The 57,671-nt window shown below is 44.2% G+C and carries 57 protein-coding genes and 1 pseudogene (1 of these 58 running past the window's edge); 15 read left to right on the top strand and 43 right to left on the bottom strand.

The genetic code is table 11. The annotated features are described in order from the left end of the window. Positions 1–809 carry the 3' portion of a metallophosphoesterase gene (locus B3F51_RS06085; protein WP_286946067.1) on the top strand. It extends 484 nt beyond the left edge of the window, so only the last 809 of its 1,293 coding nucleotides appear in the window; the start codon falls outside the window, past its left edge; its stop codon occupies positions 807–809. 112 nt (positions 810–921) lie between these two features. Here the strand turns inward: B3F51_RS06085 and B3F51_RS06080 are convergent, their stop codons facing one another. From B3F51_RS06080 to B3F51_RS06030, 11 genes are all read right to left on the bottom strand, one after another. After that, a complete protein-coding gene (locus B3F51_RS06080) occupies positions 922–1,308 on the bottom strand; it encodes a DUF3795 domain-containing protein (RefSeq protein ID WP_070372166.1) in 387 nt (128 codons plus the stop codon). Positions 1,309–1,339: 31 nt separating this feature from the next. Then, positions 1,340–2,176: a lipase family protein gene (locus tag B3F51_RS06075; protein ID WP_070372167.1), complete on the bottom strand. Its 837-nt coding sequence runs from the start codon at positions 2,174–2,176 to the stop codon at positions 1,340–1,342. Between the two features lie 137 nt (positions 2,177–2,313). Next, complete coding sequence (locus B3F51_RS06070) at positions 2,314–3,468, bottom strand: DUF924 family protein (protein ID WP_207648659.1); 1,155 nt, start codon at positions 3,466–3,468, stop codon at positions 2,314–2,316. Between the two features lie 501 nt (positions 3,469–3,969). Further along, positions 3,970–4,497, bottom strand: a complete 528-nt coding sequence (locus tag B3F51_RS06065; protein ID WP_148637770.1) for a DUF2284 domain-containing protein — start codon at positions 4,495–4,497, stop codon at positions 3,970–3,972. A gap of 105 nt (positions 4,498–4,602) precedes the next feature. Further along, complete coding sequence (locus B3F51_RS06060) at positions 4,603–5,328, bottom strand: GntR family transcriptional regulator (protein WP_070372169.1); 726 nt, start codon at positions 5,326–5,328, stop codon at positions 4,603–4,605. Next, entirely contained in the window at positions 5,325–5,975 is a 651-nt protein-coding gene (locus B3F51_RS06055; protein WP_286946066.1) for a cobalamin B12-binding domain-containing protein, read from the bottom strand. The genes B3F51_RS06060 and B3F51_RS06055 overlap by 4 nt, the downstream gene beginning before the upstream one ends. Positions 5,976–6,116: 141 nt before the next feature. Next, entirely contained in the window at positions 6,117–6,920 is an 804-nt protein-coding gene (locus tag B3F51_RS06050) for a dihydropteroate synthase (protein WP_070372171.1), read from the bottom strand. Between the two features lie 12 nt (positions 6,921–6,932). Further along, positions 6,933–8,060: a uroporphyrinogen decarboxylase family protein gene (locus B3F51_RS06045; RefSeq protein ID WP_286946064.1), complete on the bottom strand. Its 1,128-nt coding sequence runs from the start codon at positions 8,058–8,060 to the stop codon at positions 6,933–6,935. Between the two features lies 1 nt (position 8,061). Beyond that, positions 8,062–8,679 carry a cobalamin B12-binding domain-containing protein gene (locus tag B3F51_RS06040; RefSeq protein WP_286946062.1) on the bottom strand — a complete coding sequence of 206 codons (618 nt, stop codon included), beginning with the start codon at positions 8,677–8,679 and terminating at the stop codon, positions 8,062–8,064. A gap of 259 nt (positions 8,680–8,938) precedes the next feature. Next, positions 8,939–9,418 (bottom strand): hypothetical protein, encoded by a 480-nt coding sequence (locus B3F51_RS06035; protein ID WP_148637767.1) that lies wholly within the window; start codon positions 9,416–9,418, stop codon positions 8,939–8,941. A gap of 15 nt (positions 9,419–9,433) precedes the next feature. Next, positions 9,434–10,030: a GTP-binding protein gene (locus B3F51_RS06030; protein ID WP_286946061.1), complete on the bottom strand. Its 597-nt coding sequence runs from the start codon at positions 10,028–10,030 to the stop codon at positions 9,434–9,436. Positions 10,031–10,852: 822 nt separating this feature from the next. Between B3F51_RS06030 and B3F51_RS06025 the strand changes: the two genes are divergently transcribed. Together B3F51_RS06025 and B3F51_RS06020 are read left to right on the top strand one after the other, a co-directional pair. After that, entirely contained in the window at positions 10,853–11,281 is a 429-nt protein-coding gene (locus tag B3F51_RS06025) for a GNAT family N-acetyltransferase (RefSeq protein WP_286946058.1), read from the top strand. A gap of 2 nt (positions 11,282–11,283) precedes the next feature. Then, positions 11,284–11,685 carry an EamA family transporter gene (locus B3F51_RS06020; protein ID WP_286946056.1) on the top strand — a complete coding sequence of 134 codons (402 nt, stop codon included), beginning with the start codon at positions 11,284–11,286 and terminating at the stop codon, positions 11,683–11,685. A 65-nt stretch (positions 11,686–11,750) separates the two neighbouring features. Here the strand turns inward: B3F51_RS06020 and B3F51_RS06015 are convergent, their stop codons facing one another. The 8 genes and pseudogenes from B3F51_RS06015 to B3F51_RS05980 all read right to left on the bottom strand — a co-directional run bounded on the left by B3F51_RS06015 (position 11,751) and on the right by B3F51_RS05980 (position 20,444). Continuing rightward, a complete protein-coding gene (locus tag B3F51_RS06015) occupies positions 11,751–12,605 on the bottom strand; it encodes an MBL fold metallo-hydrolase (protein WP_286946054.1) in 855 nt (284 codons plus the stop codon). A gap of 32 nt (positions 12,606–12,637) precedes the next feature. Then, positions 12,638–14,965, bottom strand: a complete 2,328-nt coding sequence (locus B3F51_RS06010; protein WP_286946051.1) for a methyl-accepting chemotaxis protein — start codon at positions 14,963–14,965, stop codon at positions 12,638–12,640. A gap of 120 nt (positions 14,966–15,085) precedes the next feature. Beyond that, positions 15,086–15,714, bottom strand: a pseudogene (locus tag B3F51_RS06005) (corrinoid protein). A 192-nt stretch (positions 15,715–15,906) separates the two neighbouring features. Continuing rightward, complete coding sequence (locus tag B3F51_RS06000; protein ID WP_286946049.1) at positions 15,907–16,704, bottom strand: methyltetrahydrofolate cobalamin methyltransferase; 798 nt, start codon at positions 16,702–16,704, stop codon at positions 15,907–15,909. Positions 16,705–16,725: 21 nt separating this feature from the next. Further along, on the bottom strand, positions 16,726–17,127 hold the full coding sequence (locus B3F51_RS05995) for a hypothetical protein (protein WP_286946047.1): 402 nt from the start codon (positions 17,125–17,127) through the stop codon (positions 16,726–16,728). Then, positions 17,111–17,740 carry a GTP-binding protein gene (locus B3F51_RS05990; protein ID WP_286946046.1) on the bottom strand — a complete coding sequence of 210 codons (630 nt, stop codon included), beginning with the start codon at positions 17,738–17,740 and terminating at the stop codon, positions 17,111–17,113. Before B3F51_RS05990 ends, B3F51_RS05995 begins: the two co-directional genes overlap by 17 nt. 284 nt (positions 17,741–18,024) lie before the next feature. Beyond that, the gene (locus tag B3F51_RS05985) at positions 18,025–19,266 is read right to left on the bottom strand and encodes an MFS transporter (protein ID WP_286946045.1); all 1,242 of its coding nucleotides are present in this window, start codon (positions 19,264–19,266) and stop codon (positions 18,025–18,027) included. A gap of 167 nt (positions 19,267–19,433) precedes the next feature. Then, the gene (locus B3F51_RS05980) at positions 19,434–20,444 is read right to left on the bottom strand and encodes a uroporphyrinogen decarboxylase family protein (RefSeq protein ID WP_286946043.1); all 1,011 of its coding nucleotides are present in this window, start codon (positions 20,442–20,444) and stop codon (positions 19,434–19,436) included. Positions 20,445–20,620: 176 nt separating this feature from the next. Between B3F51_RS05980 and B3F51_RS05975 the strand changes: the two genes are divergently transcribed. Next, on the top strand, positions 20,621–22,150 hold the full coding sequence (locus B3F51_RS05975; RefSeq protein ID WP_286946148.1) for a PucR family transcriptional regulator: 1,530 nt from the start codon (positions 20,621–20,623) through the stop codon (positions 22,148–22,150). A 113-nt stretch (positions 22,151–22,263) separates the two neighbouring features. On the opposite strand, the gene B3F51_RS05970 is transcribed toward B3F51_RS05975, so the two are convergent. Continuing rightward, positions 22,264–23,808: a PucR family transcriptional regulator gene (locus tag B3F51_RS05970; protein ID WP_286946041.1), complete on the bottom strand. Its 1,545-nt coding sequence runs from the start codon at positions 23,806–23,808 to the stop codon at positions 22,264–22,266. Positions 23,809–23,936: 128 nt separating this feature from the next. On the opposite strand from B3F51_RS05970, the gene B3F51_RS05965 reads away from it, so the two are divergent. From B3F51_RS05965 to B3F51_RS05955, 3 genes are all read left to right on the top strand, one after another. After that, positions 23,937–24,962 carry a uroporphyrinogen decarboxylase family protein gene (locus B3F51_RS05965; RefSeq protein WP_286946039.1) on the top strand — a complete coding sequence of 342 codons (1,026 nt, stop codon included), beginning with the start codon at positions 23,937–23,939 and terminating at the stop codon, positions 24,960–24,962. A 37-nt stretch (positions 24,963–24,999) separates the two neighbouring features. Beyond that, positions 25,000–25,626 (top strand): corrinoid protein, encoded by a 627-nt coding sequence (locus tag B3F51_RS05960; protein WP_286946037.1) that lies wholly within the window; start codon positions 25,000–25,002, stop codon positions 25,624–25,626. 100 nt (positions 25,627–25,726) lie between these two features. Next, a complete protein-coding gene (locus tag B3F51_RS05955; protein WP_286946036.1) occupies positions 25,727–26,212 on the top strand; it encodes a hypothetical protein in 486 nt (161 codons plus the stop codon). Between the two features lie 249 nt (positions 26,213–26,461). On the opposite strand, the gene B3F51_RS05950 is transcribed toward B3F51_RS05955, so the two are convergent. The 7 genes from B3F51_RS05950 to B3F51_RS05920 form a co-directional block, all read right to left on the bottom strand. After that, entirely contained in the window at positions 26,462–28,843 is a 2,382-nt protein-coding gene (locus tag B3F51_RS05950) for a methyl-accepting chemotaxis protein (protein WP_286946035.1), read from the bottom strand. Positions 28,844–29,135: 292 nt separating this feature from the next. Continuing rightward, positions 29,136–31,097, bottom strand: a complete 1,962-nt coding sequence (locus tag B3F51_RS05945) for an FAD-dependent oxidoreductase (RefSeq protein ID WP_286946034.1) — start codon at positions 31,095–31,097, stop codon at positions 29,136–29,138. Between the two features lie 10 nt (positions 31,098–31,107). Beyond that, a complete protein-coding gene (locus tag B3F51_RS05940) occupies positions 31,108–32,493 on the bottom strand; it encodes an aminomethyl transferase family protein (protein ID WP_286946033.1) in 1,386 nt (461 codons plus the stop codon). Between the two features lie 168 nt (positions 32,494–32,661). Then, a complete protein-coding gene (locus B3F51_RS05935) occupies positions 32,662–33,861 on the bottom strand; it encodes a PucR family transcriptional regulator (protein ID WP_286946032.1) in 1,200 nt (399 codons plus the stop codon). A gap of 135 nt (positions 33,862–33,996) precedes the next feature. Then, positions 33,997–35,205, bottom strand: a complete 1,209-nt coding sequence (locus B3F51_RS05930; protein WP_286946031.1) for a PucR family transcriptional regulator — start codon at positions 35,203–35,205, stop codon at positions 33,997–33,999. A 158-nt stretch (positions 35,206–35,363) separates the two neighbouring features. Then, complete coding sequence (locus B3F51_RS05925; RefSeq protein WP_286946030.1) at positions 35,364–36,689, bottom strand: hypothetical protein; 1,326 nt, start codon at positions 36,687–36,689, stop codon at positions 35,364–35,366. A 318-nt stretch (positions 36,690–37,007) separates the two neighbouring features. After that, entirely contained in the window at positions 37,008–37,253 is a 246-nt protein-coding gene (locus B3F51_RS05920; protein WP_286946029.1) for a hypothetical protein, read from the bottom strand. 155 nt (positions 37,254–37,408) lie between these two features. Between B3F51_RS05920 and B3F51_RS05915 the strand changes: the two genes are divergently transcribed. Together B3F51_RS05915 and B3F51_RS05910 are read left to right on the top strand one after the other, a co-directional pair. Beyond that, on the top strand, positions 37,409–37,981 hold the full coding sequence (locus B3F51_RS05915) for a hypothetical protein (RefSeq protein ID WP_286946028.1): 573 nt from the start codon (positions 37,409–37,411) through the stop codon (positions 37,979–37,981). After that, positions 37,954–38,388, top strand: a complete 435-nt coding sequence (locus B3F51_RS05910) for a uroporphyrinogen decarboxylase family protein (protein WP_286946027.1) — start codon at positions 37,954–37,956, stop codon at positions 38,386–38,388. The genes B3F51_RS05915 and B3F51_RS05910 overlap by 28 nt, the downstream gene beginning before the upstream one ends. A 250-nt stretch (positions 38,389–38,638) precedes the next feature. On the opposite strand, the gene B3F51_RS05905 is transcribed toward B3F51_RS05910, so the two are convergent. From B3F51_RS05905 to B3F51_RS05885, 6 genes are all read right to left on the bottom strand, one after another. Beyond that, a complete protein-coding gene (locus B3F51_RS05905; RefSeq protein ID WP_286946026.1) occupies positions 38,639–39,586 on the bottom strand; it encodes a LysR family transcriptional regulator in 948 nt (315 codons plus the stop codon). Positions 39,587–39,883: 297 nt separating this feature from the next. Further along, complete coding sequence (locus B3F51_RS05900; protein WP_286946025.1) at positions 39,884–40,450, bottom strand: uroporphyrinogen decarboxylase family protein; 567 nt, start codon at positions 40,448–40,450, stop codon at positions 39,884–39,886. After that, on the bottom strand, positions 40,405–40,869 hold the full coding sequence (locus tag B3F51_RS05895; RefSeq protein ID WP_286946024.1) for a hypothetical protein: 465 nt from the start codon (positions 40,867–40,869) through the stop codon (positions 40,405–40,407). Before B3F51_RS05895 ends, B3F51_RS05900 begins: the two co-directional genes overlap by 46 nt. A 203-nt stretch (positions 40,870–41,072) precedes the next feature. After that, a complete protein-coding gene (locus B3F51_RS16195; RefSeq protein WP_349680189.1) occupies positions 41,073–41,291 on the bottom strand; it encodes a hypothetical protein in 219 nt (72 codons plus the stop codon). Between the two features lie 9 nt (positions 41,292–41,300). Beyond that, a complete protein-coding gene (locus B3F51_RS16190) occupies positions 41,301–41,660 on the bottom strand; it encodes an MMPL family transporter (RefSeq protein ID WP_349680191.1) in 360 nt (119 codons plus the stop codon). Positions 41,661–41,677: 17 nt separating this feature from the next. Then, positions 41,678–42,208 (bottom strand): MMPL family transporter, encoded by a 531-nt coding sequence (locus B3F51_RS05885; protein ID WP_286946023.1) that lies wholly within the window; start codon positions 42,206–42,208, stop codon positions 41,678–41,680. Between the two features lie 241 nt (positions 42,209–42,449). Between B3F51_RS05885 and B3F51_RS05880 the strand changes: the two genes are divergently transcribed. Continuing rightward, on the top strand, positions 42,450–42,587 hold the full coding sequence (locus B3F51_RS05880) for a TetR/AcrR family transcriptional regulator (RefSeq protein WP_286946022.1): 138 nt from the start codon (positions 42,450–42,452) through the stop codon (positions 42,585–42,587). A 433-nt stretch (positions 42,588–43,020) separates the two neighbouring features. On the opposite strand, the gene acsB is transcribed toward B3F51_RS05880, so the two are convergent. The 4 genes from acsB to B3F51_RS05860 form a co-directional block, all read right to left on the bottom strand. Continuing rightward, a complete protein-coding gene (gene acsB, locus B3F51_RS05875) occupies positions 43,021–45,156 on the bottom strand; it encodes an acetyl-CoA decarbonylase/synthase complex subunit alpha/beta (protein WP_286946021.1) in 2,136 nt (711 codons plus the stop codon). Positions 45,157–45,375: 219 nt separating this feature from the next. Continuing rightward, entirely contained in the window at positions 45,376–47,304 is a 1,929-nt protein-coding gene (locus B3F51_RS05870) for a sigma 54-interacting transcriptional regulator (RefSeq protein WP_286946020.1), read from the bottom strand. A 99-nt stretch (positions 47,305–47,403) separates the two neighbouring features. Continuing rightward, on the bottom strand, positions 47,404–48,009 hold the full coding sequence (locus tag B3F51_RS05865; protein ID WP_286946146.1) for a methylenetetrahydrofolate reductase: 606 nt from the start codon (positions 48,007–48,009) through the stop codon (positions 47,404–47,406). Positions 48,010–48,478: 469 nt separating this feature from the next. After that, a complete protein-coding gene (locus B3F51_RS05860) occupies positions 48,479–49,072 on the bottom strand; it encodes an SLC13 family permease (protein ID WP_286946144.1) in 594 nt (197 codons plus the stop codon). Between the two features lie 115 nt (positions 49,073–49,187). Between B3F51_RS05860 and B3F51_RS05855 the strand changes: the two genes are divergently transcribed. The 4 genes from B3F51_RS05855 (at position 49,188) to B3F51_RS05840 (ending at position 53,500) form a co-directional block, all read left to right on the top strand. Then, the gene (locus B3F51_RS05855; RefSeq protein WP_286946019.1) at positions 49,188–51,113 is read left to right on the top strand and encodes an FAD-dependent oxidoreductase; all 1,926 of its coding nucleotides are present in this window, start codon (positions 49,188–49,190) and stop codon (positions 51,111–51,113) included. A gap of 134 nt (positions 51,114–51,247) precedes the next feature. After that, a complete protein-coding gene (locus tag B3F51_RS05850) occupies positions 51,248–52,063 on the top strand; it encodes a MerR family transcriptional regulator (RefSeq protein WP_286946018.1) in 816 nt (271 codons plus the stop codon). Between the two features lie 27 nt (positions 52,064–52,090). Further along, the gene (locus B3F51_RS05845; protein WP_286946016.1) at positions 52,091–53,026 is read left to right on the top strand and encodes a diacylglycerol/lipid kinase family protein; all 936 of its coding nucleotides are present in this window, start codon (positions 52,091–52,093) and stop codon (positions 53,024–53,026) included. Between the two features lie 225 nt (positions 53,027–53,251). Further along, positions 53,252–53,500, top strand: a complete 249-nt coding sequence (locus B3F51_RS05840) for a hypothetical protein (protein ID WP_070371352.1) — start codon at positions 53,252–53,254, stop codon at positions 53,498–53,500. A gap of 65 nt (positions 53,501–53,565) precedes the next feature. Here the strand turns inward: B3F51_RS05840 and B3F51_RS05835 are convergent, their stop codons facing one another. Further along, positions 53,566–53,892, bottom strand: a complete 327-nt coding sequence (locus B3F51_RS05835) for a type II toxin-antitoxin system RelE/ParE family toxin (RefSeq protein WP_250935467.1) — start codon at positions 53,890–53,892, stop codon at positions 53,566–53,568. A gap of 1 nt (position 53,893) precedes the next feature. After that, a complete protein-coding gene (locus B3F51_RS05830) occupies positions 53,894–54,175 on the bottom strand; it encodes a type II toxin-antitoxin system Phd/YefM family antitoxin (RefSeq protein WP_228880672.1) in 282 nt (93 codons plus the stop codon). 257 nt (positions 54,176–54,432) lie between these two features. On the opposite strand from B3F51_RS05830, the gene B3F51_RS05825 reads away from it, so the two are divergent. Beyond that, positions 54,433–54,933, top strand: coding sequence for a hypothetical protein (locus B3F51_RS05825; protein ID WP_070371350.1), 501 nt, complete (start codon positions 54,433–54,435; stop codon positions 54,931–54,933). 116 nt (positions 54,934–55,049) lie between these two features. Here B3F51_RS05825 and B3F51_RS05820 read toward each other — a convergent pair whose 3' ends face one another. The 4 genes from B3F51_RS05820 to B3F51_RS05805 form a co-directional block, all read right to left on the bottom strand. Further along, positions 55,050–56,018 (bottom strand): aromatic ring-hydroxylating oxygenase subunit alpha, encoded by a 969-nt coding sequence (locus tag B3F51_RS05820; protein ID WP_286946012.1) that lies wholly within the window; start codon positions 56,016–56,018, stop codon positions 55,050–55,052. A gap of 262 nt (positions 56,019–56,280) precedes the next feature. Then, positions 56,281–56,883: a peptidoglycan-binding protein gene (locus B3F51_RS05815; protein ID WP_286946011.1), complete on the bottom strand. Its 603-nt coding sequence runs from the start codon at positions 56,881–56,883 to the stop codon at positions 56,281–56,283. Positions 56,884–56,900: 17 nt separating this feature from the next. Further along, positions 56,901–57,323, bottom strand: a complete 423-nt coding sequence (locus B3F51_RS05810) for a phage holin family protein (RefSeq protein ID WP_286946010.1) — start codon at positions 57,321–57,323, stop codon at positions 56,901–56,903. Between the two features lie 50 nt (positions 57,324–57,373). Then, the gene (locus B3F51_RS05805; protein ID WP_228880664.1) at positions 57,374–57,598 is read right to left on the bottom strand and encodes a DUF2922 domain-containing protein; all 225 of its coding nucleotides are present in this window, start codon (positions 57,596–57,598) and stop codon (positions 57,374–57,376) included. Positions 57,599–57,671: the final 73 nt, after the last annotated feature.

Here is a 57,671-nt window from a genome sequence, read left to right as displayed (position 1 = left end):
AGATCCGGGATGTGGCTGGTCTTGGCACCTATCGAACCGGCGCCCGTTCGGAAATTGTCATTGAGCATGGCCACCGCTATAACACCTTCTGTGCCCCGGATACCCTGTCCAATAAAGAATTCACCGGTGCTTATCCCTCGATTCTGCCGCCAGGCTATTTCTTTACCCGGGTCGCTGCCACCTCGGTAGCCGAAGGTAAGTCCGCTCCCCAGCTTACGCTGCCCGAGGTAGCAAAACCAGCAACTGATAACATTGATCAGCTGGGTGCCTATGCCTATTACCAGACCTGGGCTGGTACCATCGAAACCTTCCCGATCAACGCCGGTTTTACTGAGCCGGTTATCAACCTTGATGTCGATGGCTACAACGACAGCTTTGCCCTTTCCGATTTGCTGCCAACGCTTCAGGCTGACGGCACCATCAGTGCCGCTTTATACGCCAACGTTCAACGACGCTGGGATGCCCTCCAGGATGCCAACGGCGTTGCCGTCAAACTCCCCTATGCCGAAGCTACTGCCCGGGCTCAGGATCCCACCTTCTGTGATGAGCAGGCGGTGACCCAGTATTTCAATGTCGATCCTACGGTTGATATCGTTGTCTTTGGACACACCCATGTGCCGGTGTACAACACCTTTAGCCAAGGGTACAACCGGGAGAAAACCTATGTTAACAGCGGCACCTGGATTGATAAAAATCTGCTGGGGGCCGATATGACCTTTGTGGTGATTGAATCCGGTAAGGATACCTCAGCCGTGCGTCTGATGCAATATGCTGCCGATGGGACGATTACCGATATCAGCCAGCCGTAAACTGGTTACTTTAGATCGGCAGCGTATCGTTTTAAGCCCCGGGGTTAAAACGATACAGCCAGTGAATAAAAACCGCCCATGGCGCGCAAAGCAGCACCATGGGCGGTTTTAGTTAATTATCCTTTTTACTTAAATTGATGTGCTTTTTGAAAAAGGCTTTTTCCAGCACAGCGTATTCCTGATCATTGCAAATTTCCTGACAGATGGTTTTGTATTTTCGGGATTTTGTCAGCATCGCTTCAATCTTCTGACAGGGGTACTCTACACACTGCAGGCAGTGTCTGACCCCATGTTCCCAGGTACAGTCGATGAGACCGTAGGCACATTGTTTGTCGGGATTGCAACCCGGACATTTCATTTCCGCGGCTGGAACCACCCGGTCCCGCCATCCCAGGTAATGCCACAGTTCGGCCACCTGCTTCAGTTCTTCTTCGGTATCAGCATTGAAGCGGGGACAATAGGTACAATTATCACCGCATAAGGTAATTCGATCCTGCATGTGTTTTTCCCTTCCTTTTTAAAGCCTTATCCTAATTATTAGCCATTGCCGCAGCCAATGCCGACAAGTCAATGGCCTCCGGACCAAAACCCGGGCTGCTGCTTTGCAGTTGCCGGAAATAATTGTGATCCTGTTCGCCCAGCTTCTGGAAATAATAATTGATCCGATGATTTAAAAACAGATTGTTCATCTGGAAAGCAATTGGCACTGCAACATCCACGTGCTCATAAACCAGACCGGTTTCGGTAAAGGGCGGCGGATATTCGGCTGCTGGCAGGGTTGGGATAAAATCATGGACATTATAAATCCGGAAACTGTTTTTAACCTGGGCCTTATAAGCCGCTGCAAAATCCCGATCACCCGGTCTGCCAGCGGCATAAGTATAGGCAATGATGGCCTTTCGGTTGCTATTGACAGCCAAGTCCAGGGCCGCCATAATGGCCAGATCACCACCCAGACTATGGCCGGTGATATAGAATTTTTTGTCCTGAGGCAATTGACTGAGCTGGTCAAGCACTTCCTCCCGGAGTGACTGATAGATCCGGGTGATCCCCCGGTGACAGAGTCCGGCATTTTTTACATAAGGAAAGGGAATCTGAAAAAGATCCAGATCAGAATCCAGGTTGGGGGTTGAATCGGTTCCCCGAAAAGCCAGCACTAAGGAGTCTTTCGACTCCGCAATATAACCAAAATTCTCTTGCGTTTTTTCCGTCACGCCAGCCATCCCCTTAAATGAAGATCGCAGTTCAAAACCAACTGGCAGCACCAGTTGCTGTTGATCATAAAAAAGGTAGGTCTGGTAACAAAAACCGGCCATTAAAATCGCATCCTGATTACTGTAAATTTCAGGTAAATCGCATTGCTTCATAAATATTCTCCATTCCGCCGCTATTTTTCGCAGCATCGTAATTGTCAAAATGGCCTGGAATCAGTGCCATCTATTTTTGTCATTGGCTAAATCACAGCGGGGTGCGACCGCTGCTAATAGCTGATCCGCTAAAGCGCCTAAAAACTGCTGCCTGGTTGTTTGAGGAAGGCCATTTCAGCCGCTGTAGACTCCCGCTTAAGGACCTCATTGCGATGGGGATAACGGCCAAACTGAGCAATGATCTGCTGATGCCGAATTTCATATTCCAGGGTTTTGGGATCGCCCAGGGCTTCAAAGAGCGGCAGCCCCAGCTGATGAATGCCAGCCGACTCCGAATGCATAAAGGGCATCAGCACAAACCGCTGCCGGAGCGGATCCAGTCGCTGATAATCCGGATGGCGGACGGCTTCCTGGGCCAGCGTCAGGGCCATGGCATCCTGGGCAAAGGCCCTGGAATCGTCACGGTTTAAGTTTCTGGAAAACTGATCCAGCAGGATAATCTCGGCCAGCCGTCCCTCGATGGTGTCCCGCCAGTCCGCTAAAAGACCCTTACCAGCCGCCACCCAACAATCGTAAAACTGCCTTCTGATCACCATATCGAAGGCCTCATTTTTCAAAAACCAGTAGGGCTGATTGGCGGGGTCAAACCAGAAATCCAGCACCGCTTTGGCCTCAGGCTGAAGGTCTGCCGAAGACCCTGAAAAAACCTGACCAAGAATCTCCACTTTCAGGCTGACACAGGCCTGATAAAGAGCTTTCGCTTCAGTCTGATAGCGGCTTTGATAGGCGCGATCACCAATCAGCATCAGATTGACATCAATGCCTGACTTGGATGCCGCTGCTGCCGCCTCAGCCAGATAGGCCCCGCCAACCAAATCCCCCAGCACTCTGGAAAAACTGCCTTTGATCACTTTTTCAATCTGCCCGAGGAGGCGGTGACAGTGCCTGAGAATCGCCATGAAGGGCTCGGTGGCACCTTTCATGGCCGTTTCATAAGCTTCCCGGTCAGTGGCTTTATTTTTGGCGGCGGTGATCACCCGGCCATAAGCGGCCATATCCACATCAGCCAAGTTTAAACCGGCCTGACGAAGCTCGGCCGCCAGGGCAATGGATTCTGCCAGCAGCGGATTATCGCCGTTTTTTCTGAGACTGCCATCACAAGACATTTCCAGCAGGGCTGCTGCCATGGCCACGGCCGTTGCCGCCGCACTCCCGGCTGCTGGCCCCGGGAAATCACACACTGCCATTTTTTTCAGATAATCGTCGACTGTTAACTCGCTTATTTTATACATCTTTTTCTCCCCTCGCTCGTAACCTGAGCGTTATCCTTTTGAATCCCTTCGCCAGATTTGCGCACTGTCGAGCTTTATAACGTTTAACAAAATTTAATTCTTATTATATCACGGTCGCAGTATTTTGTAACGAACCGGACATCAAAATCTGACGGGCTGGATAATAAGTCAAGTGTGTCATTTTTTCTTATTTTCATCCCAACTGTGTTACCATGGTAACAGCTTTTCTTATTTATATCGATTATACTAAATCATATCATGAACAAAGCTGAGCCACTGATCCTTCAAACCGCCTCATCATCAAGCGATCACAAAACGCAAGAAAGACCCGGTTAAACCAGATCTTTCTTGCTTTTGATTTACTCATACTTTTTCCTCCATCCTTTTACTAGGCTTATCATCGCATGGTTTTTTAGTTTTATCAATCATTTTCGTCGTCAGCCTGACGGCTCAGGGCCTCTACAAAAGACTGGGGCGTGATCCCGCCAGTCAAAGTTCCCGCTACCGATACAAAACCAGGCCGAAATAGGTCACCTTGTCGGCGCCGTTATTATACTTCATCCCCAGATCCCGACTCAGTCCCACCACATCAATTCCGGCCGCTTCCAGCGAGGGAATGGCCTGATCCGGGAACCGACAGGGTTTGTCATCGAGGATGGCACATTTTTTACAGATACCGCAGGTTCCGGCCGTAAAAAAGAGACAATCCTGATGATCGGCTTTAGCTTGCCGGTTAATATCCTGAATGATCTCCCGAAAGGCCATCCCTGCAGCCAGCATCCCCTGGTAATCGTTTCGGGACATCACCGGATAGGCTTTGGAAAAGACCAGTCCCTGGTCGTAGCTGGCAATCAGCTGGCGGTAATAATCAAGATCGCCCACTGCCGGCGGACACATGTGGTTTTTGCCGTAAAACCCGCAGTAATTGTCGGCACAGCGATCCCGGACCTCTTCAGTGATCTGAATGTCACCCCGATCTCTCAGTGCTGCAATTTCAGTAAATTCACCCTGTTTAAGATATTCTTTCATTTCATTCCTCCTGATTCGATTCTAAATTACTGCCGTGTTTGCCGCATTTAAAGCGCAGGCCAGGCTACTGGCCAGCATGCGGCCGCAGCCAGTTGCTGATACTGCCTAAAATATCCGTTTGTCTTCGCTGTCTTTGGGAGTAGCCGCCTTGATGCTCAAGTATCGGGGACTCACATAAAACCAGGCATACTGCAACATTTGCTGGGTCGCCTCATTGCGAATCAGCTCCGTGATTTCAAAGACCGGTTCATTTTGCCCCAGATTCAGGGTTTCCCGGACTTCGTCACTAGGCATAACCACGGTGATGTCAAGGGATTTATCCAGCACGAAGGCCAGCTTTTCTTCCACCGGCTTCATATAATTGGCAAATTTCAGCATGTCTTCAATAACCGGCTGGTGATGAACGTAGGGCAGGTAAATAATCTCCATGGCAATTTCCCGGTCATCCGAATAGAGTATCCGCTTAACTTCCACCGCTTTCTGATTGTCCTCCAGCTTCAAAATCCGGTCGATCTGTTTGGCTGGCAGCAGCACCTTAACCGAAATCAGCTTGACATTGTCAATGTGGATATTGAGGCCATCGTACTTGTTGAACTTGAACTGAAAAATATCCACTTCCGGCTTACAGACAAAATTACCCTTTCCGGGAACCGAATAAATATAACCTTCGTTGGAAAGCAGTGACAGGCTTTTGCGGATGGTCATCCGACTGGCCGAATATTCCTGCATCAGGGCTGTTTCGGAATTGAGCATGTCACCCGGTTTGAGCTGACTTTTTAAAATTTTGTCTTTTAAACTGGCCACGATCGCCAGATACAAAACATCACTCATACCTCCATCGCTCCCTTTTTCGCCTTCAGGTAGACCTCACAATACTGGATGCCCTCATAGAAGTTATTGGTCATGAAATCAATCTGCGGAATTTTGACATAATCCTGATTGACCACCGCTCCGCCCAACAAAAACCGACGATTGGCAAGCAGGTTTTCCGCTTCCAGGGCCTTGCCCAACTCCTGCAGATAGGGGATCGAATTAGTCATGACGCAGCTGACGGCAATGATATCCGGCTGATGCCGTTTGACTGCTTCCACAAATTTTGACACCCGCACATCGACCCCCAGATCGATAACGTGAATACTCCGGTTTTCCAGGGCATCGATCATCAGATCCTTGCCAATGTCGTGGATGTCGTCAAAAATCGTTCCAAACAGAACCGTGCCCAGCGATTTGTCTGCTGAACCGGTCCCCTGCTTGAGATTCGCCGCCGCAAAAATATTTTTGGCAATCATCCCCGAAACAATCAGATCGGCAATATAACATTCACCATTTTCATACTTCTTTCCGATTTCAGCCAGACCTTCCATCACCAGATCATATAGCTCCTGGACGGCAATCCCCTCTTTGATCAGTTGGTCAGCCAGCTCTTCGGCCTCATTTAGTTTTAAGTCGGCAATCAGTTCAATCAGTTTTTCCTTCATTTCTTCCCCTCAACGCTTCTGTTCCACTTTGTATTCATGATTATATCACATTTACTTTTATCAGCCTACCGGCATTTGCTGGCCCGCTTAAGCAGTTTGGCCCTCTTCCTGTAACCAGGAAAAGGGCCAGGCTCTGCCTATTTATTTTTTACTGAATTCAACTTTTGCTGCAATGGTGTAGTGTCGGCAGAAACGATCCCGACCCAGCAGCAGTTCGGTCGCTTTTAGCGATTCGATCAGTGCCACGTTTTCCGGGTTGACCACCGCCGAGTTCATGCCAGCGGCTACCGCCAGAGTCAAAAAGGTGCGATTGATCAGGGCCCGGTTGGGCAGACCAAAGGAAATATTGCTCAGCCCCCCGGTGATATGCGCTTGCGGATAGGTTTCCCGGATGGCCCGGATCGATTCAAAGGCCACCAGACCCGCCTGCTGATCGGTGGCCACGGCCATAATCAACGGATCGACATAGACTTTATCATCGGCGATCCCGGCTGCCCGGGTGGCCTCAAAAATCCGTTCCAAAACTGCCATCCGTTCAGCCACGGTTTTTGGCATCCCGGATTGTGATTCATCCAATGCCAGTGCGATGACATCGCAATCCCGTTCCCGAATAAACGGAATAAAACTCTTCAGACGAGCAGGATCACCATTGATGGAATTAATCATTGGCGTCTTGTTAACGACGTGAATGGCTTCTTTGATCACTTCCGGGGTTGAACTGTCAATGCAGATGGGAGTATCCGTGACGGACTGGACGACCTCCAGCAGCCACAGCATGTCCTCTTGCTCCCGGGAGGGGTCGGTGCCGGCGTTCACATCCAGATAGTCAGCCCCGGCATTGGCCTGATCCAGGGCTGTTTTTTTGATGAAGTCGGCATCCCGGTTTAAGATAGCTTCCTGGATGGCTTTGCGGGTGCCGTTTATTTTTTCTCCGATAAATATCATGGTGTCTCCGATCTATTTCCAGTCATTGGCGGCCTCAAACATGGCTACCATATTTTCAAATTTTGTATTGGCCGGGGCATCACAGCCAGCAGTGATAAACAGCCCTTTGGGACCAATGTCATCAATTAATTTTGTAACATAATCTTTTACTTCCTGAGTTGTCCCAGTTGCCAACAAAGGTGCTGGCACATCGCCCATAATCGCCACATGGTCGCCGAGTATTTTTCGGGCGTTTCGCAGATCCGTCATACCATCAGTATTGATGATGGATTTCTTTTCGGGGATTTCCAAAAACCGCTCAATATCACGATCCCAGCATTGGTCGAGATGGAAGGTCGCAATATTATCCGTTTCAATGAGTGCAAGTCCCATGGCTTTCATTCCCGGCCAAACCAGTCGATTCCATATTTTTGGTGACACCAACGCACTGGCACCCCGCCAGCCGCCAACCCAGGCACCGGTCCCGCTCAGAGGATTGATGCTTGCCAACATGCTTTGAATTGAACCCGGCAACATTACTTCAATGGCTTTTTCAATTTTATCCGGCATTTTATAGCAGTCCATAAAAAACTGAGACATGGATCGCCCACCACATAACACTTCAAAAGGTGGACTCGCAAAGCCGCTATTAACAACAGGAAGATCACTATTTATAAATAATTCAACATTTTTATGTCCATTTTTCTGCTGATATGCGATGCTTTCCTGAAATTCATTCATATCCACAAGGGTCGGGAAAATCCGATTAAATACTGTTTCAAACCCCTGTTCAATGATCACGTCATAATCTTCCGGCGTGAGGACATTCGTTTCAACGACTTGCCATAATGAATCAACCGGCAATTCTCTACCTGGCATTTTTATCTTTGACAGCCAGGCCATTGGCAGACTATGATCTGAACGCATTCCGTTGACACCAATGTTCAGGCAATCGACTGGCGTAATCGCATCGATTTCATTGATATAGTCCAGTGTTGTTTTGATCATAATGTCCGCATCCATTGCAAAATTTTTCATTTTCACATTCATGTGGGCAGCCGGTGCGGCTTGTCCCATAAAACAGGTGGTAACACGTTCATTTTTAAAATTAACCGTATCTTTTATCTTCTGTGATCGCTCTTCATATAATTGACTTGCCATCTTACAACATCTCCTTACATAATCGCACTGCCGACTGGGCATCATCGCCGACGGCATCGGCACCGGTATAGCTGACAACCGATTCATCCGTCGGGCCGCCGCCAATTATAATTTTCACCTGATCTCTCAAGCCTGCGGCTTCAACGGCTTTGACGGTATTCAGTATGGAATCATAGCAGGTGGTGAGCAGACACGACAACGCCAGAATCGGGGCGCCGGATTCCTTTAAGGCGTCCACAAAAACTTCCGGTTTGGCATCAACCCCCACATCAATGACATCAAAGCCGCCGGATTTAAGCATGACATAGACCAGATCTTTACCGATATCGTGGATATCGCCTTCAACTGTGCCCAATACGACCTTGCCCAAAATATCACCGGTTTTGCCGGACAGATGCGGTTCCAGCATTATGCCCACTTCTTTAAACATTTCGCCGGACATCATCAGATCAGAAACAAAATAGTCCCCGGCACTAAACATCTCCCCAACTTTAACCATTCCGGCTTCGCACTCCTTTAGAATCTCGACCGGATCCCGTCCATTGTCCAAATCAAGCTGTACGCTTTCCATCAGTTCATCCATTTCCAGATTTGCCAGCAATTCACTTATCTTTGCCATTTTTACATTCCTCCAACTATTTTTGAATCAATAATCTTTGGAGAATGCCCATCAAAATACAATCGTTATATACAAGTAAAAAATCTATTATCATTTACTCAGATTTATGGTAAAATTCTGATGAGATCTCCTTTTTTCCGTGAGTACCAATTAAGGGCCGCAATCCCTGTATGCCTGGAATTAAGGAGTCTTTTGTTTTTTTGACATCGCATCTACCTCCTGTTTTAATTTATAACATCGATGTTACTCGATTATTATGCTAATGCCCACAGGTCTCATCATGTTCATGATTGTCGTGACAAACCGGACAGTCAACTTCACCACAGCTATGGTTTGTTACTTCAGGTTGATTGCTTTCCCGATAGTCAGTCAGCATTTCATACACACTACAGGTTCGTGCCAGGGCCAGATGAAAATTTTGCAGATTCCTTTTTTTATCGACCCCGGATACAATGGCATTAAAGGTCAGGTGGCCTTTGCTATTTTGTCTGTCGGTTCCATTGAACTCACAGTTTACCGGTTTATTCAAAGCGACACTGCTGAGACGAATAAAACGATCATCTCCCAATTCAATAATCGCTTTGATATGTCCAATCATGAAATTTTCGGTCTTGCTTAACTGCTCAAGATAATTTTCTAAAAAAAAGCAGCCGATTTCCTGCCATTTTTTACTCGACCCCGCCTGTCGTAACGTCAGTGTTGTCTCAATGGCCAGTGTTTTAAAAATATTCTGATACATCGTCGTTCTCCTTTTTTACCCACCAATGATTTTTGGGATCTGTTCATTAACTAAGTGCTTCACATCAATTTGCACCGTCGGCAGATCCTGGTGATACTGTTTGATCACCTCTTCTGTTTTTTTGATTTCATCTGCCGCAGCGACATCAATTTTGTTGATAACGGCAAAATCTGCCAGCGGTACCGACGCCGCCAAATACGGTTCCAACACCGCTTCAAACATCTCAATTCGCGTCGGATCAAGAATCATCACGTTTCTGATTTGCTCTTTTGAAAAACCACTGTGGGAAAGGGCCGGATAGATTGCCGCAGGATCGGCTGCTCCCGAGGGTTCAATTAAGATATAATCCAGTTCATAATTCGCCATTAACTGAGTGAGGGTATCTTCCAAACTGATGGCCAGGGTACAGCAGATACAACCGCCAAATATTTCCCATACCGCATACCCCATTTTTTTCATTTGCAGATTGTCAATACCAATCTCGCCCACCTCATTGACAATGATGGCACTGCGTTTTTTTGTTTCAGCCAGGTTTTTTGCGCAGCGTAACAATAGCGACGTTTTGCCGGAACCAAGAAATCCGGTAAATAAAACGATTTTGGGTCCATCCATGATCATTCTCCATTCTTAACTTATACGTACAAGTAAGTATGGATTTAATATAAACCACTGTAAACGTTTTGTCAAGCTACTTTCGCAAATTTGTTTTTATTTACGATATGTCTCTGTCGTCTTGGCAAGACTTAAGAAGATTGTCTCATCGTCATGCCTCCATTAGAACAATTCTTGTCCTATTAATACTTTGATTATTACAAATTATAACCGCGATCGCTAAACTGACAAGTAACGAAAGCTAAACAAATCCTAAATAAGCACTATAGTTTTTCTTTTGCGTCGTTCATTTAAACTTATTCTAATGACTGCAAACTGAAAGGTTTGACATAAAAAGGTGGACGCTAACCAGAAATTGATTAGCGTCCACCTTTTTTTACTAACTACCAGTCTAATTATATATCTCCTTACGAACAAATGCATCAGCCTTACCTTTAAGCATTTCATCCTGACTGGACAGCTCTTCACTGGCGGTCTCACTTTCCTCTGCGGTAGCTAAATAGGTCTGAAAGACAATGTCGTCAAGTCTTACTGAAGCCCTTCTGTTGTGACTTCTGCTAGAAAGATAGTCCTGAATTTGGAAGAAAAACATCGTTTACAATTAATATAAATTTTTATTTCTTGACTGATATTTGATACGACCATCCTCAAGCCATTTTTGAGACCTTGACAATTAAAAACCAGCTTGCTATAATAAACAAAAAATAACATGCTGTTTTCATCACCGGGTGAAAATGAAAAAGCATCTTAATTGAGCCGTAGGTACAGTGTAGCAATACACCACAAGGTTCAATTGGGATGCTTTGTTTTTTGGGAGGAAAGATGCTACAAAGAAAAAATAGCTTAACACCGGATGTTATTGCGATTCGCAGGGAAGTTTTTATGATTGAGCAGGGGTTTAAAGAAGAATTTGATGATCTTGATTCCCAATCTGTTCACCTGATATACCATGAAGACAACGTCCCTGTAGCTGTCTGCCGATACTATCCGGCTGAAACTGACGGAATCTATATTCTTGGCAGAATAGCCGTAAGGGCAGCCTATCGGGGGAAAAGCCTGGGGAAATACCTGGTGGAAATGGCAGAGAGCGAAATCATAAAAGACGGTGGCCATAAAATTGTTCTCTCGTCACAGCTCCGTGCTCAGACATTTTATGAAAAATGTGGGTTTTCAGCCGTAGGCGATGTCTATCTGGATGAGCATTGTCCACACATCGCCATGGAAAAAAAACTGGAAACAGAAAGGGGATAATCATGGAAGCCGCACTATACATTCCCATTTTGGTGATTATCTTTGCCAATGTACTCTATCATAATCTGGCCAAAATTACCCCGCCAGAAGCCAATGCCTTTTTAAGCCTTGCCGTTGCTTACGGTGTCGCCATGACAATGACTTTAAGTTTATACTTTTTCAGCGGTCCCAAATTAAGTGAAGATTTTTTCAAACTCAATCCCAGTAGTTATCTATTAGGCATCGCTGTTGTCGGAATCGAGCTGGGTTATATATTTTTATATCGAAGTGGTTTTAAACTCAGCAGCGGCTCCTTGATTGCCAATATTTCTGTGACGCTGCTGCTGATCATTATTGGCGCAATTTTGTACAAAGAGCCAATCTCTCCCAAGCAGGTTTTGGGAATTATCCTTTGCCTGGGATGACTGTTTTTTATTAAAGGGTAACCCTTCTTCGTGAATCAGCGATTTTAAAGACAGAACAGCATTCATTACTTGCGGTACTTCATTGCCTCGTCAAAGAGAATATCTTCATCCTTTTTTTCCTTTTTTGTAATAATCGCCACGAAATCATCAGCATTGTCACGGCTCCCCTGAAAAATGTGCATGACTCCTTCAAACTTCGGAATCAGACTGTATCGAAACAACTTTCCTTTATCATTATGCTGGCTGAATTCGGCACAGCTTCTAAAGATCTCCAGTCTTTCCTTTTCGAAGAGGCGCTGGTGGTGACTGGTAACAAAATAGTCGAAGGACAGTCTGGCGACCTTATCCAAAGTCCTTAAATAAGCATTCACGGATAAACTCTCTTCCAGAAAAAGGCACATAATCGGTGTGAAGGCGTCCCCGGATAGCAGCACCCCCAATTCTTTGCACAATAACCCCATGGATCCCGGGGTATGTCCGGGAAGACTGATCGCCTCCAGTCTGACCCCTCCCAGATCAAAGCGCATCCCTTCCTTCAGTTCAAGAAAGTCTGGCCGCGATGACGCATTCAGTCCGTGAACGGCCTGATGGGTAAACGGAAGCTTCTTTTTGGCATTATTGACGACCAGTTCACGGATCTCTTTATCAAAATATATTTCCAGATTAATGGCTTCTTGTGACGATAAATAGACTTCATCAAATAAAAAGGCTCCTCCCAAATGGTCAAAATGGGCGTGACTGAGGACGACAATCACCGGGAGATCTGTGAGGGTTTTCAGATAACTGCGCAGATCGCCAACGCCGGACATGGTATCAAACAACAAGGCAGCGTGTCGGCCAATTACCAGGGTCGCCACATAACCCAAAGGGTCGCGAATTGAAATCAGGTTTTTCTTTAAAGTGTGATGGCTAAAACCCATGGTTTTTTATTTCCTTCCTCTTCAGGTTCACTTCAATTCGATTGTTCTCTCAGCTGAAATTGATTAATGCTTTCTTTTAGTAATTCCGCCTGACTTGACATTTCTTCACTTGTGGCAGCACTCTCTTCAGATGTTGCCGAATTCTGTTGGACTACCTGGGCCACCTGTTCAATGCCAGTGTTAATCTGTGCGATCGCAGTAGCCTGCTCATTGGAAGCCTCAGAAATATCTTTGACCAGATCAGTAACTTTTTCAATCCCAGTCACAATCTCCATAAGTGCGGCAGCTGTTTCATCTGCGATCGCAGTGCCGACTTTCACCTTTTTGATAGAACCTTCAATCAAGGCAGTAGTTTCTTTAGCGGCATCAGCACTTCGGGCTGCCAGAGTCCGCACTTCTTCAGCGACAACAGCAAATCCTTTCCCCAATTGACCGGCTCTAGCTGCCTCAACAGCGGCATTTAATGCCAATATATTAGTCTGAAAGGCAATGTCATCAATGACCTTTATTATTTTTGAAATATCGTTTGACGATTGATTAATATTGATCATGGAAACCTGCATTTCATTCATTTGTTTATTTCCAACAGCAGCTGTATCACGAACCGATGACGATAGTTCACGGGCTTTATTTGCATTGATGGCACTATCTTTGGTTTGAATCGCTATTGCTGAAATAGTTGCAGTAAGCTCTTCAAGAGAACTGGCCTGCTCAGTAGTTCCCTGTGCTAATGATTGACTTCCCACAGCAACCTGATTCGCACCACTACTCACCAGCTCTGCCGAAATGTTTATGTCCCTGAGGAGGATATTCAAAGTAACGATAATTAGATTAAGAGAGTCAGAGATTCCTACAAAATCACCTTCAAATGCCGGTATTTCATTAATATTCAGATTTCCCGTACTGATTTCCTTTGTGATTGATGAAATTTCAGTGATCACCCGGTTGAGTTGTTTGACGGTATGATTGACCGCTTGTTTCAATTTTCCAAAATCACCTTCATACTGACCACTTACCATAACGCTGAGATTGCCGCTTGATACATCATCCATAACCGCAGAAACTTCGTGGAGAGGCTTGGCAACACTAGTTAAAATATTATTCATGCCCTTGATAATTGTCTGCCAGGAACCACTCAGGCGCATTTCATCAGCCTGAATTTCAAGGTTTCCCTTAATAATTGCCTGGGTTAAAAAATCGGCATCAGCAACAAGGTAACCAATTGATCGTTTCACAGCACTCAAACTATTGCAGATTTCATTGAAGCTAGTAAATATCTCAGTGGTGTACTGGTTCGCTTCCCCGATATTCTGATCAAAACTTAAATCACCGGCGGCCAGAAGCAATAAGTTATTCTTGAGTCGCAGAACTTCAACTTCCATATAATGATTGGTACTGACAATAGGCGTAACATCAATGGTAATTTCAACAAATCCAATCTGATCTGCTGCGGTATTTTCAATGTACTGTACATTTTTATGATAATATTTTCCTTGCCTTTCGAAATCAAAAGACGTTTGATCATTGGCAATAAGACAGTAAATACTGCAGCTGTCGTTGCATCCGACCTGATTGCATTCGGTCAGATTCAACTTGCAATATTTGGTCCCATAGATCGATTCCCTCGGCCCGGCAAAGTGAGTCTCCTGAAACAAACGATCACAGGCTTTATTGATAAAAATCCATTTTGAATTCGGGTTCAGAATATGTAAAGGATATGGGATTGCGTCCATGGCATTTTCGTAGAGGCTGACTTTTTCATTGAGTTCACTGATATGACGATGGATGTTTTCTACAATTGTTCGATACATTCCCTGAAATTCCGGATCAACATGCTTAAAAATGTGACCAAATGAGTCGATGTGAAGATCCTCAGTAACACTTTTTAATCTTTCCAGGGAGTGGCCCATTGACAGAAGATTTTTTCCGATTATATCGTCATCAGAAAAAGTTGGGATTTCACCTTTCACATTTCCTGTTGCCAATTGTGCTGTCGCATGTGCGTATGTTTTCATTTTCCGGATGATTAAAAGCATGCTTTGTTCCAGATCGCTGGCATTATTAGCTAAATCGCGGTAGCCGTCATCTTCATCAATACTGACGTCACCTTTGACAATGCAATTAACAATCTGGTCTATCCACGATAACTGCTTTGCAAAATTTACAGCGCTAAAAAGCATCGAGACAATCATTAGACACAGGGCAAACCCGAAGACCGCAAACAATGAACTCTTATTCGTTGTAAAAAAAGTTGCTCCCATTATTAATAAAATGATTATAAGCATTGGACCATATAATTGCATTAAAAATTTTAGCATAAACATTCTGTTTTTCTTCATAAGAGTTTTCCACCTTTTCAAAATTTATGGTTAGTGTCAAAGATCATTTCGCTTGAATTCGGCTCTTTCCCCAGTTAATGCCGATCTTTACTTAATTAAAAAGGCAGCCCCGGTTTGACTGCCTCATCAATGGATAAATTTTTATTTGCCGATCAGTTCTTTTGCTTTTGTCGCTGAACTTCCGGCATCGGGAGCATAGCCGTCAGCACCGATTTCGGCGGCATATTCCGGTGTCACCGGTGCGCCTCCAACAATGACTTTCATTTCCGGATAAGCGGCTTTAATAGTCTGGACTGCTTCTTTTAAAGCTGGCATGGTGGTTGTTAACAGACCTGAACAAGCAACCAGAACCACATTGTCATTTTCTTTTACAGCTTCAACAAACTTATCTGCTGGTACGTCGACGCCCAGGTCAACCATATCAAATCCGGCACTTTCNNCATCATCACAACCAGGTTTTTGCCGATATCGTGAAGGTCTCCAGCAACGGTTCCCATAATGCAGGTACCCAGTGAGCTGGATCCATCGCCAGCCATGACCGGCTTTAATACTTCTACGCCTTTTGACATCGCTTTAGCAGCAATTAACATTTCTGGAACAAAGATTTCACCAGATGAGAATTTATCCCCAACCACACCCATGGAAGCGATCATCGCATCCAGAATATCCTGCGCTTTATCACCAGCATCCAGTGCTTCCTGAACGGCTGCAGCAACCTTCTTGGATTTACCTGTTTCAACCAATACTTTTACATCTTCAATTTTTGACATCTTCAATTTCTCCTTGATTTTTGATTTAAATGCAATGCACTTATTTTATTTTAACCACCCGGAACCTGTGTGAGTGCCGAGTTTAGTTGTAAATTATCTAATAACCACTTGTAAGATTCAAACAATTATTGCTTTGTTGTCAGTTTACAAAATAGTTTGGCGTAAATCGGCACCGAAGCCAAAGGCAGTTGTTTATTTTACGAAAATGCCTTCCCGGAAAGCGCCAATATATTCCATACAGTATTCATCTTCACCCATCATCGCTTCGGTGGCGAACAGCATCCCCATCATATCCTTGTTCAGGGGATCGAGAATAAAACTGTCCATGCCGGCACTCATAGCCAGAACGGCAAAGGCCTGATTGGCAATCCGTCGGGCTGGTAAGTTAAAGGAAATATTACTGACAGCACCAGTGACATGAATGGTTGGATATTGTTTTTTAATTTCGCGGATCACTTCAGTAACCATGGTAATACCATCTTCTGATGTACACAGCATTTCAATCAAAGGATCGATGTGCATTCGGGATGGATCGATATTGTATTCCTTGCATTTTGCCATTAAGTCGCTAAATACTTCCAGACGATCCTTGGCGGTTTTGGGGATACCCTTATCACTGTTAAGCAAAGCCACGCATTCCCATTTGGTATCAGCCAACACCTTAAAAGCCACATCGACTTTATCACCTTCTAATGATACCGAGTTGAACAGTCCTGGCTTATTGCAGTATTTCATCGATTCAATGCAAGTATAGACATTCGGGCTATCCACCGCAATTGGTGTGTCCACGGCATCCTGAACAATGTCAATTAACCATTTCATCGTTTCCAGTTCGATGTCATCATCCACTGAGGCACAGACATCGATAAAATCAGCTCCGGCTTCCGCCTGCTTGATGGCCAGGTTTCGGATAAACTCGGCATCTTTTTCCGCAATTGCCTTCCCGGTTGAGGGAATGGCGCCGTTAATTTTTTCTCCAATAATGATCATTTTCTAACTCCTTTTTTAAGTTTACTTTTGCAGATCGCCAAGCAGTGTTGCCATGCGACATTCCAGATTTGAGGGGTTAATGTTGAAGACAATAGCCACCACACTTACATGAATGACTGATCCCGCAATCTCTCTGGCGGCTACCTCTTCACCGGTAGTTGAGATTACTGTCACCGGCGAGGCGGCTTCAACCAGTGCTTTAATATGTCCGATAATCCCACCATTTTTCTCGATCCAAGCTGCCAGCAATTCAATTTCACTGACCAATTGTTTTTTTACGGTTTCCAGTTCACCGCTGATCTCCCGCTCACCTGAACATACCAACGCATCTTCGTGAAGATGGGTTTTAATGCCCTGATGATCGTGTGATCCGTGATGATGATCATGATTGCAATGCTGATGATGGTCATGGGGTGTGTTCATTAAAATCCCCCCTTTCCCGGACTATTTTCTCCCAGATTGCCGGATTGATCGCTTCGGTTGCTGAGATCGGGATGATTTCAATCATCGGGCGATGCTGTAAAATACTATCTTCAGCCGCTTTACGTTCGGTGGTGCTGACTAGATCCACTTTGTTCAATAAAACCAGCGAAGCATCCTCCAGTTGTCCGGAGACCAGTAAGCGCATGGCTTTAACCAACCGCTGCCAGCGTTTGGCATCGGCGACAACCACAATTGGGGCCTCAAGACCAACACCATCTAAAATAGCTTTTCGGATGCTGCCGGGATAGGCAACCCCGGTGGCTTCAATAATCAGCCATTGTGGATCCAGTTCCTGTTTAATTTCTTTAATACTGGTAACCAGTTCCCCGGTAAGGGAACAGCAGGCACATCCGCTAAAGAGGTTGTTCACCTTAAAACCAGCCTGTTTCAGAACCTTATCATCAATTCCAATGGCACCGATTTCATTTTCCACAATCGCAACTTTCACTTCAGCGTGATGTTCTTTTTCATGGCTGACCAGATACTCGGCCAACTGCAGTAATACGCTGGTTTTCCCGGAGCCTAAAAATCCTCCTAGAATTAAAATTTTCACTTGTTTTCCTTTTCCTTTGCTGTTGTAAGATTATGTATGAATTTTATGACAGAGTTACCAAACTGTAAATTAGACAGGCTTAACGACTTTATTCACTGCGATCTATACATTGTGTATAAGGAGTCATAAACGATTATCATGTTCAGTCCTACTGAACTAAACCTGTCATACCGACTGATCGAATCAAAATGATTTGCTTCATCTGAATTGATCGTAAAAAAAACAAATGAAGCAATCATTAATCGGCTTTTAGCCTGAAAGGTAATATACAAGCTTTCCCCTTATTAAGGCCGCTTGATAAAAATATTGATTAATAAGCCTAAAACAGAACAGCTGATCAATATAATAAAGACAACGGTAAACGATCCGGTGGACTTCAGCAGCGAACCAGCAATGGTGGCGGCAAACGATGCGGGGATCAGAACCAGATTCATAATACTGAAATTCAGTGAAAAGTTCTTGGTACCATAAAAAGCGGATGTAAAGGAAGCGGATAATGTTGGACAAAATCCATAGGTAACACCGCAAAGACATAGACCGATAATCCCAATTACCAGTGATCCGGAAGTAATAGCCAGTAATACCAGTGCCGGTGAAACGATCGCAGTGGCACTGGCGGCGAACTGTGTTGTTCTGACCCCATACCGATCAAAAATAGCCCCAGAGATGATTCTGCCCAAACCATTGAAAATGGCCAGAATTCCCACCATGGTAGCGGCGAATTCGGGACTGGAACCGACCACCACAAAAAGGTCCTTGGCAAAGGCGATGGCAACAATCCCGACCGAACAAAGCAGCATGAAGAAGATAAAGATGAGCCAGAATGAAACCCGACTGATCATTTCCAGCGCCGTGTAATCATTGATGACTGCATCACCCTGAACCGCTTTGGCTTTTGTCTTCGCCGTCGGGAAACTTGCGTCTTGAGGCGGTTTTTTGATGACAAATGCAGCTAACAGAATGACGCCGCCCGTCACGAATGCCAAAATTAAAAAGGTACTGCGCCAGCCGACTGAAGGCATGCTCATGACGGTAGCCGCTGTACGGCCGATGATCAGGGCACTAAAACCAAAGGACATCATCAGGGTCCCAGAACAAAGACCTTTTTTATCTGGAAACCACGCATTGACTACCCCAATTATCGTAATGTAGACAATGCCGATGCCACTTCCCGCAAGAGCCCCATAGGCCAGGTAAAGCAGACTGACATTATCTCCGGATAAACGGGAAGTAATAAAAAAGCCAACAAACAACAAGGCGGCACTGATCACTAACAACATCCGGGTGCCTATTTTTTTGGACAACAGCCCAGCCACAAAACCACCGATGCAGAAAAAACTGAGTGTCAGTGTATAGTTTAGCGCCAGCTGCGCAGCATCCCATTTGAATTCCGCGGCAAAGGGGGCTTTCAAAATTGACCAAGCATGAATAATTCCAGCAAACAAAAGAACGACTGATCCCACTAAAAGATACCGCCACCTGATCTGTTTTACATTACTTATTTCCAAAGCTACACCATCATTCACCTGATTTTCCTCCTAAATTATATATTTTCCTCAAAATAGACGACACTCTTAGCGATACTCTGATTATTAATTGATTTTCGCTTCAGAGAATCGTCATTTTGATATCGATTGCACACGGGGTTTGAAATCAAACACGTCCGGTAAATAATCGCATCAATTGCCAGTCGTCAGTTTTTTTCCGCCAGTAACCGGGCATAGCTGACACTTTCTTCAATGAGTGGTCGCATTAACTCAAATCTTTTTTGCTGATCATCGGAACTGACTAACAGGAAGCCGAAAAAGACATAACCCGGATATTTGCCATAGGCATCCATGGCTCTGCGAACTTCTGCCCGGATGACTTCTGGCGGCGCATCTTCACGACCAGGATAACCGTTAGTGTCATAGCCACCCATGATGGTCAGTTTGTCCCCATATTTTTTCAGGATATCCGCAATATCATTGGTCGGTTGAACCGATGTCCAGGCAGCGATTCCGGTGTCGATGAAATCTTCAACCAACTCTTCCGCTTTCCCGCAGGTATGCTGAATCGGGATCATATCATAGCTTTTAACCGCATCGTATAATTTTGTGTGAATCGGCTTGATAATTTCGCGATATACCGATGGTGACATGAAGGGATTTCGTTCTGTTGCGATGTCATCGTAATTAGTGAAAGTGTCTGCCTTAAAATATTTTTGCGCTTTTTCCATGGTCTGGATTTTATAATCGACAATGGCATCCAGTAGTTCATAGGTCGCTTCCGGTTCCTCAACCAGGGCGATTAAGGCTTCCTCAAAACCCATCAGTGCAGCCAGCCGTTCAAAAGGACCGTTGCCGCTGCCAAAATCGACAATCTGCAGATCTGGATTCCCCTTACTCAACTGCTCTTTAGCAGCAGTTTCCCAGTCATAATTCGACACATCCGGGAATTTTACAATTTTCTTCCAATCAACGATGGTGTCAGAATCCAGAATAAATTCATTGGGGGCTGGAATTGGAGCACCACCTCCGGATGCCGGGGTAACCCACCGAACGCCAAAGCCATCATAGCCGCCACCGATCGGGCCCTTCTCAAACGCCAGATTAGCGCCCATTCCAAAGCCAACCATGATGCTGTCCGTTAACGAAGACGGAATCCATTCCCCCTTTTGATGATTCAACACAGCCAAAAAATTTTCTTTTGGTGTAAATGCCATTGCACTACCTCCTTATGGGTAAAATTAAATAAATTTGTATTTAACAAAATATTACTAAACGAGATCGTTTTAGTAAATTGTACAATCTAGTTGAAATATTTGTCAGTTTATAATACAATTTGTCAAAAAGTATTTGTGCAGTCATATCTGTATTATTTCAGGAGGTTAAATTGACAATGCTACTACCGGTTTCCTTGATTGAGAATTCAATTCGCGAATTTTTGGATGAAGAACGTTGTTTTTGTAAAGATACCAAGGCACTTTTTTATCGACCAGTCTTTTATCAATGTGGGATGAAGGCCACCGACAACCAATTAGTTTTAATTGATTGCAGTCGGTTAGCCGAAGTTTCAGAGCTCTTTCTCTACCCTGCAGTTATTTGCATCAATATGCCGGATTACCTCTATACGGAGACTTTCCAGACCGTTTTGGTTCTAAAAGACGGTACTAGTATAACGGCAGTAAGCAATTGTCTCCACACGCTGTTTCAGCGTTGTGAAAACTGGCTACAGAATTTGCAGACGCTGACCTGGGAATATGAAAGCCTGGATAAGCTTCTGGATTTGTCAAAACAGATGTTTGATAATCCTTTAAACATCATGAATAATGATTTTTCAATCATTGCGTCAAACACGTCATTTAATGCGATTTATGAACATTTGGATATCCCCCCCTTTGACAGCCAGGGTCGGTTGAATCCGGAAACTGTCAACTGTTTCAAAGTGGATCCTCTCTATAATGAAGTGAAAACCTATGAGGATTCGTTTCTCTACCCTGCCAATATTCTGGGCGCCCGAACATTATGCGGAAATCTGTTTTGGCAAAAAGAATTCATGGCCAGATTGGTGATGATTGAAGCACTGGAACCCTTTAAGCCCTGGGATCGTTATTTTTTTGATATCCTGAAACACTATGTTCAAAAAGCATTCAATCAGTTTTTTGTCAATCAGTTGGGTGATACCCTCCTCAACCAGATCCTCTATCATCTGATTACCGGTGAGGAGTACAGCCGGACAAAGCTTTTAAACGCCCTTCATTCAAAATCCTGGTCATGCAATGAAACCTATGGTATTGTTTTTCTGCAACCAAGCACACAGGATTTTAACAACAATACCCTCCGCTATTTCGTAATGGAAATAAATGAACATATTCATGATTGCTGTGCAATAGAAATGAAAGAAAACATCGCCATTGTTGCCGCTCTAAAAAACTATGGGGATTCCATTAAAAAGTTTGCCAAAGATTTTACACTTTTCATCCGGGAAGGAAATTTCCGCACCGGGTACAGTAATGCTTTTTTTGACATTGAAGATGCCGCCGATCACTACAAACAGGCTCAAATTGCCTATCAGTACGGCAATCTACTAAATCCGATGATCTGGCAACATTATTTTTACGATTATGCCATGGATTATATTTTACATAAAGCCACCGAAGAAATCGGTCCTTCTTTTTTGTGTGCCCCTGGGATTATCGCCCTGAAAGCGTACGATCAGGAGAAAGGCAGTGATTTTCTCCACACCCTCGACCTTTATTTCGAATATAACCAAAACACCGTCCGTTGTGCCAAAGCCTTGTTCATTCAACGTGGAACCCTGCTATACCGGCTGGAGAAAATCGAAAAAATTTCCGGCATGAGTCTGAAAGATCCCCAACAGCTGTTTTATATCCAGGCTTCATTAAAGATTCTGAAAACAAAAAAATAGACCAGTTTATCCTGATCTATTTATGACATTCCACCAAAATATTAACTTACCATGCCTCATCTTTATATTTCAGGTAAGGTTTCAGCGTATACGGCTTGACTACAATGCTTTTGTCAGTTATGGTCATCACCAGCCTGTTTCTGGGCCATCAGCTTTAGCGAAAGATGGATATGGAGCAGTTCATCAGGATTTTCAAAGTCAATTCCGCCGATTTCCTTAATCCGATCAAGACGATAGACCATTGTCCCACGATGAATGGATAGATCCTTGGCAGTCTTTAGCGCATTCATGTTGTTTTTTAAATAAACGGTGAGAGTCTTGACATACTCACTGCCGTTTTCCAGATCGTAGTCCTCAAGACGCATTAAAACCGGAGCAACGAGCTTTTTTGCCGGTAACTCGCTGGTGATTCGGGCGAGAAGATAGTCTAAAACAAAATCTCCGAACTGATAAACATGGTTTTGGGGTTCTCTCAGTTTTCCAAAGTCGCGGGCAATCCAGGCTTCTTTATAATAATCTCTCAGTCCGGCTAATCCTTTGGTGTCATGGCTATAGCCGACTTTAAAATTGCTTTCTTTTATAAAACTATTAAATTCATCAAAATATTCTACCCGGTTGCTGATCCGATCCAGATTAAAAAGAACAATCAAGCGCCTCTCATGAATAAAGGCAAAAGCTGCCATAAAATCATGGCGGATCTTGTCACAAAAGTAGGTCAGGGTCTGATTATATACATCCTGATCACTGGGCTGTACATCGGCTACACAATAAGCATCACTTAACTCCCAACCCAGACGCTTCAATGCTTTTCCCAAATCTTCTTGATGATAGGCTTTTCCGACAACCATATCATTTAATAGCGCAATCAATTCCCCATCATCAAAGTGATTAATCGACACCAGATACTCCGAATCCTCCGTAAAGTATTTTCCCAGATGCTCCAGCATGGCCGCATCACTTTCAGAAAAGGGATGAATGTTTTCGATAATGACAATCCGAAACATAAATGTCTGCTTATGAAAAATATTTTGACATAGCGTCCGATAGGGAAGAATATTTTTCGGATAAATAAAAACACCTTTTTCATCTTTAATTTTCCGGTAGGCTTCATCATTTTTAAACGAATTGACCTGACGGGCCTGCAATCGCCCCGATTCATCGGTTTTTAAATCGTCGGAAAGATTAAAATCGAGGGTCAAGGATGTTCTGGCAATAATGTGATAATCGGCATTCATGATACTGATGCCATTTTTAAAAACTGGCTCACAAAGATCCAGCAGCCACTGGAGCGACTGATGCTCGCGAATCCCTTTCTGAAGCTGCTGATCCCAGATCTCAAAAAAATCATAAATCTGATGAATTTTGTTGCTTAGTTGAAAAATCGATACTGTCTCAGCGATGACCAGATAATTGATAGCCTTTTCTTTTAAGATCGCAGGGGGGCTGCCCACCAGAATCAGCGCCGAATCTTTTTGAATGCGGATGTTTTCGGGTAATTGATCCACCATTGCCATATATAAAGTGTCTGAAACCAGTTCCTCCTGATTCGAATAAAAAACCGGTCGCGAAAAATTCACTCTTTCTGCCACTTTTTTTATTTGATAATCGGTTACAAGTACACCCAGCCTGTCCCTGATTAACCATAAAGATAATTCCATTTGTCACCTCTCCTTATGCAAAGTGTATAATCTTCCTGATCAAAAGTCAATAATTTTGTCCAATTTACAAAAATCAATATTGCGCATAAAATAATGCCAATCATATCGATTACAGGAGGAAATTACACATGGCATTAACCCCAAAACAAAACTATCTGAATGCAATTAACCACCAACCCACCGAATGGACTCCGGTCTTTCCAGTCGACTGCGCCGGCAGCGGCTTTGGCGCATTTCCGGGTCCCTGGTTTGAAAAGGGGCCAATGGGTGGCGGTTACGACGGCTTTGGTATCCGTTGGATCACCCCAGCCTCTGGTGGCGGTGCCCCAATTCCAGCCCCCAACGAACACATCATGGATTCAGAAACGATCGTCGATTGGAAAAAAATCGTAAAATTCCCGGATCTTGATGCACTTGACTGGCAGGCTATCGCCGATGAAGAATTTAAACTTCTAGGAGATTTCAACTCGGAAACAACTGCTCTTGAGTTCGGTTGTGGTAACGGCGTCTTTGAACGATTGGCTGCTTTAATGGGTTTTGAAGAAACCCTGATCGCATTGGTTGAAGAGCCTGAAGCTTGTTATGAGCTGATGGAAGCTATCACCGATTACAAAATCGAATTTGCTAAAAAAGTTAAAGAATATATTAATCCGGATATTTTTAACAATTATGATGACATAGCAACCGAACGTGGTCTCTTTATGTCTCCCGCTACCTATCGCAAACTAATCAAACCCCATCACGCTCGACTTTATGCTGCTGTTAGAGATTTAGGTATGATTCCTATCCAGCATACTTGCGGTCTTTGCGAATCACTGATCGAAGATATTATCGAAACCGGAGCAGCTGCCTGGAGCTCAGTTCAGCCGGTCAATGACATTGTCGGGCTACTGGAAAAATATGGCGATCGCATTGCCTTAATCGGCGGCTTCGATGCCAATGGGGTGCCTGGCCGCCTGGATGCCACCACCGAAGAACGGCTGGCTGACGTGCATCGGTGTCTGGACACCTATGGTAAATTTCCGTCTTACATCCTCTTCCCATGGGTCATCGTTAACTCCCTGGACCCTAACGATATGCTTGCCTTGATGGGTCCAATGCTGGGGGAAGCAGTCCGTTACACTCATGAACTGGGACGTTCACACGCTAAATAATTGTACTCAGATAAATTAAAAGAAAAAGGAGTCAAATATGTCAAAAATTGTCGAAGTTAAAGCGTTAGTGGAATCAGGAAAATCAAAAAAAGTCGGTGCGGCTGTTCAGGAAGCATTGGATACCGGCAATCAACCGGCGGAAATACTGGCCGCAATGGTGGATTCCATGAGTGTCGTGGGGGATAAATTCTCTACCGGCGAAATCTTCGTTCCAGAAATGCTCATTGCCGCCAAAGCCATGTCTAGAGGCGTTGAAGTTTTGAAACCTCATTTAGCTGGTGCTGGTGCAGTCTCTTTGGGTACTTGCGTAATCGGAACCGTTGCCGGCGATCTTCACGATATCGGTAAGAATCTGGTTTCGATGATGATTGAAAGCGCCGGGTTTGAGATGGTGGATCTGGGCGTGGATGTTCCGGCTGAAAACTTTGTTAAAGCCGTTAACGATAATGATAATGTCGTTCTGGTCGCCTGTTCCGGTCTGTTAACCACCACCATGCCGGCTTTAAAAGAAGCCGTTCAAACCATCAAAACTGCCCTTCCCGATATGAAAGTGATTGTCGGCGGTGCCCCAGTGACCCCTGAATATGCCGCTGAAATCGGCGCCGATGGCTATGCGCCGGATGCCGGCAGTGCTGCTGTAAAGGCCAAAGAATTAGTAATGTAGCCGATTCAATCCTCAATCACATAATGTTTAAAGGTTTATCAAGGCAGTGGGATTTTGCACTTTTTATGATCCCACTGCTGATAATCGTGAAAGGATAAAAATGAAAAAAGAAACAAAATTTAATATCTTAAACAATCTTTTTAATTCCATCGTCTTCGGGGTAACCTTTACCATTATTGGTGGCTTGATTACCGCCGGTACAGTTGATTGGCCCCACTTTCCCATCTCGGCACTGGTTGGGGTGCTTGTCGGTTTTGTCATTGGGCTCATTATTCCCATTGGTAAAATTGGCGCGGCGGTGGCCAGCAAGGTTTCAGCTCCCGGCACTTTTTTGTTCAACCTGGTGATGTATGCGGTGCTTCTGGTTATCATTCTTATTTTTATGTGTCCGCTCCTCACTATTTTTATGGGCAGTATTTTAATGGGTGCCCCAATTGCCGCAGTTTTACCAAATTCCTATACCCTGTTTTTCCCGTTTTTAGGTATCGGCCTTGTTCTTCTAATGATTTTGGGCGACTCTATTACCAAATTGGCAATGAAAGTTTCTGGTTTTCAATTGGTTGGTGGATCAACAAAGCCAAAATGAGTCATAAACCAATTCAAAATTAAATATGCATAATATAAATTTAATCATGCCCTAACAGCCCATTAACATTATTTCTTTTAATAAAAAATTTCGCCACTACCCCAGCTTTTGCATAACCACACGGACTTTTCCGAAGTAGGAATCGACGATACCTTTGATGTCTAAAATTTGTACCTGAAGAAAATAATACTTTCTCAAAAGTACCCCTGTTCTTTATAATTTGGATGGAACAGGGGTACTTTTTTTTACTTAATATTTGTCTTTTTCAGCCTCATCGAGAAAAATCTCAGGCCCAATCTGTTGCTGCACTAGATTTTGTTGAATTGTTCCCTTTATATTTCCTGATTCTATGCCCATCGCCTGCTGATCTTTCAAATTAAAAGCCCCCATCATCTGCTTAAGTTTTTCTGCCTGACCGGATAGTTCTTCACTGGCCGCAGCACTTTGTTCGGCAGTTGCAGAATTGGTTTGCACCACCTGAGAGACCTGTTCAATCCCCTGAGTGATTTCGGCGATGGCTGATGCCTGTTCATTAGAACCTTTGGCAATTTTACTAACAATTTCATTGACTTCTTCAATTTTTTCGAGAATCGTTTGTAAACTTGCGGCTGTTTCATCGGCAATAACGGTACCCACTTCTACCTTATTAATAGAACTTTCGATGAGACCAGTGGTTTCCTTTGCGGCATCAGCGCTCCTGGCAGCCAACGTTCGCACCTCTTCTGCCACTACAGCAAAACCTTTGCCATGTTGTCCAGCTCTGGCAGCTTCAACCGCTGCATTGAGGGCAAGCATATTGGTCTGAAAAGCAATGTCATCAATTACTTTAATGATTCTTGAAATATTCTTTGATGCGTTATTGATTTCGTCCATGGCTGTCATCATTTTTATCATCTGACCATTGCCCAACTGAGCATTTTCTTGAACAAACTGAGTGAGTTCACTGGCCTGATTGGCACTTATGGCATTCTTTTTCGTCTCTTCTGCCACTTCTTCTATGGATGCTGCAAGTTCCTCAATAGCACTGGCCTGTTCGGTAGCCCCATGTGACAACGTCTGGCCGCCACTTGAAATTTGCTGAGCACCATTTTCAACCTGTTCTGCCGCCACATTAATTTCTGAAAGCGTATGGCTCATCTCTGTCGTGATCTCATTCAGGGCTTTTTTAATTTCAAAAAAGTCTCCGTGATAGTCAGAAGTAATTTCTTGGTTCAAATTACCCTTTTGAAAATTGTTTAAGACCATCGCGATTTCACCAACAACACGCTTTAAAAAACGCATCGTTTTGTTTAGGGCTGTTTTAATATCTGCATGATCCCCGGCGTAATTCCCGGTCATCTCTAACTGCAGGTTTCCTTTTGATAGTGCTGTCATAACTTCAGAGGCTTCATTGATCGGAGCGATGACAGCGTCCAGCACCTGATTAAAGCCGTTTATAACTTTCGAATAGTTCCCTTTAAAGAGATCTGGATCTCCACGTTTACTTAGATCACCTGCAACTGCACTTTGTGTCATTTTTCTGGTTTCTTCAACGAGCATCTGAATTGTCTCGATCATCTCGATCAGAATCGGTGTCAAGGTGTCTGCTTCACTGAGTTTTCCATTCTTCTTCAAAGATTCAAGATAAATAAATTCACCCTGTGCAATATTATCAACTACCATAATGAGCAAATTAAACTGATCTACTGTCCGATTGATGGATTCAACAATTGACCCATAAAGTCCGCAATAATTTCCTGCAATTTTTCTGGAAAAATCATTTTTATTGAGGTGTTCTAGTACCTCATTGCTTGCAACCAAAGCTCCCAGCCCATCTATACAAGCGTTAATGCTCTCTTTTAAAATATTAAAATCGCCATTGTAAGTTTCTGTGATTTTTTCAGGAATTTCGCCTGTACCAATCATTTTGATATATCGACTGGCGTTGCGAATTGGCTGAATCAAACCATCCATAATCTGATTGATCCCCGAAACAAAATCCTGATAGGAGCCAGCTAAAACATCTGGATCACCCTTATAATCAAAATGACCATAAAAAGCAACTTCATATCCAGCCTTTTCTATTTCCTTATAAAGTAGATTAAGTTCACTCACGATATCAATCAGTGCATAAGCCATTCTGTCCTGTTGAGAACTTGGCGTGATTTCAATGGTCAGATCACCTTTAGCTATTGCACTAGCGGCTTCAACCAATTGCTTTCGACTTTCGATCATCATCGTGAAAGATGTTATCATCTGACCGATTTCATCATTTTGTTTGATTTTTAAATCATTAAATAGCTGATCTCCAATTTCAGTTTCTCCACCAGCCATCCGAGTGAACGCCTGGTTTAACAGGACGACGGGCTTTGTCAAAATTTTACCCGAAATAATTGCCACGGGGATACAGATGACTATGATTGCTAAAGCAACTAATCCGACTGTGAGACCCAGAGAATACAACGACATTTCCAGATTTTCTTCCGTGTGCGCAGAAGTTAACACCACTCTCGCCGAAAAAAATGCAGCCGATCCGATAATAGCAATGCTAATCGTCGTAAAAAAAATCAACAGTAGCGATATTTTCGCTGACACACTAGTTTTATAGGATCTTTGATTGCTTTTACTATTTTTTGTAATTACATCATCCATTTCCATTTCCTTTCATCTACATGGTCTTTTGAATAGTTCAGTCTGGTGCAATAAAATTTATTTTCCTGTCTTAAGAAAGTACTGACTTTGCATCCGATTATAGCCAAGAAACAAGCTAATATTTTATCTGCAATGTAAATACAGCGTTAGCTTCATGAGTAAACTCAGTGCCGCTAACGCTGTTCTAATTTTTACAGAATTTTACTGATACCCATTTTTAGCTTATCAAAATAAGTGATAATGCAACTGCTTCAAATCAATCCGATATACACTGTTTGAAAAAGCTATTTTTTTAAATTATATCCATTGCGGCAAAATAACCACCATGAATCGCTTTTTTTACAATGCACGCCCCGGTACAATCTCCAATCGCCATGAATGTCTCCCATTCATCCCATTTACGAAGTTCTTCCACAATACCAGAATTAGGCACACTGCCAACCGCATATAAGACAGTATCTGCTTCAACAAAGTGTTCTGTATTATTCTCGTCTAAATAAACAACACCATTTTCCAGAACTTTTTTTGTACTTGCACTTAGAACAGCGTGAATCAGATCGTTTTTTTGATCCATATATTCTAATAGGGTCGGTCGATGAAGCATGTTCGCTTCCTGTGCTAATTTGTCTGTGATTTCTAAAATTGTAACATGCTTCCCGAATTCTGCTAAATGAAGGGCTAATTCACAGCCAATCAGTCCACCACCAATCATAATGATTTTATCCCCCATCTTTTCCGGCTGATAATAAGCCGTAGTTGCATGAAATGCCTGATCAATCCCGTCAATATTGGGTACCCGAGGCATAGCGCCAGCCGCTACAATAATTGACTGGGGTTGTAGTTCTTCAAGCAACGCTCTGCTTGCGGTTGTATTTAATCGCACTTCAATATCACGTTTAAATGTCTGTCTCACAAGATAGTCGGAATATTTTTTTAAGTCATGCTTATGCGCGTCATAATCAGTAAATAGTAGCGCTCCACCTAATTTTTCTTGATTGTCCACCAGAATCACTTCGTGACCCCGGTCACTTGCTGTAATCGCCGCCTGCATGCCGCCAGGGCCACCACCAACAACAATCACCTTCTTTTTATCTTCAACAGCTGGTGTATTTAACAGATAAGCTTCCTGTCCAGCGGTGGGATTGATATTGCATTGGTAGAACCCATCATAGAGACCCGCCATACAATCATTGCAGCGAATGCAGGGTCGCACTTCATCTTCTTTATTCTGCAATATTTTTCTTGGCAGATCACTATCAGCCAGTGTGCCTCTTCCAATTGCCACAAAATCAAGAATGCCCTCTGCGATCAACCGTTCCATTTCAGCGGGATCATCATTCGCACCTACTGCACAAATCGCCGTTTTAACGCCAGCATTTTTAAGTTTTTGTGCATAAGGCACATTGATAAAATGGGGCATCAGCGTTGAAGTGAAACAGTAATGTTCAGAGTTATGATAGTCCCCGGAAGAAATCTGAATGATATCCACAATGCCTTCGACCATTTTACAAAACACGATACAATCCTCTACCGTCCATCCGTTAGGCTGATGTTCATCGCCACTGATGCGAATTTCAATGACTACATCATTGCCGATGCTTTCTCTGACCGCTTTTAGAACCTGCAGTGGAAATTTCGCCCGGTTTTCAATGGACCCACCGTATTCATCTGTTCTGGTATTCCAGGCTGGTGATAAAAACTGTGCCAGCAGCCATCCATGACAACACTGAATCATCACTTCCTGAAAGCCGGCTTGTTTTGCACAAAAGGCGCTTTCAGCGAAGTCACTGGCGATCCGTTTCATATCTTCTTCATCCATGGCTTTTACCGCAGTTCCATTTTCTTTCACAAACGAAACGGGTCCAATAGGAGTGCCCTGTCCCTGATTAAAGATAGGTTCGGCAAATAATCCGGCATGGGCTAATTGAATCGAGGGCACTGCACCATGACGCTTAATTGCATCGGTAAATTTGATCCAATCCTTGCTTGGCAGAATCATACGTGTAAAATCAGGACGAATTAAATCGACATTTGGCCGCCTGATTGCATCCATATTATTCACAGGAGTTTCTCCATAAGTAATACCGGCGGCACCTCCTCTGGCTTTTTTTTCGTAAAAAAGCACTGTTTTGAAATCAGGGGCGCCGCTGTATTCATCGGGATAGGTCATTCCGGTTGGTGTCGTCACAATTCGATTACGAAACGTAATATTTCTAATTGTGTAGGGGCTGGCTAAATTTTTATATTTTCTCATTTCGACCTTTCTATTTATAGACTGTTTCTACTGCTTTTTGTAACAAAGCTACATCTGTTGTTTCATTACGCAGGATATTGTTGTACGGGAATCTGACAACCTTTGCACGGATTTTCTTTTGTCTTTTACCAGGTTCTCCCCAAAGCACAAGCACTTCAGTGCCTAATTCTGCATACTCCGTATTCAGGCACCCAATGGAAATCATTCGGTGGAAATATGCTGAATTTTGTCTGCCAAATGTTGTTCCGATTGTTTCCCCGTTATTATTTAATATGCGATCATGGGAAATCGCACCTGAGAAATCCGGCCAGAAATTGAGATCTGTTGGGTTTTCAATATACTTATAGGGTTCCTCATCTCTAAACTGAGAGGCGAACACGTCCGCAATATCATCCACATTCCATTCCAAGGTAACCATTTGACGTTTATTTTCTTCTTTAATGCGCTCAAGTGCTTCTTTTCCGATGAATTCATGATCAAAACGGATCATTTTTCCCCATCCAAATTCGTATGGATCATGATAAAAAAGCTGTACATCATCTGATGCACTGCCATGGGGGTTCATGGGTCCGGCCGCAAAAAGTTGGAATTCCATCCCTGGTGTACTTTTTAGATAGTTCATTAAATCTTCGTCTTCACTCTTCGGCTCCAAGAAATGGACACCAAACTGTGGAAATCCATTTTCAGAATGATTCATTGGATAACAATGAGATCCTAGTCTTCTTAGACCAAGAGGTTTGCCAACATCATAAAGTGCATTGTACACGTCATGAGCATCTTCAATCGCACCATGGACTTCATAACCAAGCGTCCCAGACATGCCAATTCTAAGGATACGAACTGGCTTTCCGGCAATCTCTGCTTCTATTGAACGAAGAAATTTAAGATCTCTCAAATCTTTACCGCTGGCACCTTCTACGATGTCAATAGATACTGGCCCTCCGATCTGAAACAGAAATACTTTTCCTGTGAGAAATTCGCCTTCAACATCAAATTTACCGTACTTCCCACTTTCCAGGGCGTAATTCAACATTGGTACCATCCAGTACGTCATTACCTCATCTTCTGCTGTTCGTAGCAAAACGCCATCTTGGACGATTCGTCCCTTCTCATCACATACAAGACCATGTTTTATCCTGCCAACAGGGAAAACATCGAAATTTGTTGCACAAATACGTGACAGGAATTTAATTACATCCGGTCCTTTTAGTCGATAGGTATCGGTTGGGTTTAGACCCGCATGCAGATAGGCCGTTGTTTTCCATGAAGTAGTTTCGTCTCGCCAGTTTGTATATTCGTACGCAGAAACACCTACAAAAGCAGGTGCATACAATGATGCATGATCCGGTTTCGGACAAAATGGTGTAAAATCCAATGTTTCAAACTTTTTTTCCATATTAAAGCCTCCTTAATTTATTTGACAATCCTTCGATTTATTTCTATGCGATTGATATTCTACGCATAAAAAACCCTCTTCTTGAGTATAATTCTACTAAAAGAAGAGGTTATCTGTATACGTCTATTCGCACATTTTTTCACCATTAATTTTGAACTTTTTCACAAATTACCTTGCCATTCTTTTCATGCGGAGTGAAAATTGCAAATTGAAACATAAATTTTCATCACTCAAATCCAAGTTGAACAATTCCTCCACGCGCTTCAATCGGTAATAAAGTGTATTTTTGTGCATATATAGGCGATCCGCCGCTTTCTGGATATTCCTCCCAGACTCGAGATATGCTTCAAGACTATTTTTCAATAATGTTTTATTCTGGTTATCATATTCCTCAATCTTCTTCAAAATTGGCAAACAGAATCTGTTCAAATCATATTCTTTTGAAGCCAGTTCCATAAAATGGTATAGTAAAATGTCTTCATAAAACGTTAATGACTTTTCAAGATTCAATTTTTGATACACACTTTGTATCGCCTGCATCTCCTGAAAGGCATTTTTTATCTCTAATATGTCTGTAAATCGGGAACTCACACCGATTCTTATTTCATAGTTGCAAAATAATTTTTCAACTTTATCGAGCAAGGACCGATTGACATACTTCTCTGAAATAATTATGATCAAACTACCATCATATATAATACAGTAACAGGAAGGCATTGCAGTTAACAACATTTCCCGAAGAAAGAACAGCGATATCGAATTATTCTTATCCGAAATTTTTATTCCAAGCAACCGCATTGATTCTGGAAAGTCTAAATGAAGCGACCGACGCCGTTCCCTGATTACGCTGCTGGTCGCCGTTGCTTCAATAATGTCTTTTAATAAACTAAAATAAGGTATTGTTTGCATTGCTGTCCGTTCATAATACAGTAATTCAAATAAGACAGACTTGCAGATAATTACCAGTAGACTCGAATCATCATCATTGAACGATTCTTTTTCAATAATGGTCACAAAAGCAACCACCCCATCCTTGTCCCGAACTCCACATCCTAAAAACACAAACTGACTCTGGGAAAATTGCCCCAAAACAGGAGTATTCTGTTGAATCATCATCTGCATGGCCACTGAATTTTCCGAAATTACACTTTTGTCTAAACCGGGAGAACCATTGGTAAACAAGGCTTCCCATATCTCATGATGTCCCTTACTCTGACTCTTAGCTAAAATTTTGCCGCTGACATCTTGAATAAAAATCGGATTCTTTAGTACTTTAGCTGCAACATCAGTTAAATACTGCAACCCTCTTCGATCTATCAATGCATTTAAAATTTGATCTTTTCTTTCCGCATATGTTTCAGCTACCATCATTTTCTCCTGTTTGTTAAAGATTTGTTCCATATATCCTAATTAATGACTTTAATACAAACAATCATTCTGGTTCTAACAATCACACCCGATCTTTACTGATTTGGCAACACTTGTATGAATAAGGTTGTCTTATTAGTCAGCAAAATGCTGGACGCGAAGTGACAACTGCAGATTGAAACATAGATTTTCGTCATTTAAATCCAGACTAAATAATTCTTCAATGCGTTTTAACCGATAATACAACGTATTTTTATGGATATGCAATTGCTCGGCCGCTTTCTGAGTGTTTCTACCGCATTCAAGGTATCCTTCAAGGCATTGTTTTAAAAATGTACTGTGATATTGATCATATTCTTCAATTTGTGCGATTACCGGGAGACAGAATTTTCTTAAATCAAATTCTTTTGATGCCATTTCCATAAAATGATACATTATAATCTCCTCGTAAAAGGTAATTTCTTTAAATACTTGCAGTTTTTGACAGACACTTTGAATTGCCCGTAATTCCTGAAAAGCACTTTGTACTGACAAAATATTTGTGAACTTAGAGCTGATCCCAATACGAATTTCATAGTGATAAAACACCTTTTTTATTCTCTCCAATATTGACTCATTAATTAAATTTTCTGCCATAATCAAAAGCAAGGTATCAGAATAAATTATGCAGTAGCGGATCGGAATCGATAATATCAATGATTCCCGGAGTAAATTCAATGATAAAGAATTTGACAGATAGCCGGGAAATCTGATTTCAATTAAACGCATTTTTTCGTGTATCGACAAATTGAGAACTTTGCATCGTTCCAGAATCTCACTTTCAGAAACTGTTCGCTCGATGATATCCTTTAATAGACCAAAATACGGGATTTTTTGCATCGCTGTACGTTCACGATATAATAACTCGAATAAAACGGACTTGCATATCGTTATCAGTAAGTCCGAGTCTTCCTTCCCAAAGGGATTCATCTCTACTAACGTCGCAACTGCCACCACATTGTCATTGTCACGAATCCGACAGCCAAGAAACCGGAACCGACTAAATTCAAATTTGCCAAATACAGGCGAATCATCATCCATTATTTGTTTTATCACGCCGGCTCTCTCGGTAATTCTTCGATTGTCAGAATTCAAGTGTCCATCTGGAAACAACACTTCCCAGACCTCTTTATACTCTTTTATATGGCTTTTTGCCAAAATTTTTCCACTGATATCAAAAATAAAAATGGGATTTTCCAATACCTCTGCGGCCACATCGGTCAAGTACTGTAATCCTTTTCTTTCGATCAGAGCATTTAGAATTATATCTTTTCGGACTGAAGAAGTATTCTGTGAAATCGGCATGGGTCTTCTCCTGACATTAACCTTTTTTATCATTATATCATCTGGTGTCGTGATTTTTCAAAAAAAAAGAAGCCTGTACACAAATATTTTTGTGTGGCTTCTTCGTGTCAACTACGCATTTTAGGCAAGATCATAAACGCCGATCATCATTGTTTCCATCAATCAAAAACTGAGTGTGGAATGGTTTCGGTATCAAAATCTTCGTTTCTACCTTCTTTGATATAAGGGAATAAGGTAACCGTAACCCTTACCCGCACCTGATTACTTTCCGGATTACCCCAGAGTACTTCCACTTCTTTTCCTTCAACCGCATATTCTGAGTCAATTGAGCCAATTGAAATCATTTCTCTTGTTTTTGGCGATAACATCCGCCCTGAAGATGCCCCGATCATCTTTTCGCCATCAAAAACTGCATCAATATGCATCCCAGCGTTATTTCGGACATAATCATAGTCGCAAACTAAATCCATCGTATCATATCGTTTTTCGTGATCCATGGAACCGGCCATTACTTTTAGCACATCCTCTTTATTCCAGATAAGATGAACCCCAGTGTTATGAGGCCCTTCCAATTCTTTTTTTAATGCGTCCTTTCCAGGAAAATCATGATTGAATTTGATCAGTTTCTCCCATCCCAGATCCACCGGGCTTCGATAGAGCAGTTCTGAATCTCTTGGTAAACTTCCTGATAAAACCACCGGATCCATCGGGGAAGCAAAATGTTCAGCAATTTGGGGAATACTTCCTTCACAATGAGCATTCACATATGCATATCGGCCTAATTTCTGAATCCCATATTTTTCACCGACTTCCAGTAACTTGTTGTAAACCTCATGGGCATCTTCAACCTTACCATGAACTTCATAGCCCAGTGTTCCTGCCATTCCAGTTCGGAGAACAAAGACCTCTTTCCCGGCAATTTTGGCATCAGCCGTGAACATAAATTTCAGATCGTGAAGATCCTGCTGCGCCGCTTCTTCAACGATCTGTAAAGATTTTGGTCCACACATCTGGAAAAAGAAATTTGAGTCGCCAATATACTCGGACGAGATCTTAAATTTATTTTCCATCTGAGCGTTAAACATTGCAGGATCCGGTAAGCAGGCACAAATAAAGTCTTCTTCAGAACGGCGAATGATGATTCCATCCAGAATTATTTTTCCCAAATCATTGCACAATAATGTATGCCGGGCCTTTCCGACGGGAAAATTTCGAAATGTATTGACACTAATCGCTTCCATCAGATCCAATAGATCACTTCCTTTTACTGCAAATTGCAAAAATGGATTTAACCCCGCATGAATGTAACAGGTATCATGCCAACTCAATTCTTCGATCTCCCATTTATCATATGCAAATGGATGCAATGGCCAGGTTCCATCTGTCATCGGATGCCACAATCCTTCCGGGGCAACCATCACCTTTACTTCAGGCACATTATTGGGAATATGCGGCACAAATTTTAAAGTGTTTTCAGAATTCATATAAAAATACCTCTTTTTTCATAAGATGTAATAATTATAATGAGTACCCGAAGTGAATGATACGGTTTTTTTTCTATATATTTACGTGTATTTTGAACTTTTACACCAATTATTGTTTCGATAATTTAATAAATATATTTTGTAATAAGATCCATTCATAAAAAACATCCTTAATTAAGCCTTAGGTGCGGGAATCAATACAACATATAGTTCAACTGATCCGCTTTTTTGGGGAATTCTTCAGTATCTGGGGAATTGCTTTTTATTAAGGGGTAAGGTAACATTATACCTCTCACCGAGCCTAACAACAGCGCCTTCCTAACCGTATTCCTGAAAAAATGTCTTTGCATAGCGGATGAAATTCGTCACGCCAAGGATCGCATCCCTTCGACAAACGGCCAGCAATCCGCTTTCCGTTCCACTCAGTTCCCGAAAGACCGTCGCATTGGTCTGCATCTGCCGATAGAACCGATTCGCCACAAAAATATGATTTCCAACTGTATTCAGATAAGCACTAATGCCAATCTCCATTATACTGATCCCCATAATTTGATAATTTTCCAAATCTTTCTCCTTCCCCAAGATCACTTTTATCTGCTGATCCCATTCTATACCAATGTTTGCAAAATTGAAACGGGTCATTTTCATTTTGGTGAGTATGCTTTTTCATGGATCAATTATACAATAAAAACTAGAAGTATATTCAGGAGATAAAGACTATGAATGAACGTGAAAATGCTTTGCATTTGATCATGCATGACGAAAAAGCGCAGTGGATTCCCTCATTCGCGGTCTGTCTGGAAATGGTGATTCCAACCGATGTGATTCGGGAACGCCCAGCGATGGACGAAGGCAACGGGTATGACTACTTTGAATGCTGGTGGGAGTTTGACCCGATGATCATGGGCGCCAGCCCTTTGCCCGGTCGACAACCCTGTAACGATATCACGAAGTGGAAAAAACAAGTGAGCTTCCCTAATCCCGAAAATTTGGACTGGATCAGAGCCGAGGAACAGGCAGCCCAGTTTGATCGCGAAAATAAACACTCGATGATCTTCTGGGAGAGCTGCCCATGGGAAAGACTCCACGCCTTAATTGGATTCCAGGAAGCACTTGAAGCCCTTTATGAAGAGCCGGAAGCCTTTAAGGAGCTAATGCAGGCGATCACAGACTTTAAAGTTGCCATGGTCAGTAAAATCAAAAACACTATAATCCTGATATCACCTGTATCCTCGACGACTTTGGTCACCAAAACGCTCCCTTCATGTCCAATAAAATGTTTCAGGAAATGATCAAGCCCTTTGATGCTCAAATTGGCAGAGCCATTGCAGACAACAATATGATTTATTGTCACCATAGCTGCGGTTGTATTACACCTCTGATGCTGGATATTTACGAAATGGGGCCAAAATTGATTTTTGGACTGTTTAATCTCTATAACGATCAGGAAAAAGTTGTTCAGGAATTCGGTGAAAAACCAGTTTTTATCGGACCCGTCGATTCCCAGTTAATCAGCAAAGCAGATACCCCCATTGAACAGATCATCGCCGAGACTAATCGTTTTGTGGATGTATTTGGTCCCACCAGGAGCCTTATTTTTGATGCTGGTACTATGGATCCAGCCTGGTCTGGTCCGATATTTGAAGAATTTTATAAATATCGTGTAAAATGTGATACGCCATCTGAAAATGATCTTTAAATATTAGCTTTAGTAGCTAAGAAGTTCGGGGCTTACTACTAAATACAAGATAAGAAAAAACGGTTGTTCATCCTTATAAGAAATCGACCGAAAATATTATAATCTTTTTAGGCCAAATATTGAGAGCGATGTTTGAAGGATACCCGATTTAAGTTGACAGTAATTTACTTCAAAACTATTTTCAAAAATGCCTGTCTTTTGAAAGAAAGTATTTCCCTCAAAAGACAGGTGTAAATCGCAATTTTATCCCTTAGTCATTATATGTATCCCGGATGATATTGTCACAAACTTCTTTGCAAATTTCTCGAAATTTAAGCAGAAAAGGATTACTGTTATTCGCAGAGAAAACGATTATAATTCCAGAATGGACAGAAGCTCGAAATAATGAAATATAACGCAACTCTTTAGGATTCATCGGTGCAAAACAATTATCCAGTATCGCAACACTTTCGCTGCGTTTTAATTCCATTGCAAGTGTAAATAAGCTATCGACTTTTTTCACTCGTTTGTATGTAATGCCAGATGACTGGCAAACCACACTTACAAACGTGCGGTATTCTTCATATTCCTCACCATCCATTGTGACAAGCGTTAAGTTTTTTAGATCTTCATCATTTATTTCATCTTTTGTAAAAAGAGGATGCACATCTGAAATTACCAATGTCGGCGGCATCAAAAACAGGACTTGATATTGGAGATTTGAATCCTCTATTCTGCTTATTCCTGCATAAGTAAAAAAAGTCGCATCATAGAGACCTGAGCTGACATTAGTGAGCACTCTATCAGGATCATCCCGTTCAATTTTTAAATCAACATCCGGATAAGCAGTTTCAAACGCTTTGGTAATCGGCAACAGATAGCTGTCCATCGATGTGCTGCTAAAATCACCAATTACCAGACTCTGAAATTGATTCTTTTGCTGAAGGAAAGCTTTCTCAACGGCATTCTCGGTTTTTGTCAAAATTTCCGGCAGAAGCTCGGCCAGCTTTTTACCTGCATTGGTCAGCCGGACATGCTGTTTGTGCCTTAAAAATAGCACCAGACCAGTTGAATATTCAAGACTTTGGATGTTTCGGCTGATCGATGCCTGTGTCATGTGAAGCGTTGCCGCAGCTTTTGTGAAATTTTCGTATTTTGCAGCAGTCAAAAATATTTCTATCTGTTGCAGCGTAATCCCTAACAACCCTGATGGTATCATTTTTAGCTCCCTTCGATCAATGCACCCTAAGTCACTATTTTATAATTAAAGATAGAATGCTCGTATTTATCCCATTTGGTTTTAAAATTCAGCTTTATTATATCAGCAATTCTTATAAAATGGGCTAATAAAAAATGCTGATACCAATTGAAAAGTATAAATCTTTTAATTGATTTCAGCATAAATTATTTTTTTGAAAAATCTGCACCGATGCTTAATCCTTCTCAGCACTTTCGTTTTTCAGCAAAAGTCCCCGATCTGGATCATGTCCAGCAATGATCCAAGCAGTCTTTTGTGCTAGATACCACGCTTTTGACATTCGGCACGAAACGTTTTCATAAACGCTCCCATTTGCATGAGTTGCGTCGGTGTGGGTTCAACCCCAAGTTCCCCAATCATCGGCAAACATAAGTAGCCTCCGTTAACGGCATATTGTTCAACCATGCGCAATGCCTCAGCCTCAAGCGTTTCAGCCGTTGCATCCGGAAATCCGGCCGGTCCCTGAGAATTAAAACCACCTGTAATAACCAGTTTATCACCATGTTTTTTCTGAATGCCAACCAAATTATTTGAAGCTTGTGCCGGGAAGAATGACTGTATTCCCATTTCGACATAATCATCCATAATCACATCACATTTTCCACAGGTATGCTGTTCAGCAATCATATCATGTTTACGAATTGCTTCTATAATGCGGGCATGATGGGGTTTAATAATCTGCCGATATGTTTCCGGACTCATAAAAAGTGAATCAGCTTTCGCAAGATCGTCTGTATAACAAAATACATCCGGATGATAATGTTTGGCTACACATTCAATTAGTTCAATTTTATAGTCGGCAACTGCGCTAAAAAATCCGAACATTCTTCCGGGTCTTCAAGTAACGCCATTAGGGCATTTTCAAATCCCATCAATTGTGTGAGCCGATCAAAGCAACCTTGTTCACTGAAATAGGTTAACACTTTGCTGCTATCATAATCTTTGAGTTCTGCTTCTGCAAGATGCATCCAATCCCAATCCTTTGGGGCTGGAAATTTGAGATTTCTCCAATCGCTGATATCCTTCACAAGATAATTCCCTGGCACCGGAACCGGAGCACCATGGCCCATTTCCCACTCAACTCCAAATTCATCCAGTCGAACATTTTCCCTAACAGTTTTTCCTCGAACACCAGTTTCATTATTTGAGATTATTCCAGCCAGATAAACTGCTTCCATATATATCGGTGTCCACTCAGGTTTCTGATGACGATAGACCCGTAATAAATTTTCTTTCTCGTTCATTAGACAATCTCCTTAGTTCATTTTGGTCATGTGCACATCCAACCGTATGTGTATTGTACCTTTCTCGTAATCAAAAGTCTAATTCCGATTTCGTAAACAGTCATACGAAAAACGTATGACTGTTTTATATAAGTAACTGCGTCAGCAGCAATTGCCATTTTTCTGCCTCCATTTTAGCAGTTATTATTTCAATCGCTTACTGATCATCCGATATTCGGCGTTGTTTTGTTTCTCTGCTGACGCAGTTCCCGGATGCATTCGGGCAAAGCAATCATCGCCGGGATAAAAATCGGCAGCATCACCAGACAGAGAATCATCAGGCCGATGATGACCGTCACCGCCAGCTGAATCAGCAGTGACATACCCGACGGAATCAGAGTGGCAAAAGTGCCGCCGAGAATAATCACCGCTCCGGTAACCACGCCACCGGTTTACCGACAGGCTTCAACGATGGCATCTTGGGGCGACAAATCATGATATTCCCCCACTTGGGCCATCAGAAAGATGCTGTAATCGACGCCCAGAGCCACAATGATGATAAACGAAAAAAACGGGATAAACGGGTTGAAACCAACAAAATGAAACCACTGGGCAAACAGCTGATTGCTTAAAAAGATGGCGGCAAAATTGGCGCCAATCAGCGATCCGGTAATACAGAGCGATGACCACAGCGACCGGATCAGAAGCAGTAGCACTAGAAAAATGCCCAAAAGGACGATGACAATCATCCGGTTCAGATCCTGGCTTAAGACATCATTTTCGTCCCGCGTCGTAGCGCTGGGCCCAACAATGCCATAGTCGACGTTTTTTAAAACGGTTCCGGCCAGCGAGGTGTGGAGATAGTCGTTGTTGATAAATCCTCACCGGTCAGATAGGTGTCGGTATGAATCCCGGTAAAATTGGCCTTGATTTTTTCACTTAAGTCATCAATGTCCTGATCGCTCTGAGCCAGCTTAAACGGCACCATCAGGGTGGTGCCGTCCGGAGAGATGAAATTATCCCGGGCTTCCGGCATACCAAAAGGGTCCATGATTTCCACAATCCCCAGCGCCTGAGCGTCGGCCCGGAAGCGAGCCACCCCTGCTTCAATCTGGCTCATTTGATCCGGGGTGATTTGATCGGCGCTGTAAAAAACAACCAGGTCACTGGTGCCCTCCTGGGTCTCCATCTGATCCAGCAGGGTCTGGGCCACCTTGGAGGGACTGCTGTCACTGATGGGATTTTGTCCCCGCTCCTTAAGAATCGCCTGGGTATCCGGCTGAAAAACCGTCAACAGTACCGTCACAACCAGCCATAGGATCAGAATCCCATAGCGATATCTGATTATTTTTTTCATCATTTCATGCTTCCTTTCCTGTCACTGTGATTAATTCAACAAGGTGTTGTTTTTATATACCTTCTGTATTATAATGACCAGGATCATGAAAGACAACCCGCAATTCTTCCGGGAATTGCAAAGAAACCAACACATCACTTTCTTTCTGTCGGATTAATCAAAAATATATACGAGGAATCAGCATGTCCAATGAAAAAACAATCGCCGGGTACGGCTCACCAAAAAAATACTCAAAGACAGCCTGATGGAATTGATGGAGACCCGCCCGATCTCCAAAATTTCTGTAAAGATGATCTGTGAAACGGCAGACATCAACCGCAGCACCTTCTATGCCCACTATGCCGATCAGTATGCCCTGCTGACACAGCTGGAGGAGCCTTAAACTGCCTGCGCACCTGGCTGAAGAAGGGAATGACCGAGCCGGTCGACGAATTTGCTGAATTTCTGATCAAGGTAATCGATGGTGGGCTTTCGAGCTTTTTCGTTGAGGCTTAAAACTGTATAAAAGAGTCCATCCACCTGCTCACCGGTCTTTTTTTATAATACCCATTATTGCCGACGCATCGGTCAGATAAAAAAGGCCCCCTGGCAAGCGCCCCATCCAAACCCGCACTATGTTTTTCTAAACAGACCCCGGGCTTCCCGATGTCCAGAATTCGAGTCAAAAAAACGCGGCTAATTAGGCTTCATACCAAAGCATCAAAAAAAACTGCTGCGCCATTTTTCCAGGCGCACTTCCAGGACACAAAAAAACGCACCTCAAAATGAGATGCGTTTTTACTTGTCTTTTTTTTATATACGTATTGGCAAAGTGCCTACATAATCGGGTCCATGGCCAGGGCCGGATGGTTTTTGGTTTCCAGGAATTCCAGAACCGCTTCGGAGTCGGTGGCAATGGTTTCATCACAAACCATGTCGGCAAAGTTTTCCGGTCCACCCATGGCTACAACGGCTTTGTTCAAGCGGTCAGCCACATCGTCTTTTAATTCTTTGGGCATCCAGACAATTCGTTGTAGTCCGCCTTCAGCCGACATAAACTTTTTAGAACCAATCAGGAACCGACCGTGACCCATAAAGCCGGGGGTCTGCACACCACCACCGGTCATGGAGGCCAACTCGCCAAAGGTCATCCCAACCGGAGAAGTCTGACTGAATTCACGGTTGACAATGATCACGCCATTGGCTTCAGGCATGATTCCACAGATACATTCAAAGCAACCACAGGAAGTCATTGGATCTTCAAGGATTGAATAGAGGGTGACGCTTTCAACTGCGCCTTGTGATGCGCTGGCAACAGCCTTGTTAACCGAATCCCAACGACCAACCCGTTCATCACTGGCAGTTCCTTTGATGACCGGCTGATTAGGTCCTTCGGGATCGAGTTCTTTGGTCGCCTTGGCATCCAACCAGGAAACCGCGCCACACAGACCCAGACGTTCCGGGGTCACGATGCAAACGTGGCTGGGCGCAAAAGACTGACACAATAAACAGGTGTAGAATTCATCAACACTCTCATCCGTCAGGGCATTCATTCGGGCATCCCGCTCGGCGTAAATTGGTTTAACCATTTCTTCACCCAGCCGTTTAACGTCTTCGGCCTTGGTGTAAATGGTGATTTCACATTTATCGACGACTTTTTCAAAGTCCGACCGCATTTTGGCGTAGAGCACTTCACCGATATGTTTTAAACGGAACCCTTTTTCAAAGGCTTCTTTAGTCAGACGGATCCAAGCGATGTTACGTTGGCCCACATGCATGGCGCCATCGATGTAGTTGGTGAAGTAGTGGATGCGGCGTTCCAGCACGGTTTCAAAATCTTTTTGCATGGCTTTGCCGCCAACGGTGACAACAATCCCCAGAGGCAGACGGACGACATCGGCATCAGCGAAGCTTGGATCATCGATATCCGGTCCGATGACGGTAATTTTATGGTCTTCCATGGTGGCCGGATCCCCGCTGGTAACCAGTTCCCAGCATTCAGTTTTGTTGCCGCCAAATTCGGCAAACATGTTCTCTTTTCGAACCCGCTCCCCTTCAAAGGCTGAAGCCACGGAAACCGGTACATCGATTTTGGTGACTTTAATTTTAATTTCCCGGGCTTCCAGAGAAAATTCGACGGTTTTGCTGTGATCGGCCTGGGTCATTAAGGCTCCCGGCACTTCCGGGACCGGTACATCGGCGATAACCGGGAAACCGAGGGCAATGGCACCCGCCCCAACAGAAACGATCACTTCGTTGAGTTCACCAAAGGTATTGACAAAGGCCGGTACCCGTTCTTTGGTGTAAGTTAAAAACTCCGGCAGTTTGCCCGGTTCGATGCCGCCAAAAATCAGAGCCGCCCGAATCGCCACGGAGACCACGTGAATAACCGAGGTGACTTCATGACCCAACGGGATCACCCGATAATCCAGCCCCATCTTGACGCCGCCTTCTAAGGCCTGCTCAATAATGTTACCAACCATAAAGGTCAGCAGTCCTTTTTCCTGATAGTCCTTAACAATCGCAGCCAGAGCCGCAGGATCAGCAGCTTCGCCCAGCAGGACGGCAATCCCGGGGATATCACCGGTTACCAGAGGCACACCCAATGATCGGATAATCGGATCCGGCACAAAACCGATGCCGGAATCATTGGCATAGGGGTCACCATCCAGATAGCGGATCGCTTCAATAATTTCGGCCCCAACAGCGGTCGCCAGACCGGCATTTAAAGCCTCGCCCAGATCTTCCTTGTTGGTGATCAGGCTTTTAAGAATGCCCACAGCCGCTGGTAAATCGCCCAGGGTCTTAATTTTAACCCCGGTAGCGGCGTAGATAATCGGCAAACAATAAGCGGTATCGGGATAACCCACGGCATGATCCGCACCAAATTTTTCAATGGCGTCATTCACTGCGCCTTCGGTTAATCCGGCAACTGCATTGGAACCGGCGTAAATTAAATCTGTCAAACTCATAATTTTTCACTCTTCCTTTTCAAAGAAATATTTTTTATTAAACATACTACCAATTTATTATTGCAAGTTTTGTGCCAACCCCATAAAATGCCGCCAAGCCCGGTTTGATGGGATTTTTATCCGCCTGCCCCGATTTGATAGTGTCTATTATTTTGACACTGTCAAAATACAGTTGACACTTTTTGACATCACTTGACACTCGTCCCGGCCACCGGCTGTCTAACTAATCTGATACTTTTTAATCTTATTATAAAGGGTCTGGCGGGTGATGCCGAGTTTTTCGGCTGCCGCCGACTTGTTATAATTGCAGTTTTCCAACACCCGGATGATCAGCTCACGTTCATTTTCCCGGATTTCACTGGCAGCGCCCCCGACCCCGCCATTTAAGGTCGCCGCCGTATGCAGCTCCATCATTATCGCCTGGCTTGTAATCACTCCGTCATCGACCAGAAAGGTCAGGCGCTTGAGTAGATTTTCCAGCTCCCGGATATTGCCGGGCCAATCATAGCCCATCAGCGCCTGAAGGCCAGACGCATCAATCCGTTTAAGCCCGGTTTTGCTTTCTTCACTGATCTGACTAAGAATCTTTGCGGCTAAGACCGGGATTTCATCCCGCCGCTGTCGCAGCGGCGGCAGAACAATATTGATCACATTGAGGCGGTAGTAAAGATCCTTGCGAAATAAGCCATCCCGGATCATCGCTTCGAGGTTTTGACTGGTGGCGGCAATGACCCGGGTGTCAACCTGCTGGGTTTTGACGGCGCCCATTTTTTCAAACTTCTTTTCCTGCAGAAAACGTAGTAACTTTGACTGGATTTCAATGGGAATCTCGGCGATTTCATCTAAGAAAACCGTCCCGCCCTGAGCCATTTCCAGTTTACCGGCTTTGCCGTTTCTGCTGGCGCCGGTAAAGGCCCCGGGCGTGTAGCCAAACAATTCGGTTTCAAAAAAATTCTTGGGAATGGTAGTGCAGTCAATGTAGATAAAAGGCTTATGACGACGGGGACTTTCCTGATGAACCACCTCGGCAAACAGCGTTTTGCCGGTGCCGCTTTCGCCTCGGATTAAGATCGAGGCATCGGTTTTAGCAACTTTCCGGATGTAGTTTACCTGACTGATCATCACATCGCTGGCCACAACAACACGATCATCTTTGAGTTTAAGCTGCTGCTGGCTGGCTTTTTTGTTGCTGTCAATCCGCTCTTCCAGGTCGGATATTTTATCAAGCAGCAGTTTAATAAAATCCGATTCCACCGGAATCACCTGGCGCAGGACTGCCTGGGATTCTAGAATCGGGCTCTCAAAAACAATGTGCTCCTTGCCGGAAATTATCTGCTGCCAGATGGCCGGTTTGCCGGTCGCTAGCACCTCGGTATACTTTGTTTCCCAAGCCAGGGAAATAATGCTGGTGTCTTTTTGAAAAGCCAGGGACAGAAATTCCTGGTACTTTTTATTGATCCGCACGACCATCCCGGAGCTGTCGATTACCGCAAGATAGTTGGGAATGCTGTCGATGATGTTCTGATTGAAATTATCGGCTTCCAGGGCATTTTCCAGGGCATCATTGAGTTGTTTATTGGCCCGGCTGGAGCGCTGGCTTTGGGATTGGATCTGATTTTTGCTTTTAGCCAGCTTGAGTGAATTGATGGTCAGATAAAGCATGTTGATATCGGGTTTTTCATCATCGCCGACGGCCTGAAAGTTCTTTTTATTGCCCTTGGCCGGGGTGATTTCAAATTCACAATAGTCGTCACCCAGAGCGTTGCACCGCACTTCCTCGGCATCCATATCCTGATTGCTGATAATACTGACGGCCCCGGCCAGAATCCCAGCTTCAAAATAACAGACCGGTTTGCCGATGTTTTCCATGTCACTGCAGGTAAAACAGTCGTAGAGCCGAAAAACAATTTTGTTATCGGACATGTTGGTCATCACAATCTGGCCAATCCCCAGGGCCATGATCTTTTCCGCTAAACTGTTATAATCAGTAACATTGAGGCTGCGGCCAACATTTTTGGCTGTATTATAATAAATTTCTTCCTCAACTGCCTTGGAGGCCCCACTGCTATTGGCCAGATTCAGGACATTTTTTAAATTTTTTTCAACGTGGTTATAATTTTCGTAGTTCACAATGCCGTTATTAAACATCGCACCGCTCCTTTTAGATCATCGAGAATAGCTCTATTATAATGCAAAAGCGACAAAATAGCCATCTTGTCGCTTGATTGTTTTTATTTAATTTTAAATCTAATTGTTATTGGCCAACGAAGCCATATTTAATACCTCTGAAATTGTGCTTGTATTATTGCCACCCAAAAAATGAAATCCATTGATCCCCAATTTTTTCAACGCATCAATTTGTTTAATCGTATAGTCGATCCCAGCTTTTTTAAAGTCCTGGGGATCATCACCATAACGCCCAATAATTTTTGACAATTCTTTTGGTATCGAGATGCCATTTGCAAAACTGATTTGTAATATGCTATTCTTATTCGTAACCGGTAAAATACTGATGTCAACAGGTAAATGAATATCATTTTTCTGACAAAGATCCAACCAGTCCGCAATCGCATATCCATCAAAACATATTTGAGTAATGATCTTATCAGCCCCAAACTCCTGCTTTAATTTTAAATGCTTGATATCGGTTTTAACCGAATCAGCCAAAATGTGAGTTTCAGGATATCCCGCAACAGAGACATGCATATCGGGGTTTAGCTTTTTTATTGTCTTAATAAAACTAAAACTATTAGGGAATGCGTCGTTTCTTTGCGAATGGTACTTGGAATCCCCCCTTATAACAAAATAATGCTCAATCCCAATTGAAACATAAGTTTTTAGACGATCCGTCAGTTCTTTTTTTTCTTATCACCAATTGCAAAGTGTGTCATCGGAACCGTTCGTTTATCCAACTTCAGTAGTCTGCACATTTCTAAATTACGCTCAAAACTTACATCTTTTATCCCACTGATACTACAGCTGATATAGTTCGGATTAAATGAACAAAGTTGATCAATTTTCTTTTTTTGACTCTGAATCTTCTGGATACTTTGTATCGGACTTATTTCAAATGAAATAACCATTTTTTTCATCTCGCTTTCTGCATTCTATTTTCAGCGATTCAATCATCAGCGTCCCCGTGTGTTCATGGTTCACAATGCCCTTATTAAACATCGCACCGCTCTTTTGTGATGATCGATACTCGTTCCATTATAATAGAAAAGCGACAAAATAGCCATCTTGTCGCTTGATTGTTTTTATTTAATTTTAGGATTCATGCATGTTGCGCTGATCCGTTTAACGCCAGCTTACAATCGTTTTGCTAAACGATTCCGGAAATCAATCCGGCCAATGGCAGCCACAAGGTCGCTAAGATAATAAAAGCCAGCTGCATCCAGATAGTCGCCTTGGGCATATCGGTCATTTTGTAATAGCCAGCGGTGTAGGTGATCAGTGGAATCGTATCGATGGGAAACAGATAACAGTTACCGGCGCATAAGCCCAGGGTAATGATCAACAGAGCCGGGTTGATTCCCATGGTGGCCGCCAAGCTGACAATTACTGGTGTCAGCACCCCGATCAGGGCCGGAGCCACCGGAACAACCAGCATGATCACAAAAATCATCACGGCAACAAAAAAGACCCCTCCCATGGTCGAAAGTGACAGTGAGGAGGGCAGTACATAAGTGACAAACCACTCACTGACGCCATTGGCAACAATGGTATTGGCAATACATAAGACTGTCCCGATCAGAATAAAGGAGGTCCAACTAACAGCTTTCATGTACTGTTCCCAGGTGAGAATCCTGATTCCGGGCAGAAAGAACAAGGTACAACCAAAAAGTGAGACCACGGCCACCTCGATAAGCGGAAAAAACGAGCTCATCATCCAGAACAGCATCATCACCGCAGCAATGATGATAGAATAAGCAAAAGAAATTCTTTGTTAATTTTATAATTAACAGCTTGACCTTGAAGTGACTTGAGGGTTTATCCTATCAGTAAATCCAAATATGAAAACGAGGTACAAGATGTTTACTAAATTATTTACGCCCAAGAAAATCAATCAGTGTGAGATTCCCAATCGTCTGGCAGTCACCGCCATGGTGGCCAACTACTGCAATGAGGACGGCACCGCCACCGATCGTTATATTGCTTATCACGAAGCCAAAGCCAAGGGCGGCTGGGGCCTGATTATTACCGAAGATTATGCCGTCAGCCAACATGCCATGGGCTATCAGTTTATTGCCGGGCTGTGGAATGATGATCAGATTGCCAGTCACAAAAAACTGACCGACACCATTCATCAGTATGATTCCAAAATCTTTGCCCAGATCTATCATGCCGGCCGTCAAAGCGCCAGCTTCGTAAATGGCGGCGTTCAGCCGGTGGCGCCATCGGCAATCCCCTGTCCGTGGTTGCGGCAACTGCCCCGGGAGCTGACCATTCCGGAGATTGAACAGATTGTTGAAGATTTTGGCGACTGTGCCTTACGGGCTAAACAGGCTGGCTTTGATGGCATCGAAGTGCATGCCGGACATGGCTATTTAATTGCCGAATTCATGTCCACCTACGTCAACAAACGTACTGATAAATACGGCGGTTGTCTGGATAATCGCTTACGCTTCATCAAAGAAATCTATACCAATATCCGCAGCAAGGTCGGCGACGATTTCCCGGTCATGATCCGTTTTTCGGCTGACGAAGTGGTTCAGGGTGGCCGCGACATTTCTGAATCCCGGGTCCTGGCCAAATTATTTGCCGAATGGGGCTTTGATGCCCTGCATGTTTCCAGTGGTGCCTATGGCGATCATAATAAGGGGATTGTTTCGCCGATGTATGTCTCCCATGCCTGGACTGTCGATTTTGCTGCCGAGATCAAACAGCTCGTCGATATCCCGGTCTTTACGGTCAACCGCATCAATGATCCCCGCATGGCCGATGGTCTGCTGGATATGGGCAAAGCGGATTTCATCGGAATGGGTCGGGGTTCTTTGGCCGATCCCGATCTGCCGAACAAGGCCAAGGCTGGCGATTTAACCTCGATCCGCTACTGCATCGGGTGTATGCAGGGCTGCGTTGGTAAATTACTGGTGGGTGAAGCCATCACCTGTCTGGTCAATCCCTCCCTGGGTCAAGAATATCAGTTGGATTACAGCAAAGCCACCACACCAAAAAAAGTCCTGATTGCCGGCGGCGGACCCGGTGGCCTGGAAGCGGCTCGGGCAGCGGCGATCAAAGGCCACGAGGTCACGCTTTATGAGCAGGGCAGCTTTTTAGGCGGTCAGTTTAAATCAGCCGCTTATCCCCCCTGCAAAGGTGAGTTGGCCACTTATACCAACTGGATCACGAGCGAACTGGATCAGTTGGGCGTAACGATTCATCTCAACCGCCAAGTGACCAAAGAACTGGTCGCCGCTGAAAAACCCGATACCGTTATCGTCGCCACCGGCGAAACCCCCTGCAAACCCGCCATCAAAGGGATCGACAAGGCCCTGGTTGTCACTGCGGAGGATGCCCTACTGGGTAACGTGGCCACCGGTGATCAGATCGTTGTCGCTGGCGGCGGTGAGGTCGGTTCGGAAACGGCGGCGCATCTGGCGATGCAGCAACGGGATGTGACCATCATCGAAATGCTACCCAAGATCTGCAGCGATCTCGATGGCGTCAACAAGTTCAATCTGATGAAAATTCTCTGCGAATATGAGGTCAACCAAATGACCCAAACCAAAGTGGTCGAAATTCTGGATGATGGGGTAATCATCGAAAACAGTCAGGGCCAGCAGACCCTGCCAGCCGATACTGTCGTCATCGCTTTAGGCTACCGTCCCAACAACCATCTGGCCGAAGCATTATCAGCTGTTCACAACCACGTCATCGTCGTTGGCGGGGCTGTTAAAACCAGCAATGCCATGGTGGCAATCAATGACGGCTTTAATGCCGGCTTGTCGCTGTAACCCCCACTACACCGCTAACAATTAAAGATAAAAAAAGGATCGGTGCTTATAAAAGCCCTATCCTTTTTTATTTGTCTTAGTATATTAATGTGATACAATGAAAAAAACCTGAAGCCACTATAGGGAGGAAAATCATGGCATATCGCATTGGGGAAGTCTCCAAACTCTTGGGTCTGCCGGTGGAGACCATCCGCTATTATGAAAAAGAGCAGATTATTGCGCCCAAACGTCAGGAAAACAGTGACTACCGCACCTATGAAACCTGGGATATCTTTTTTCTGATGGAATGCATGCGCTACCGCAGCTTTGACATTTCGTTAAAAGATATTTCCAAGATGCTTCATAATGATTCACTGGACTTTTTTGTCGAACGGATTGGCTTTAAACAACAGGTCATCGATGAAAAACTGCGCTATTATCAGATGCTGGAGCGCAAGATTTCCGCCTACAAGGATAAACTGGCAAGTCTGCCCTATAATGTTGGGTGCTATTGGTTCGTCAATACCCCCGAGTATCGTTATTTTACCTATGTCCGACGCGAAGACGGTGATCATTATGGCGAGGTCGAGGAAAAGCCCTTATTTCCGCACTGGCTCAAGCAAATCCCCTTTGTCGAGTTTACCCATCACATTTCCTTTGCTGACATCGCCGACCCCTGCATCGACCGCGATGCCTGGGGGCTGTGTGTCGAAAGCGCTGACGCCGCGCTGTTAAATCTGCCACTGAACGCGGAGGTGCAGATCCGGCCGGCGAGTTTATGTTTGTGTACGGTGATGGACCTGGGCGACTATGGTAATTTAACCTTACGCCAGTTTGACCCGCTGGTAGCCTATATCCGCGACCACGGCATTGTGCCGGAAGGTGATGTCATCGGCAAAATCCTGACCCGGGTCCATGCCGATGGAAAAATGCACCGTTATATTGAGTATACAATCCCAGTCAGGAAATAAAAACCAAAAAAAACGGAGGAAAAAGCGATGAAAACTGTAGATACGAAGCTGCCGCCACAGCGTGTTAAACTTATTTTTAATCCCGGTTCTGGCGTGAATGACGAATCCCCACTGCAGATCATGGCCGTCGTTAAAGAAATGCAGGCCCGGCAGTTAATACCGGAACTTTATTTGATTGAACCCGACAGTAACTTGCAGGAAGTGGTCGATGAGGCCATTGCCCAGGGCATTGAGCTGTTTGTGGTGTGTGGCGGCGACGGCACCGTTTCTTCGGTCACCAAGGCACTCTACGGTTCAGCGGCGACGCTTGGCATTGTTCCCACCGGAACCCGCAACAATATCGCCTTGAGTCTCGGTATCCCCACCGATATTGCGGCGGCCGTCGCCATCCTCAACGAAGGACAGCGTTTAAAAATAGATCTCGGCCTGGTCATTTGCAACGGTGTCAGTACACCATTTATCGAACTTTGTTCGGTGGGATTATTTTCGACCCTGTTCCCCGCCGGGGATGACATTCAGCACGGTAATATCACCCGGATCGGTGATTTTCTGGGCATTCTGACGACTGCTCCGCCCTCAGACATCCATCTTTTTCTGGACGATAATCAGGAAATCAGCGAATTGGGTCATGCCGCATTAATTTCCAATATGCCCTATATCGGTCGTAATTATAAAGTCGGTGCACCCGATGCCTATCATGACGGCTTACTGGATGTGATGTTTTTTGCCGATCTATCCAAACTCGATTTAATCAATTATATTCTGACTGGCGTCGGCACCGATAACCCCGAAGATCACCGGATTATGCACTATCAGGTCCGTGAAATGGTAATCGACACCGAACCGGCCATGGCGGTAATGGCCGATGGTATCAGTTTGGGCGAGGGGTCAGTGCGTATCAAAGTCCAGCCACAGGCTTTGTCAGTCATGGTTGGAGCGACTGCGTCACATGAAGGGCAATAAGCCGGGTCTGGCTTGATGGTGCGATGCTGGGAACCGCCTGGGGCCTGTTAGGCGTGATTCTAAATAATTCATTTTGAATTTAACAGTGGCGGATGATTTGGTATTTATTTAATGATTGTTGCGCGCTATAGATCCAAATTCTTAAAAATGACTAATTAATATTTTAAACCGGATGCAAAGGGGTATTCATTTAATAACCGACATTATATTGGGGAGGTAAAGAGAATGAACATTGAACAAGTGATCAAGAACCTGAAAAAAATTGATGGTTCCCGGGATATCTGGCGGGATATTATTAAAGCATTCGAGGGCTTTTCTTTTAATGGGATTACCGAAGTCGCCATCGAATCGCAAATGGATGACGAAATTGTCCAGGCTTTTATCGATACCGACGGCTCGCCGGTGATCCAAATCGCCCTGGATCAGTGGGCCGATGGCAGCTATGTGGTTATCGATGCGTCGCAGCTCTGTTGACCAACTTTTTTAAGCCCTAAAAAACACGCTGTCAATGGTTTGTTGTTCCATTGACAGCGTGTCTTTTATTTTAACAGCAGTTTTTTTAACAGCAAATCTTCAAGGTTGCGGCGATTGTCGAGAACGGCCAAGATCAGAACCCGTTGCTTCTCGACCTTATAGATGATGCGCCAGGGTGAATAGACAATTTCCCGGTAAGTCAACAAATCAAAGGCTTTTAACTCCGGCACAAATCGGCCGCTTTCGGGCAACTGCTCCAGTCGTGTTACCTGCGCTTCAATTTTCTCGAGAATCTTCACCGCCAGGGCTTTATCCTCAAAGGCAATGTATTCAATGATTTCAAACAAATCCATTTTGGCCTGATCCGACCATAGAATTGTAAATTCTTCCATTTCAGATCGCTTCGATATTCTTTCGCAGCTCAGCAAAAACATCTTTGTTCTGATGAAGCTCTCCTTCACCGATGGAATTCTCCGAAATCTGGATCAGCTTCATTAATGACAAGGCATTAATCATATTTTGATACGATTCCACGTCCAGCAAAACGCCTCGAGCCTCACCGTTTTGGGTCACAATGATGGGATTCTTATTGTCATTGATATACTTGAGCATATCTGCAGCATGGGTTTTGATATATGAAATGGGTCGAATGTCTTCTTTGAGATTTATATTCACGGGCACACCTCCTCGTTTCAGTACCTATATGATACTATATTAAGACTGATCTGTCAAAGTTCACGATCTTCCTCCTTGCTAATCGTACACTTACTATTTGTTCAATTAGCATTTATGTAGTTAACATATCAGCTTTCACATGGTTGTCAACGGATTGTGACGTTCATTCTGAAAATATTGACCAAATCTTTTTAAAATGTGCCAGAGAGGGTATTCATTTAATAACCGTCATTATATTGGGGAGGGAATCGATTGTGATGAAAAAAATAATCATCAGCGACACCATGCAAAAAGGCTCTTATTACTTAAGCGAAGCGATGGGCGCAAATTTTGATCCTGATTTCAAACCGGAGCTCTCACCCAAAGAGCTATTAGCTTTGGGCCTTTTCGGAGGCAAGTACATGACTGATTGCCGGTCCGAATTTCCGGAGGATTGGTTTGACCATGCCAAACTCTCGCCGACCCGAAAAGATATTTCTTTAAATTATTATCAGGTCGATGCCTCACAGCCGCTTAAAGTCTGGCAGGCCAATGGCTGGATCAATCCCATCGATCCCCGGGGCTGGTTTCAATGGTATTGCCGTTATTATTATGGTCGCCGAGTTCCTGACGAAGACCGTCGCCAGATCAAACGCTGGAAGGCGATGGTGCGCCATATTGGTGCGATTAAAAAGAATTGCGAAAAAATGGATCAAAGCTGTCGCCAAAAACAGCGACAGGCCCTGCTACACTGGGCCTATGATAGTCGCAAACTTTAATCTGTCAACCGACGGTCAGTTACCGAAACGCTAAATCCGTTTGCTAAAAAGCGCTGCTCTTTATCTTTTTTTGTGATCATTTTCTTCGCATTTTACGATCGATGGCGGTGCTCCCGTTATTTCCGGCGCTTCAACTCGTCCCGGATGCGCCGATACTGGATCACCGGCCCGTCCCCGGACAGCAGGTTTTCCTTGGAGATAAACGCCGAAGCTTTGGGTTTTTGGGTGATCACCACCCGCCTGTCCTGGCGCTCGATAATCCGGTTGCCAAATTTTCCGAACCAGGCAATCAGAGCATTAACTGGCCTGAGGCTGGTTGACCGGCAATAGAAACGAAGGTACAGGATCGTGTTTTCATCATCCACCGGCGCAAAATAAATAATAACTTTGGTGGCTTCACTGATATGGTTCATCCAGATGTTTGGAAACAGGAATTTCAGATAGGTGGCTTTAATGACGCAATCATCCGCCGCTTTGGGAGTTTGTCCGACATCTGTTTCATTATTGGCACTGGTTACCAGGCCCCCGGGGACAAACTCAATTTTGGGTCCGTTAACCAATGTCTTGTTGCCCCGTCCGATGGTGTTGTGGTGGACAAATGGCAGGTGAATCACATCCAGCTGGTTTTCAATACAGCGGGAATAGTGGGTCGGCCAGTGATCTTCAATTTCGCTACAAACAAAAGAATCATCGATATCGCCATCAAAAAACGGCAATTCCCCAGTCTGTTTTTCCGGTTCCCCATACCACAGATAAATGATGCCATGGCTTTCCCGCACCCCATAAGCCTTGACGTTAAACCGGCTTAAATCTGCGGTGGAGGCTCTCCCGTTGGCCGGGACAAAAGTGCAGTGGCCCTGGGGGTTAAACTCCAGACCATGAAAGGGACACTGGAGACATTCCCCCTGTAGCTTCCCGCGGCTCAAGGCCGCTCCGCGGTGAGTACACTGATCGACCACACAGCCAAGTTCTCCGTCCCGGTTGCGGAACAACACGAGTTCCTGATTCAGCCGTTTAACGCTGACAACCGCTTCTTTTTTCACTGCCTTCGATGGCAAAATGGCATACCATTGATTACTGATCATCGCTTCTTCCTTTCCCTTTTGGTAACTTGCAGTTTTTTTATGATCCGAGTGATATAGCCGCAGAGCGGCACTGCTTATTACGCGCATCTGACTTCTATTCTAGCAGAAATCCAAGCTCAGGTGGAGAGAATCGCCAAAAATCATCACCACTTGCATAAATTTTCCCTATATTGATGTAATCAAGCTGTCAAACCGGCAGATCCCTGAATTCCGTTCTGTTCTGATAAGCAAAAACCCCCGCCATAGTGGCGGGGTTTTTGCTTTACGAATAGACAATTGAATTACGGGGATAAATTTGAAAATGACAGAACAGTTCACGGGGATAACGAATTACTCCGAAGCTCCGGGCGACGGCAAAATCGGCCATTGCAGCCATCACCTCGGCATTCATCTGTCCGGCGAAGTAGCCGTCAAAGGCTTCGCCGCTTAAGTGACAGGAATCGGGAACACCGCCGTCATCCTGGTTTACCGGGGGACAGCGGGCGCCGGAGGAGATCGTCAGCGGCCAGCCGAAGGCGTCCCGGAGCTCCTGGGCAAAGTGTTTAAGCGGCATAACCAGATCCAGTCCGCAACCACAGCGACAGGCAAATTCCTCGGGCCTGAAGTTTTTAAGGACCAGCGCATCCCGGTTGTGGCTCTCCGCAAGGGAATCATTAATCAGGCTGGCTCCGATCCGTTCGTTTAAGGCCAATAGCAGGGCATTATTGGTGGCCTCCCCAACCAGCCCGTCAGCGGCCAGACCATTATCCTGCTGGAAGCTAAGCACCGCCGCCGCCGTACGCTCACCATCCCGGCCATCCAGTTGGCCGGGATCGTAACCCAGCACCTTCAAGGTTTCCTGAACCCATTTTACATAGTCGTTCACACAGACCTCCCTTTTCTTTATTTTTCATTCTTTTCCTGAAGGACGTCAATGGCCCGGATGATTGGTTTGGGTAGGGGCACCCCCATCAGGCCGATGTTTTCGGTAATTGATAACAGCTCATTGCCGCAGCAGGCAATCACTGTAGCATCACGGATGATGGTGGCCCCGAGGATCAGATCCAGTCGGCAGGCGATCAGCACCACCCCCAGGGTGACGGCTTTGCGCAGCAGCCCCTTCCAGGCCGCCCGACTTTCCAGGGCGCCCTGCTGTGATTTTTGGCTTTTGTGAAAAACCCCGGCCAGCACCAACCCGGTCAGATAGTCCACTGCCATAAAAATAAGAAGCGACGAGAGCCCGGCATCCCAGCCCCCCAACAGACTCGCAAAACCACCACCCAGTAATCCCAAGGCGCTCAGGAGCGTCAGTTTCAGCTCAGCCATCGAAAGCCTGGCCGCTACAGTCTTTGGTGGGAGCCGTTACGGCTCCCGGTTTATGGTGCGTCATAGAAGTCGGTCTCGGTGGTCGCAACCTTCTTGCAGTCGACTTTGGCGACGAGGTTTACGCCATCCGGTTTAAAGATATTGGCCGCCAGAATGGTGTCCATTGCCGCGTTGGCTTCGGCCTGGGTAACATCGGGGCGGATATCAGAAAACTGCATCGATCGGTTTTTATTGTTGGCATCTTTAAAGACCATCACAACTTTATATTCTTGCATCGGTTTCTCCTTCCTATATTGTCAAGCCTTAAAAATCAATGATTTGAGGCTTGACAATATAGGAAGGAGAAAC

Source organism: Acetobacterium sp. UBA5834 (assembly GCF_002435675.1).
GTDB classification, from domain to species: Bacteria; Bacillota; Clostridia; order Eubacteriales; family Eubacteriaceae; genus Acetobacterium; species Acetobacterium wieringae.
The sequence above is the reverse complement of the archived record's forward strand: the minus strand, read 5'-3'. Positions and strand labels throughout refer to the sequence as shown.

What these genes read in the sequence shown, in the direction of transcription:
- B3F51_RS06080 (WP_070372166.1), bottom strand. Translation starts at nt 1,308, where the DNA reads ATGCAGGATCGAATTACCTTATGCGGTGATAATTGTACCTATTGTCCC.
- B3F51_RS06075 (WP_070372167.1), bottom strand. Translation starts at nt 2,176, where the DNA reads ATGAAGCAATGCGATTTACCTGAAATTTACAGTAATCAGGATGCGATT.
- B3F51_RS06070 (WP_207648659.1), bottom strand. Translation starts at nt 3,468, where the DNA reads ATGTATAAAATAAGCGAGTTAACAGTCGACGATTATCTGAAAAAAATG.
- B3F51_RS06065 (WP_148637770.1), bottom strand. Translation starts at nt 4,497, where the DNA reads ATGAAAGAATATCTTAAACAGGGTGAATTTACTGAAATTGCAGCACTG.
- B3F51_RS06060 (WP_070372169.1), bottom strand. Translation starts at nt 5,328, where the DNA reads ATGAGTGATGTTTTGTATCTGGCGATCGTGGCCAGTTTAAAAGACAAA.
- B3F51_RS06055 (WP_286946066.1), bottom strand. Translation starts at nt 5,975, where the DNA reads ATGAAGGAAAAACTGATTGAACTGATTGCCGACTTAAAACTAAATGAG.
- B3F51_RS06050 (WP_070372171.1), bottom strand. Translation starts at nt 6,920, where the DNA reads ATGATATTTATCGGAGAAAAAATAAACGGCACCCGCAAAGCCATCCAG.
- B3F51_RS06045 (WP_286946064.1), bottom strand. Translation starts at nt 8,060, where the DNA reads ATGGCAAGTCAATTATATGAAGAGCGATCACAGAAGATAAAAGATACG.
- B3F51_RS06040 (WP_286946062.1), bottom strand. Translation starts at nt 8,679, where the DNA reads ATGGCAAAGATAAGTGAATTGCTGGCAAATCTGGAAATGGATGAACTG.
- B3F51_RS06035 (WP_148637767.1), bottom strand. Translation starts at nt 9,418, where the DNA reads ATGTATCAGAATATTTTTAAAACACTGGCCATTGAGACAACACTGACG.
- B3F51_RS06030 (WP_286946061.1), bottom strand. Translation starts at nt 10,030, where the DNA reads ATGGATGGACCCAAAATCGTTTTATTTACCGGATTTCTTGGTTCCGGC.
- B3F51_RS06025 (WP_286946058.1), top strand. Translation starts at nt 10,853, where the DNA reads ATGCTACAAAGAAAAAATAGCTTAACACCGGATGTTATTGCGATTCGC.
- B3F51_RS06020 (WP_286946056.1), top strand. Translation starts at nt 11,284, where the DNA reads ATGGAAGCCGCACTATACATTCCCATTTTGGTGATTATCTTTGCCAAT.
- B3F51_RS06015 (WP_286946054.1), bottom strand. Translation starts at nt 12,605, where the DNA reads ATGGGTTTTAGCCATCACACTTTAAAGAAAAACCTGATTTCAATTCGC.
- B3F51_RS06000 (WP_286946049.1), bottom strand. Translation starts at nt 16,704, where the DNA reads ATGATCATTATTGGAGAAAAAATTAACGGCGCCATTCCCTCAACCGGG.
- B3F51_RS05995 (WP_286946047.1), bottom strand. Translation starts at nt 17,127, where the DNA reads ATGAACACACCCCATGACCATCATCAGCATTGCAATCATGATCATCAT.
- B3F51_RS05980 (WP_286946043.1), bottom strand. Translation starts at nt 20,444, where the DNA reads ATGGCATTTACACCAAAAGAAAATTTTTTGGCTGTGTTGAATCATCAA.
- B3F51_RS05975 (WP_286946148.1), top strand. Translation starts at nt 20,621, where the DNA reads ATGCTACTACCGGTTTCCTTGATTGAGAATTCAATTCGCGAATTTTTG.
- B3F51_RS05970 (WP_286946041.1), bottom strand. Translation starts at nt 23,808, where the DNA reads ATGGAATTATCTTTATGGTTAATCAGGGACAGGCTGGGTGTACTTGTA.
- B3F51_RS05965 (WP_286946039.1), top strand. Translation starts at nt 23,937, where the DNA reads ATGGCATTAACCCCAAAACAAAACTATCTGAATGCAATTAACCACCAA.
- B3F51_RS05960 (WP_286946037.1), top strand. Translation starts at nt 25,000, where the DNA reads ATGTCAAAAATTGTCGAAGTTAAAGCGTTAGTGGAATCAGGAAAATCA.
- B3F51_RS05955 (WP_286946036.1), top strand. Translation starts at nt 25,727, where the DNA reads ATGAAAAAAGAAACAAAATTTAATATCTTAAACAATCTTTTTAATTCC.
- B3F51_RS05950 (WP_286946035.1), bottom strand. Translation starts at nt 28,843, where the DNA reads ATGGATGATGTAATTACAAAAAATAGTAAAAGCAATCAAAGATCCTAT.
- B3F51_RS05945 (WP_286946034.1), bottom strand. Translation starts at nt 31,097, where the DNA reads ATGAGAAAATATAAAAATTTAGCCAGCCCCTACACAATTAGAAATATT.
- B3F51_RS05940 (WP_286946033.1), bottom strand. Translation starts at nt 32,493, where the DNA reads ATGGAAAAAAAGTTTGAAACATTGGATTTTACACCATTTTGTCCGAAA.
- B3F51_RS05935 (WP_286946032.1), bottom strand. Translation starts at nt 33,861, where the DNA reads ATGGTAGCTGAAACATATGCGGAAAGAAAAGATCAAATTTTAAATGCA.
- B3F51_RS05930 (WP_286946031.1), bottom strand. Translation starts at nt 35,205, where the DNA reads ATGCCGATTTCACAGAATACTTCTTCAGTCCGAAAAGATATAATTCTA.
- B3F51_RS05925 (WP_286946030.1), bottom strand. Translation starts at nt 36,689, where the DNA reads ATGAATTCTGAAAACACTTTAAAATTTGTGCCGCATATTCCCAATAAT.
- B3F51_RS05915 (WP_286946028.1), top strand. Translation starts at nt 37,409, where the DNA reads ATGAATGAACGTGAAAATGCTTTGCATTTGATCATGCATGACGAAAAA.
- B3F51_RS05910 (WP_286946027.1), top strand. Translation starts at nt 37,954, where the DNA reads ATGTCCAATAAAATGTTTCAGGAAATGATCAAGCCCTTTGATGCTCAA.
- B3F51_RS05905 (WP_286946026.1), bottom strand. Translation starts at nt 39,586, where the DNA reads ATGATACCATCAGGGTTGTTAGGGATTACGCTGCAACAGATAGAAATA.
- B3F51_RS05900 (WP_286946025.1), bottom strand. Translation starts at nt 40,450, where the DNA reads ATGTTCGGATTTTTTAGCGCAGTTGCCGACTATAAAATTGAACTAATT.
- B3F51_RS05895 (WP_286946024.1), bottom strand. Translation starts at nt 40,869, where the DNA reads ATGAACGAGAAAGAAAATTTATTACGGGTCTATCGTCATCAGAAACCT.
- B3F51_RS05885 (WP_286946023.1), bottom strand. Translation starts at nt 42,208, where the DNA reads ATGATGAAAAAAATAATCAGATATCGCTATGGGATTCTGATCCTATGG.
- B3F51_RS05880 (WP_286946022.1), top strand. Translation starts at nt 42,450, where the DNA reads ATGGAATTGATGGAGACCCGCCCGATCTCCAAAATTTCTGTAAAGATG.
- acsB (WP_286946021.1), bottom strand. Translation starts at nt 45,156, where the DNA reads ATGAGTTTGACAGATTTAATTTACGCCGGTTCCAATGCAGTTGCCGGA.
- B3F51_RS05870 (WP_286946020.1), bottom strand. Translation starts at nt 47,304, where the DNA reads ATGTTTAATAACGGCATTGTGAACTACGAAAATTATAACCACGTTGAA.
- B3F51_RS05855 (WP_286946019.1), top strand. Translation starts at nt 49,188, where the DNA reads ATGTTTACTAAATTATTTACGCCCAAGAAAATCAATCAGTGTGAGATT.
- B3F51_RS05850 (WP_286946018.1), top strand. Translation starts at nt 51,248, where the DNA reads ATGGCATATCGCATTGGGGAAGTCTCCAAACTCTTGGGTCTGCCGGTG.
- B3F51_RS05845 (WP_286946016.1), top strand. Translation starts at nt 52,091, where the DNA reads ATGAAAACTGTAGATACGAAGCTGCCGCCACAGCGTGTTAAACTTATT.
- B3F51_RS05840 (WP_070371352.1), top strand. Translation starts at nt 53,252, where the DNA reads ATGAACATTGAACAAGTGATCAAGAACCTGAAAAAAATTGATGGTTCC.
- B3F51_RS05835 (WP_250935467.1), bottom strand. Translation starts at nt 53,892, where the DNA reads ATGGAAGAATTTACAATTCTATGGTCGGATCAGGCCAAAATGGATTTG.
- B3F51_RS05825 (WP_070371350.1), top strand. Translation starts at nt 54,433, where the DNA reads ATGAAAAAAATAATCATCAGCGACACCATGCAAAAAGGCTCTTATTAC.
- B3F51_RS05820 (WP_286946012.1), bottom strand. Translation starts at nt 56,018, where the DNA reads ATGATCAGTAATCAATGGTATGCCATTTTGCCATCGAAGGCAGTGAAA.
- B3F51_RS05810 (WP_286946010.1), bottom strand. Translation starts at nt 57,323, where the DNA reads ATGGCTGAGCTGAAACTGACGCTCCTGAGCGCCTTGGGATTACTGGGT.
- B3F51_RS05805 (WP_228880664.1), bottom strand. Translation starts at nt 57,598, where the DNA reads ATGCAAGAATATAAAGTTGTGATGGTCTTTAAAGATGCCAACAATAAA.